53 protein-coding genes, 1 pseudogene and 1 riboswitch (1 of these 55 cut by a window edge) are annotated in these 56,416 nt (G+C 72.9%); of the genes and pseudogenes, 38 read left to right on the forward strand and 16 right to left on the reverse strand.

Features of this window, described 5'->3' with window-relative positions:
• Window positions 1-119: 119 nt before the first annotated feature.
• The 3 genes and pseudogenes from LADH09A_RS14810 to LADH09A_RS14820 form a co-directional block, all read right to left on the reverse strand.
• Entirely contained in the window at window positions 120-1,469 is a 1,350-nt protein-coding gene (locus LADH09A_RS14810; protein ID WP_238645697.1) for an FAD-dependent oxidoreductase, read from the reverse strand.
• 97 nt (window positions 1,470-1,566) lie between these two features.
• Window positions 1,567-1,908 (reverse strand): annotated as a pseudogene (locus tag LADH09A_RS14815) (TcmI family type II polyketide cyclase); the annotation flags it as partial.
• Window positions 1,909-1,998: 90 nt separating this feature from the next.
• Entirely contained in the window at window positions 1,999-2,796 is a 798-nt protein-coding gene (locus tag LADH09A_RS14820) for an AfsR/SARP family transcriptional regulator (RefSeq protein ID WP_238645699.1), read from the reverse strand.
• A 435-nt stretch (window positions 2,797-3,231) separates the two neighbouring features.
• Between LADH09A_RS14820 and LADH09A_RS14825 the strand changes: the two genes are divergently transcribed.
• The 10 genes from LADH09A_RS14825 (at window position 3,232) to LADH09A_RS14870 (ending at window position 13,487) form a co-directional block, all read left to right on the forward strand.
• Window positions 3,232-3,570, forward strand: a complete 339-nt coding sequence (locus LADH09A_RS14825; RefSeq protein WP_238645701.1) for a TcmI family type II polyketide cyclase — start codon at window positions 3,232-3,234, stop codon at window positions 3,568-3,570.
• Entirely contained in the window at window positions 3,567-5,330 is a 1,764-nt protein-coding gene (locus LADH09A_RS14830; protein ID WP_238645703.1) for an acetyl-CoA carboxylase carboxyltransferase subunit alpha, read from the forward strand. Before LADH09A_RS14825 ends, LADH09A_RS14830 begins: the two co-directional genes overlap by 4 nt.
• Window positions 5,327-5,860 (forward strand): acetyl-CoA carboxylase biotin carboxyl carrier protein, encoded by a 534-nt coding sequence (gene accB / locus LADH09A_RS14835; protein ID WP_372492272.1) that lies wholly within the window; start codon window positions 5,327-5,329, stop codon window positions 5,858-5,860. The genes LADH09A_RS14830 and accB overlap by 4 nt, the downstream gene beginning before the upstream one ends.
• 19 nt (window positions 5,861-5,879) lie before the next feature.
• The gene (locus tag LADH09A_RS14840) at window positions 5,880-7,346 is read left to right on the forward strand and encodes an acetyl-CoA carboxylase biotin carboxylase subunit (protein WP_238645705.1); all 1,467 of its coding nucleotides are present in this window, start codon (window positions 5,880-5,882) and stop codon (window positions 7,344-7,346) included.
• Window positions 7,343-8,098: an SRPBCC family protein gene (locus LADH09A_RS14845; protein ID WP_238645707.1), complete on the forward strand. Its 756-nt coding sequence runs from the start codon at window positions 7,343-7,345 to the stop codon at window positions 8,096-8,098. The genes LADH09A_RS14840 and LADH09A_RS14845 overlap by 4 nt, the downstream gene beginning before the upstream one ends.
• A complete protein-coding gene (locus LADH09A_RS14850) occupies window positions 8,091-8,495 on the forward strand; it encodes a cupin domain-containing protein (RefSeq protein ID WP_179779256.1) in 405 nt (134 codons plus the stop codon). The genes LADH09A_RS14845 and LADH09A_RS14850 overlap by 8 nt, the downstream gene beginning before the upstream one ends.
• A complete protein-coding gene (locus LADH09A_RS14855) occupies window positions 8,492-9,766 on the forward strand; it encodes a beta-ketoacyl-[acyl-carrier-protein] synthase family protein (protein ID WP_238645708.1) in 1,275 nt (424 codons plus the stop codon). Before LADH09A_RS14850 ends, LADH09A_RS14855 begins: the two co-directional genes overlap by 4 nt.
• A gap of 38 nt (window positions 9,767-9,804) precedes the next feature.
• Window positions 9,805-11,055, forward strand: coding sequence for a beta-ketoacyl synthase N-terminal-like domain-containing protein (locus LADH09A_RS14860; protein ID WP_238645809.1), 1,251 nt, complete (start codon window positions 9,805-9,807; stop codon window positions 11,053-11,055).
• A complete protein-coding gene (locus LADH09A_RS14865; RefSeq protein WP_238645709.1) occupies window positions 11,052-11,369 on the forward strand; it encodes an antibiotic biosynthesis monooxygenase family protein in 318 nt (105 codons plus the stop codon). Before LADH09A_RS14860 ends, LADH09A_RS14865 begins: the two co-directional genes overlap by 4 nt.
• A 768-nt stretch (window positions 11,370-12,137) precedes the next feature.
• Window positions 12,138-13,487, forward strand: a complete 1,350-nt coding sequence (locus LADH09A_RS14870) for a class I adenylate-forming enzyme family protein (protein WP_238645710.1) — start codon at window positions 12,138-12,140, stop codon at window positions 13,485-13,487.
• Here the strand turns inward: LADH09A_RS14870 and LADH09A_RS14875 are convergent.
• Complete coding sequence (locus LADH09A_RS14875) at window positions 13,382-14,137, reverse strand: 4'-phosphopantetheinyl transferase family protein (RefSeq protein WP_238645711.1); 756 nt, start codon at window positions 14,135-14,137, stop codon at window positions 13,382-13,384. The genes LADH09A_RS14870 and LADH09A_RS14875 overlap by 106 nt on opposite strands.
• Before the next feature lie 15 nt (window positions 14,138-14,152).
• Between LADH09A_RS14875 and LADH09A_RS14880 the strand changes: the two genes are divergently transcribed.
• From LADH09A_RS14880 to LADH09A_RS14935, 12 genes are all read left to right on the forward strand, one after another.
• Window positions 14,153-14,419, forward strand: a complete 267-nt coding sequence (locus LADH09A_RS14880) for an acyl carrier protein (RefSeq protein WP_238645712.1) — start codon at window positions 14,153-14,155, stop codon at window positions 14,417-14,419.
• Window positions 14,419-14,664, forward strand: coding sequence for an acyl carrier protein (locus LADH09A_RS14885; RefSeq protein WP_238645713.1), 246 nt, complete (start codon window positions 14,419-14,421; stop codon window positions 14,662-14,664). Before LADH09A_RS14880 ends, LADH09A_RS14885 begins: the two co-directional genes overlap by 1 nt.
• Window positions 14,657-15,763, forward strand: a complete 1,107-nt coding sequence (locus LADH09A_RS14890) for a beta-ketoacyl synthase N-terminal-like domain-containing protein (protein WP_238645715.1) — start codon at window positions 14,657-14,659, stop codon at window positions 15,761-15,763. Before LADH09A_RS14885 ends, LADH09A_RS14890 begins: the two co-directional genes overlap by 8 nt.
• A 92-nt stretch (window positions 15,764-15,855) precedes the next feature.
• Window positions 15,856-16,347: a beta-ketoacyl synthase chain length factor gene (locus LADH09A_RS14895; protein ID WP_238645811.1), complete on the forward strand. Its 492-nt coding sequence runs from the start codon at window positions 15,856-15,858 to the stop codon at window positions 16,345-16,347.
• On the forward strand, window positions 16,344-17,960 hold the full coding sequence (locus tag LADH09A_RS14900; RefSeq protein ID WP_238645716.1) for a class I adenylate-forming enzyme family protein: 1,617 nt from the start codon (window positions 16,344-16,346) through the stop codon (window positions 17,958-17,960). Before LADH09A_RS14895 ends, LADH09A_RS14900 begins: the two co-directional genes overlap by 4 nt.
• Window positions 17,957-19,195, forward strand: coding sequence for a beta-ketoacyl-[acyl-carrier-protein] synthase family protein (locus tag LADH09A_RS14905; RefSeq protein WP_238645717.1), 1,239 nt, complete (start codon window positions 17,957-17,959; stop codon window positions 19,193-19,195). The genes LADH09A_RS14900 and LADH09A_RS14905 overlap by 4 nt, the downstream gene beginning before the upstream one ends.
• A gap of 73 nt (window positions 19,196-19,268) precedes the next feature.
• Complete coding sequence (gene hppD, locus LADH09A_RS14910) at window positions 19,269-20,360, forward strand: 4-hydroxyphenylpyruvate dioxygenase (RefSeq protein WP_238645718.1); 1,092 nt, start codon at window positions 19,269-19,271, stop codon at window positions 20,358-20,360.
• Window positions 20,361-20,415: 55 nt separating this feature from the next.
• Entirely contained in the window at window positions 20,416-21,345 is a 930-nt protein-coding gene (locus tag LADH09A_RS14915) for a phytanoyl-CoA dioxygenase family protein (protein ID WP_238645719.1), read from the forward strand.
• Window position 21,346: 1 nt separating this feature from the next.
• A complete protein-coding gene (locus LADH09A_RS14920; protein ID WP_238645720.1) occupies window positions 21,347-22,138 on the forward strand; it encodes a DUF3050 domain-containing protein in 792 nt (263 codons plus the stop codon).
• A complete protein-coding gene (locus LADH09A_RS14925) occupies window positions 22,135-23,106 on the forward strand; it encodes a thiamine pyrophosphate-dependent dehydrogenase E1 component subunit alpha (protein WP_238645722.1) in 972 nt (323 codons plus the stop codon). Before LADH09A_RS14920 ends, LADH09A_RS14925 begins: the two co-directional genes overlap by 4 nt.
• 28 nt (window positions 23,107-23,134) lie before the next feature.
• Entirely contained in the window at window positions 23,135-24,103 is a 969-nt protein-coding gene (locus LADH09A_RS14930) for an alpha-ketoacid dehydrogenase subunit beta (RefSeq protein WP_238645724.1), read from the forward strand.
• Window positions 24,100-25,458, forward strand: a complete 1,359-nt coding sequence (locus LADH09A_RS14935) for an ATP-grasp domain-containing protein (RefSeq protein ID WP_238645725.1) — start codon at window positions 24,100-24,102, stop codon at window positions 25,456-25,458. Before LADH09A_RS14930 ends, LADH09A_RS14935 begins: the two co-directional genes overlap by 4 nt.
• A 344-nt stretch (window positions 25,459-25,802) precedes the next feature.
• Here LADH09A_RS14935 and LADH09A_RS14940 read toward each other — a convergent pair whose 3' ends face one another.
• On the reverse strand, window positions 25,803-26,546 hold the full coding sequence (locus tag LADH09A_RS14940) for an SGNH/GDSL hydrolase family protein (RefSeq protein ID WP_238645726.1): 744 nt from the start codon (window positions 26,544-26,546) through the stop codon (window positions 25,803-25,805).
• Window positions 26,547-26,778: 232 nt separating this feature from the next.
• Between LADH09A_RS14940 and LADH09A_RS14945 the strand changes: the two genes are divergently transcribed.
• On the forward strand, window positions 26,779-27,348 hold the full coding sequence (locus LADH09A_RS14945; protein ID WP_238645727.1) for a hypothetical protein: 570 nt from the start codon (window positions 26,779-26,781) through the stop codon (window positions 27,346-27,348).
• A 6-nt stretch (window positions 27,349-27,354) separates the two neighbouring features.
• Here the strand turns inward: LADH09A_RS14945 and LADH09A_RS14950 are convergent, their stop codons facing one another.
• The 4 genes from LADH09A_RS14950 to LADH09A_RS14965 form a co-directional block, all read right to left on the reverse strand.
• Window positions 27,355-27,759, reverse strand: coding sequence for an MmcQ/YjbR family DNA-binding protein (locus LADH09A_RS14950; protein WP_238645728.1), 405 nt, complete (start codon window positions 27,757-27,759; stop codon window positions 27,355-27,357).
• 17 nt (window positions 27,760-27,776) lie between these two features.
• Window positions 27,777-28,700 carry an aminoglycoside phosphotransferase family protein gene (locus LADH09A_RS14955; RefSeq protein ID WP_238645729.1) on the reverse strand — a complete coding sequence of 308 codons (924 nt, stop codon included), beginning with the start codon at window positions 28,698-28,700 and terminating at the stop codon, window positions 27,777-27,779.
• A 115-nt stretch (window positions 28,701-28,815) separates the two neighbouring features.
• The gene (locus tag LADH09A_RS14960) at window positions 28,816-30,039 is read right to left on the reverse strand and encodes an MFS transporter (RefSeq protein WP_238645730.1); all 1,224 of its coding nucleotides are present in this window, start codon (window positions 30,037-30,039) and stop codon (window positions 28,816-28,818) included.
• Entirely contained in the window at window positions 30,036-31,619 is a 1,584-nt protein-coding gene (locus LADH09A_RS14965; protein ID WP_238645732.1) for a class I adenylate-forming enzyme family protein, read from the reverse strand. Before LADH09A_RS14965 ends, LADH09A_RS14960 begins: the two co-directional genes overlap by 4 nt.
• A 276-nt stretch (window positions 31,620-31,895) precedes the next feature.
• Between LADH09A_RS14965 and LADH09A_RS14970 the strand changes: the two genes are divergently transcribed.
• The 6 genes from LADH09A_RS14970 to LADH09A_RS14995 all read left to right on the forward strand — a co-directional run bounded on the left by LADH09A_RS14970 (window position 31,896) and on the right by LADH09A_RS14995 (window position 38,226).
• Window positions 31,896-33,200: an SGNH/GDSL hydrolase family protein gene (locus LADH09A_RS14970; RefSeq protein WP_238645734.1), complete on the forward strand. Its 1,305-nt coding sequence runs from the start codon at window positions 31,896-31,898 to the stop codon at window positions 33,198-33,200.
• 64 nt (window positions 33,201-33,264) lie between these two features.
• On the forward strand, window positions 33,265-34,476 hold the full coding sequence (locus tag LADH09A_RS14975; protein WP_238645736.1) for a cytochrome P450: 1,212 nt from the start codon (window positions 33,265-33,267) through the stop codon (window positions 34,474-34,476).
• 7 nt (window positions 34,477-34,483) lie between these two features.
• On the forward strand, window positions 34,484-35,470 hold the full coding sequence (lipP1, locus tag LADH09A_RS14980; protein ID WP_238645737.1) for a LipP1 family hormone-sensitive lipase: 987 nt from the start codon (window positions 34,484-34,486) through the stop codon (window positions 35,468-35,470).
• The gene (locus LADH09A_RS14985; protein ID WP_238645738.1) at window positions 35,463-36,566 is read left to right on the forward strand and encodes an alpha-hydroxy acid oxidase; all 1,104 of its coding nucleotides are present in this window, start codon (window positions 35,463-35,465) and stop codon (window positions 36,564-36,566) included. Before lipP1 ends, LADH09A_RS14985 begins: the two co-directional genes overlap by 8 nt.
• 3 nt (window positions 36,567-36,569) lie before the next feature.
• The gene (locus tag LADH09A_RS14990) at window positions 36,570-37,898 is read left to right on the forward strand and encodes an aminotransferase-like domain-containing protein (protein ID WP_238645739.1); all 1,329 of its coding nucleotides are present in this window, start codon (window positions 36,570-36,572) and stop codon (window positions 37,896-37,898) included.
• A 67-nt stretch (window positions 37,899-37,965) separates the two neighbouring features.
• Window positions 37,966-38,226: a hypothetical protein gene (locus tag LADH09A_RS14995; RefSeq protein ID WP_238645814.1), complete on the forward strand. Its 261-nt coding sequence runs from the start codon at window positions 37,966-37,968 to the stop codon at window positions 38,224-38,226.
• Between the two features lie 136 nt (window positions 38,227-38,362).
• Here the strand turns inward: LADH09A_RS14995 and LADH09A_RS15000 are convergent, their stop codons facing one another.
• The gene (locus LADH09A_RS15000; RefSeq protein ID WP_238645740.1) at window positions 38,363-39,799 is read right to left on the reverse strand and encodes a glycine hydroxymethyltransferase; all 1,437 of its coding nucleotides are present in this window, start codon (window positions 39,797-39,799) and stop codon (window positions 38,363-38,365) included.
• Window positions 39,800-39,818: 19 nt separating this feature from the next.
• A riboswitch (ZMP/ZTP riboswitch) is annotated at window positions 39,819-39,908 on the reverse strand.
• 146 nt (window positions 39,909-40,054) lie between these two features.
• Here LADH09A_RS15000 and LADH09A_RS15005 point away from each other — a divergent pair.
• Window positions 40,055-40,861 carry an SDR family NAD(P)-dependent oxidoreductase gene (locus tag LADH09A_RS15005; RefSeq protein WP_238645742.1) on the forward strand — a complete coding sequence of 269 codons (807 nt, stop codon included), beginning with the start codon at window positions 40,055-40,057 and terminating at the stop codon, window positions 40,859-40,861.
• A gap of 78 nt (window positions 40,862-40,939) precedes the next feature.
• Here LADH09A_RS15005 and LADH09A_RS15010 read toward each other — a convergent pair whose 3' ends face one another.
• The 4 genes from LADH09A_RS15010 to LADH09A_RS15025 form a co-directional block, all read right to left on the reverse strand.
• Window positions 40,940-41,440 carry a hemerythrin domain-containing protein gene (locus tag LADH09A_RS15010; protein ID WP_238645744.1) on the reverse strand — a complete coding sequence of 167 codons (501 nt, stop codon included), beginning with the start codon at window positions 41,438-41,440 and terminating at the stop codon, window positions 40,940-40,942.
• Window positions 41,441-41,520: 80 nt separating this feature from the next.
• Window positions 41,521-42,390, reverse strand: a complete 870-nt coding sequence (locus tag LADH09A_RS15015) for an NAD(P)H-hydrate dehydratase (protein WP_238645746.1) — start codon at window positions 42,388-42,390, stop codon at window positions 41,521-41,523.
• Window positions 42,374-43,105 (reverse strand): histidine phosphatase family protein, encoded by a 732-nt coding sequence (locus LADH09A_RS15020; protein WP_238645748.1) that lies wholly within the window; start codon window positions 43,103-43,105, stop codon window positions 42,374-42,376. Before LADH09A_RS15020 ends, LADH09A_RS15015 begins: the two co-directional genes overlap by 17 nt.
• Before the next feature lie 43 nt (window positions 43,106-43,148).
• Window positions 43,149-44,711 (reverse strand): glycosyltransferase family 39 protein, encoded by a 1,563-nt coding sequence (locus LADH09A_RS15025; RefSeq protein WP_238645749.1) that lies wholly within the window; start codon window positions 44,709-44,711, stop codon window positions 43,149-43,151.
• A gap of 197 nt (window positions 44,712-44,908) precedes the next feature.
• Between LADH09A_RS15025 and LADH09A_RS15030 the strand changes: the two genes are divergently transcribed.
• Genes LADH09A_RS15030 through LADH09A_RS15045 form a run of 4 tightly spaced genes read left to right on the forward strand, consistent with a single transcriptional unit; the run spans window position 44,909 to window position 49,135 of the window.
• Window positions 44,909-45,799, forward strand: a complete 891-nt coding sequence (locus tag LADH09A_RS15030) for a glycosyltransferase family 2 protein (protein ID WP_238645750.1) — start codon at window positions 44,909-44,911, stop codon at window positions 45,797-45,799.
• A gap of 23 nt (window positions 45,800-45,822) precedes the next feature.
• Window positions 45,823-46,797 (forward strand): NAD-dependent epimerase/dehydratase family protein, encoded by a 975-nt coding sequence (locus tag LADH09A_RS15035; protein ID WP_238645751.1) that lies wholly within the window; start codon window positions 45,823-45,825, stop codon window positions 46,795-46,797.
• A gap of 22 nt (window positions 46,798-46,819) precedes the next feature.
• Window positions 46,820-48,127 carry an acyltransferase family protein gene (locus tag LADH09A_RS15040; RefSeq protein WP_238645752.1) on the forward strand — a complete coding sequence of 436 codons (1,308 nt, stop codon included), beginning with the start codon at window positions 46,820-46,822 and terminating at the stop codon, window positions 48,125-48,127.
• 36 nt (window positions 48,128-48,163) lie between these two features.
• Window positions 48,164-49,135 carry a DNA polymerase domain-containing protein gene (locus tag LADH09A_RS15045; protein WP_238645754.1) on the forward strand — a complete coding sequence of 324 codons (972 nt, stop codon included), beginning with the start codon at window positions 48,164-48,166 and terminating at the stop codon, window positions 49,133-49,135.
• An 11-nt stretch (window positions 49,136-49,146) separates the two neighbouring features.
• Here the strand turns inward: LADH09A_RS15045 and LADH09A_RS15050 are convergent, their stop codons facing one another.
• The gene (locus LADH09A_RS15050; protein WP_088948324.1) at window positions 49,147-49,653 is read right to left on the reverse strand and encodes an Lrp/AsnC family transcriptional regulator; all 507 of its coding nucleotides are present in this window, start codon (window positions 49,651-49,653) and stop codon (window positions 49,147-49,149) included.
• Between the two features lie 106 nt (window positions 49,654-49,759).
• Here LADH09A_RS15050 and pdhA point away from each other — a divergent pair, with 106 nt between their 5' ends.
• The 4 genes from pdhA to LADH09A_RS15070 all read left to right on the forward strand — a co-directional run bounded on the left by pdhA (window position 49,760) and on the right by LADH09A_RS15070 (window position 55,282).
• Window positions 49,760-50,926, forward strand: a complete 1,167-nt coding sequence (pdhA, locus tag LADH09A_RS15055; RefSeq protein ID WP_372492273.1) for a pyruvate dehydrogenase (acetyl-transferring) E1 component subunit alpha — start codon at window positions 49,760-49,762, stop codon at window positions 50,924-50,926.
• Entirely contained in the window at window positions 50,926-51,939 is a 1,014-nt protein-coding gene (locus tag LADH09A_RS15060) for an alpha-ketoacid dehydrogenase subunit beta (RefSeq protein ID WP_238645755.1), read from the forward strand. Before pdhA ends, LADH09A_RS15060 begins: the two co-directional genes overlap by 1 nt.
• Window positions 51,936-53,294 (forward strand): dihydrolipoamide acetyltransferase family protein, encoded by a 1,359-nt coding sequence (locus tag LADH09A_RS15065; RefSeq protein ID WP_238645757.1) that lies wholly within the window; start codon window positions 51,936-51,938, stop codon window positions 53,292-53,294. The genes LADH09A_RS15060 and LADH09A_RS15065 overlap by 4 nt, the downstream gene beginning before the upstream one ends.
• 308 nt (window positions 53,295-53,602) lie before the next feature.
• A complete protein-coding gene (locus LADH09A_RS15070) occupies window positions 53,603-55,282 on the forward strand; it encodes a right-handed parallel beta-helix repeat-containing protein (protein ID WP_238645758.1) in 1,680 nt (559 codons plus the stop codon).
• A gap of 152 nt (window positions 55,283-55,434) precedes the next feature.
• Here LADH09A_RS15070 and LADH09A_RS15075 read toward each other — a convergent pair whose 3' ends face one another.
• Window positions 55,435-56,416, reverse strand: partial view of a PQQ-dependent sugar dehydrogenase gene (locus LADH09A_RS15075; RefSeq protein WP_238645759.1) — the final stretch only. 1,106 nt of this gene lie beyond the right edge of the window; the window shows 982 of its 2,088 coding nt (coding positions 1,107-2,088); the start codon falls outside the window, past its right edge; its stop codon occupies window positions 55,435-55,437.

Genomic DNA, 56,416 nt, shown 5'->3' on the forward strand with positions numbered 1-56,416 from the left:
CAGGCGCGTCGAAGCTGGCGGCGCGTCAAAACCGGCGATGCGACCGGCGCAGCACGGAGACGACGACACCCGGACCCGGCGGGGAACGCCGAGCCCGGGTCGACGGGCTGTTGCCCGAGTCAGTCCTGATCGCCCTCGTAGGTGTGGAAATCGTCGACAAACCGGCGGCGTAGTCGCGGCACCCGGCTGGTCACTCCGAAGTAGCCGCGTGCGCCGAGCAGCGCGAGTCGGCCCACCACCGGCCGGTACATGCGGTCGTCGCCGCTGGTGCCGCTGCGGTTCAACGATTCGGCGACCCGGGCGAAGCCGTACGGCGCCATCGCGGCCTCGTAGTCCGCCACTGCCTGGAGCAGCGTCTTGTCGCCGGTGGTGGCCCGGGTGAGCTGTTCGCAGAGCAGCCGGGCGTCGCGCAGGGCGGTGTTCGCGCCGACGCCGCGCCCAGGGGTCATGGTGTGGATGGCGTCCCCGAGCATGGTGACCGTGCTGCTCTTCCAGGGAGGCACCGGCTCGGACGTCGACACGTTGATCGGGAGCACGCTGGCCGGGTCCGCGCGGGTGAGCAGCTCCCGCAGGTTCGGGTGCCAGTTGGTGGTGAGTTCCAGGGCGACCCGTACGAGGTCCTCGCCACGGCGTTCCATCACGTCGGCCGGGAACCGGCGGGCGGCACTCCAGATGATCAGGTTGATGTTGTCGGTGGTGGTGTCGTCGGACAGGCCTGGCCACTGTCGCAGCAGTGCGGCGTCCGCGTCACTGACGCCGGGCTTGATGGCCCGCTCGGCGTCCCACTTGAAGTCCATGACGTGCAGCACGCCCATGATCCCGCCGATGCCGAAGATCAGTGAGATGCCCTGGCGGACGCGCTCCGGGACGAGGCCGCGGGTGTGCGCGGTCAGCGGGATGCGGGTGGCGATGTTGATGGTGCCGGCGTCGCGGGTGACGGCGTGCGGCAGGTACTGCCGGCGTACCGCCGAGTGGGTGCCGTCCGCCCCGACCAGCAGGTCGCCGGTGGCACTGGTGCCGTCGGCGAAGTACGCGGTGACCGTGCCGTCGTCGCGCTGCTCGTACCGGGTGAAGGTCTTGTCGAAGTGGACCACGTCGTCCAGGCCGGTCAGCAGCACGTGGCGCAGCACCATCCGGGCCACCGAATGTTCGGTGCGCACCGGGTCTGCGCTGGGCCGTAGTGCGAACGACGCGGTCTGGCGCAGTCCCTGGGTGACCACGTTGAAGTAGTGCGGTGGCCGCGCGCAGGTGGCCAGGAAGGTGGCGAACAGCTCCGGCGACAGGCACTCGCGCAGCGCCCGGCTACCGGTCGGGCCGATGCCGACGCGGTAGCCGAGCAGCCCGTCGGTGCGGTCGCGGTGCCGCTCGTAGACGGCGACGGTCATCCCGGCCCGGCGTAGGCCGTGCGCCAGGCACAGCCCGCCGGTGCCGGCGCCGATGACCAGGACGTGTGGTGGGGCGGGGGACATCTCAGCCAGCCGGGTGCGCGGCGGGTGTGTCGGTGCTCGCCGGGCGGGCTGCGGGCGCGCCAGCGCTGGCCGGTCGCGCCGCGGACGCGTCGGTGCTGGCCGGTCGCGACGCGGGCACGTCGGTGGCGTCCCACCGGTAGAAGCAGCTCGCGATGGCGTCCCGGGGGGAACGCCAGGTGGGCAGGTACGGCGACGTGTGCGCGGAGAGCCGCTCGTTGACCTGCTGGAAGAGCGGGTGGTTGCGGGCCGCCGCGAGGGCGTCCGGGTCGACGTCCGAGGTCTCCAGCAGGTGTACGCACAGGTCGTGCAGGCAGTACAGGGATCGGTGCGTGACGCCGGTCAGGCCGGGCAGGTCGGTGGCGTCGGATTCGGCGAAGATCTGCGCGACCCGCCCCTCCGCTCCCGGGATGATCCGGCTGACGATCAGTAGACGACTCATGGGACCCCTTCCGCCGGTGGCCTTCCGACCCTCGGGTCGGCGCCACGTGCTCTGTGCGCCCACCGTGCCGCAGGGCCTGTCACGTCACCGTCACGTACGGCGGCCGGCCGGTGACGGGCGATCGGTGACGGCGTCCCGACTGGCCTGGCGGATCGGGGCGAGCGTGTCGTCGAGCAGGGCGCTCATCGCCGGGCTCGGCTCCAGGCGCAACTCCCTGCGCAGCAGGTCCCGGTAGACGTAGAAGGCGTGGACGGCTTCGAAGGCGTTGCCCTCGGCGAGGTGGATGCGGACGACCAGCCGGTGCGGTGTCTCCCGCAACGGTTCGGCGGCCATCGCCTCCAGCGCGGCTTCGAGGGCCTCGCCGTGCCGCCCCGCGGTCAGGTGCTGCCCGGCGACCTGTTCCAGCATGTGCAGGCGAAGTTGGCGCAGTCGCTCCCGGTCCAGCAACACCCAGTCGTCGTACCAGCCGGGAAGGAGGTCGTGCCGGCCGGCGGCGAGCGCCCCGGCCGCGGTGCGGGGATCGTCGCCGTCGCGGACCCGGGCCGCGGTGCCGACCAGGTCGTCCACGTCGAGCCGGACCGCCGCGCCGAGTCGTACGGTGTCGCTGGCCACGGTCATCGGGCAGCACGGGTCCTGGCGGAGCCTCCACAGTGCCGTACGCAGGGAGGACAGCGCGCGTTCCTCGGAGGCGTCGGGCCAGAGCAGTCCCGCGAGTTGGCTGCGGGTGGCGCCGGGGCGCAGCCCGATCAGCGCGATCACCCGTTGCAGCCCACGCGGCACCACGACCGGTACCGCGTCGCGCAGCAGGCGGAAGCCGCCGAGCAGGTGAAGTGAGACGCCCTCCTCGGGCGGCTCTCCGGCGGTCGGCACGGACGGATCAGCGGCCACGGCGGCACCCCCTGCGGGACGTTCGTCCCGACTGTCTGCTGTGTCCCGGATCGGTTGCCCGTGACGCCACTGTCGACCTCACCGCTCACGGCGGGGCCGGGCGCGGCCCCGCCCGCTGAGGCCGCCGGGCTGACCACCGTGAAGATTATCAATAGCAGTCACGGTGAGTCAACGCCGACGTGGACCTTCTATTAGTGACAGGCAATCCGAGATCGGTTCTGAACTGGGCAAACATCCGATCGATCCGTCGCCTCGGGCACATCCGGCACATAGCTGATACACAGGTTGCGTCAACGCAGCGTCACCGTCATGCGTAGCTGGTCAGCCCTTCGCGGTGACGCCGCCGTGACGAGGACTGCCGCATCGTGTGGGCAGTCGTCCAGCGCGTCCGGGGGCGACCCGTCGCCGGCCGGACGCCGTGGGGGGAGGCCCAGTATGGAGCGATCGCTGATCGTCGCGAAGGTCGATCCGACCGCCGAGGAGCGGGTCGCCGAGATCTTCGCCGAGTCGGACGCGACGGAGCTGCCGCGCCTGGTCGGGGTCCGGCACCGTTCGCTGTACCGCCTGCACGACCTCTATGTGCACCTGCTCGAGACCGAGCAGCCGGCGGAGGGCGCGGTGGAGTCGGCCCGTGGTCACCCCGAGTTCATCCGGGTCAGCGACCGCCTGCGCCCGTACGTCTCGCCGTACCTGCCGACCTGGCGTTCGCCGCGCGACGCCATGGCGCAGTGCTTCTACCGCTTCGACGCCCCGGACACCGGACGGCGGTCGTGACGGCCATCGCGCCCCGCGAGGAGCAGCTCTGGTCCCGCTGCGCCGGCTGCGCGAGCCTGCTCTACCGCAAACGGTTGCGCCGCAACCTGGACGTCTGCCCGGAGTGCGGCGAGCACGCGCGACTCGGCGCACCGGAACGGCTGCGCCAACTCGTCGACCCGGGATCGTTGCGCCCGTTGACCGACCGGCTGCCGGAGGCGGACCCGATCGACTTCGTCGACGTGCTGCCGTACCCGCACCGGCTCACCGCCGCGCGGGCCAGCACCGGCCTGGCCGAGGCGGTCGTCTGTGCCACGGCCACCATCGGCGGGCACCCGGTCGCGCTGGCGGTGATGGACTTCCGTTTCCTCGGTGGCAGCCTGGGCTGCGCGGTGGGCGAGCTGATCACCCGGACCGCCGAGCGTGCGCTGGACGACCGCACCCCGCTCGTCCTGGTCACCGCCTCCGGCGGGGCGCGGATGCAGGAGGGCGCGCTGTCGTTGATGCAGATGGCCACCGTCAGCCAGGCCATCGCCGCGCTGCGGGAGGCGGGTCTGCTCACCGTGAGCGTCCTCACCGATCCGACCTACGGCGGGGTGGCCGCGTCGTTCGCCACCAACACCGACCTGGTGCTCGCCGAGAGCGGCGCTCGGATGGGCTTCGCCGGCCCCCGGGTGATCCGTCAGGTCACCGGTCGGGCGCTGCCGGAGGGCTTCCAGACCGCCGACTTCCTGCTCCGGCACGGGCAGGTCGACATGGTGGTGCAGCGCCGGTCGTTGCGCGGGCGGCTGATGGCGCTGTTGGCCGCGGCCCGCGCCGGCCGTCCGGCCCGCGCCGGCCACCCGGTCGTACCCCGGCAGGAGCCGGCGTCGCGCCGCGAGCGCCGCACCGCCGACGACGCCGCTCTGGTGCGGCCGGCGGACCCGCCGGTGGCCGTGGCACCGGCGGACACAACCCCGGCGGTACGCGACGCGTGGGACACCGTCCGGATGGCGCGACACCCTGGTCGGCCCACCACGCTGGACTACCTCGACTCGGTCTTCGACGGGTTCGTGGAGTTGCACGGCGACCGACTCGGCGGGGACTGCCCGGCCATCGTGGGCGGTGTGGCCCGGCTGGCCGGCCGGCACGTGATGGTCATCGGCCACCAGAAGGGGCACACCACGGCCGAGCTGGTCGCCCGCAACTTCGGCATGGCCAGCCCGGCCGGGCACCGCAAGGCGTTGCGGTTGATGCGCCTGGCCGCCCGGCTCGGCCTGCCCGTGGTCACCCTCGTGGACACCCCGGGCGCCGACCCCGGGGTGAGCGCCGAGGAGCAGGGCCAGGCGGCGGCCATCGCGGAGAACATCCTGACCCTCACCGTGCTGCCCACCCCCGTGCTGGCGGTCATCACCGGAGAGGGCGGCAGTGGCGGCGCCCTGGCGTTGGCGGTCGCCGACCGGGTGCTGATGCTGGAGAACGCCGTCTACTCGGTGATCAGCCCCGAGGGCTGCGCCGCCATCCTCTGGCCGGACCGGTCCGCGGCGCCGCAGGCCGCCCGCGCGCTGCGACTCACCGCGCCCGACCTGTGCCGGCTCGGCGTCGTCGACGAGATCGTGGCGGAGCCGCCGGCCGCCGCGCACGACGACCCGGCGGAGACCGCCCAGCGGTTGCGCGCCGCCCTGCTGACCAACCTGCTGCCGCTGCTGGACGTGCCGCCCGCCATGCTGGTCCGCCTCCGTCGCCAGCGCTTCCGGCGGTTCGGGATGACCCGTGGCGTCAACCGGGCAGGTGTCCGGTGACCGCCGGCGACGGGGCGGTGTCGACCGTCGAGGCGCCGGACGACGCCGAGGTGGGCGGCGAGGAGTCCCTGGCCGGGCTGCGTCGGCAGGCACAGCACCTGATCGCCGAGCTGGCCGGCCCGGTGCGCCGGGTCCGGCTGCGCAGCGGGTCCGCGGTGCTCGAGATCGAGTGGCATCCCGAAGAGGTGACCCGACCGGACGTACCCGCTGCTCCGGCGCAGGCGGCGGCGCTGCCGGCCGCGCCACCACCCGGCCCACCGGCGGCGCTGATCCGGCCGTCGGTGCCTGGGCGCGCCGTGGTGCGGGCACCGATCGTCGGCACCTTCTACCGGGCGCCGGAGCCCGGTGCGAGGCCGTTCGTCGCGGTGGGTGACCTGGTCCGCCCGGGCCAGCCGGTCGCCATCGTCGAGGCGATGAAGCTGATGAACGAGGTGACCGCCGACCGCGCAGGCCGGGTGGTCGCGATCCTCGTCGAGGACGGCCAGCCGGTGGAGTACGACCAGCCGCTGGTCGAACTGGACCCGGCATGACGGCGCGGGGTGGTTGACCATGTTCGAGACCGTGCTGATCGCCAACCGGGGCGAGATCGCGCTGCGGGTGCTGCGCGCCTGCAAGGAGCTGGGCGTGCGGACGGCGGTGGTCTACTCCGCCGCGGACGCCGACTCGGCGGCGGTGCGTCTCGCCGACCAGGCCATCCGGATCGGGCCGGCGTCGAGCCGACGCAGCTACCTGAACGCGGCGGCGATCGTGGAGGCGGCCCGGCAGGTGGGCGCGCAGGCCGTGCACCCCGGCTACGGCTTCCTCTCGGAGGACGCCGACTTCGCCGAGATCTGCGCGGACAACGGGCTGATCTTCATCGGCCCGCCACCGGCGGTGATGGCCGCGTTGGCCGACAAGTCCTCGGCGCGGGCGCTGATGAGCCGCGCCGGCCTGCCCCTGTCGCCGGGCAGCATCGCGCCGGTGCCGACCGCCGCCGCGGCGGCCGAGGTGGCCGAGACCGTCGGCTACCCGGTGATCGTGAAGGCCGCCGCCGGGGGCGGAGGCCGGGGGATGACCGTGGTGCACACCCCGGGGGAGCTGCGCCGGGCCTACGCCCGTACCCGGGCCGCCGCCCAGTCCGCCTTCGGCGACGACCGGGTGTACGTCGAGCGCTACCTCACCGAGGCGCGGCACGTCGAGGTGCAGGTGCTCTGCGACTCCCACGGGAACGGGGTGCACCTGGGCACCCGGGACTGCTCGGTGCAGCGCCGGCACCAGAAGCTGGTGGAGGAGGCGCCCGCCCCGGCGCTGCCCGCCGCCGTTCTCGACACCATCGCCGAGACGGCGCTGCGGGGCGCGCTCGAGGTCGGCTTCGTCGGCGCCGGCACGTTGGAGTTCCTGGTCGACGCCGAGGAACGGTTCCACTTCCTGGAGATCAACTGCCGGATCCAGGTGGAGCATCCGGTCACCGAGATGGTCACCGGGATCGACCTGGTGCACGAGCAACTGCACATCGCCGCCGGCGTGCCGCTGCGCTGGCGGCAGGAGGAGATCCGCCTGCACGGAGTCGCCGTGGAGTGCCGGGTCAACACCGAGGACCCCGAGCGCGGTTTCGCTCCCACTCCCGGCCGGTTGGAGCGGTTCACCCCACCCGGCGGCCCGTTCACCCGGGTGGACACCCACGCCAGCGCCGGCTACCTGGTCGGCCCCTGGTACGACTCGCTGCTGGCGAAGGTGATCGTCTGGGCCCCCGACCGGGAACTGGCCCTCAACCGGCTGGAACGCGCCCTCGACGAGTTCGACATCGCGGGGCCGGGCGTGCACACCACCATCCCGTTCGTCCGGCGGGTGCTCGACGACGCCGCGTTCCGCAAGGGCCGCTACACCACCGGCCTGGTCGACCGTCTGCTCGGCGTGCCCGGCGCGGCGCCCGCACAACGGCCGACGGCCACCCCCGCACAACGGCCGACGGCCAGCCCCGCACCGCGTCCCTCGCCCGCCGCACAGCCCGACGTAACCCACAGGAGGACCCGATGACCGTCACCCATGGTCGCCCGATGACCACCGAGATCACCGACATCCTGGTGGCGCACTGCGGGCTGGACGCCGACGCCGCGGCCCGGGCGCCCGCCGCGTCGCTGGAGGAGCTGGGCATGGACTCCCTCGCCCTGCTGGAGCTCTCCGCGGTCGTCGCCGACCGGTGGCAGGTGACCATTCCCGAGCAGGCCGGGCAACTGAGCATCCCGGCGGTGGCCGACCTGGTCACCCGCCGCGCCGACCCGCCCGGGCACACCGAGAACAGCATTGTCCTCGACGCGCCGCTGGCGCTGGTCTGGGAGGTCACCAACGACGTGGCGAACTGGACGGAGCTGTTCACCGAGTACGCCGTGGTGGAGATCCTGCACCGCGACGGGCACACGGTGCGGTTCCGGCTCACCATGTACCCCGACGAGAACGGGGTGGCCTGGAGCTGGGTCAGTGAGCGTACCGCCGACCCGGTGAGCCGCCAGGTGCGCGCACACCGGGTGGAGACCGGGCCGTTCGAGTACATGCGCATCCACTGGCGCTACACCGAGGAGGCCGGCGGCACCCGGATGGCGTGGACGCAGGACTTCGCGATGAAGCCGACCGCACCGGTCGACAACGCCGCGATGACCGAGCGGATCAACACCAACAGCGTCATCCAACTCTCAGTGATCAAGGACCGGGTGGAGCGGATCGCCCGGCAGCGCGCCGACCAGGACCGCCCGGCGGCCACCGACGAGCCGACGGAGGCCGACGATGAGTGACCTGAGCACCCGACCGATCGCCGCCCGGGACGTACCCGCCGACCGGCGCCGCGGCGGTGAGCTGCGGGTGCTGCTCGGCCCCCGCACCGTCGGCAGCACCTCGGGCTTCCTCGGGGTGGCCGCGCTCGCGCCGGGCGAGCGGATCGCCGAGCACTACCACCCGTACAGCGAGGAGTTCCTGTACCTGGTGCGTGGCGCGATCACCGTCGACCTGGACGACCAGCCCACGCTCCTGGCCGCCGGAGAGGGATTGTTCGTCCCGGTGAACGTGCGGCACCGACTGCGCAACACCGGCGTCGAACCGGCCGAGGTGGTCTTCCACCTGGGCCCGCTCGCCCCCCGCCCCGAGTTGGGGCACGTCGACACCGAGTTGGTCGAGCAGCGGGGCGGGTCATGACCGGTCGGCGCACGGTGGTGACCGGCGTCGGGGTGGTCGCTCCGGGCGGCGCGAGCCGGGACCGCTTCTGGAAGACCATCACCGAGGGGCGGACCGCCACCCGGCGCATCAGCTTCTTCGACCCGTCGCCGTTCCGGTCCCAGATCGCGGCGGAGTGCGACTTCGACCCGGTCGCGGCGGGGCTCACCGACGCGGAGCGCAGCCGGGCCGACCGGTACGTGCAGTTCGCGCTGGCCTGCGCCGCGGAGGCCGTCGCCGACGCCCAGCTGGTGCTCACCGACGCCGAGCGCAACCGCGCCGGGGTGGTGCTGGGCACCGCCGTGGGCGGGACGATGGCGCTGGAACAGGAGTACGTCACCGTCAGCGAGCACGGCAGCCGGTGGTTGGTCGACGCGGCGCGCGGCGGCCCGTACCTCTATCAGGCGTTGGTGCCCAGCAGCCTCGCCGCCGACGTGGCCTGCCGCTACGGGCTGCACGGCCCGGCGCAGGTCGTGTCGACCGGTTGCACGTCCGGCATCGACGCGATCGGCTACGCCCATCAGATGATCGTGGACGGTGAGGCGGACGTGATGCTGGCCGGGGCGGCCGACTCGCCGATCTCGCCGGTCACCGTCGCCTCGTTCGACGCGATCAAGGCGACCAGCCCGGACAACGACGACCCGGCGCACGCCTCCCGCCCGTTCGACGCCGACCGGCACGGGTTCGTGCTGGCCGAGGGTGGGGCGGTGCTGGTGCTGGAGGAGGCCGGGCACGCGCTGCGGCGGGGGGCGCACATCTACTGCGAGGTGGCCGGCTACGCCAGCCGCAGCAACGGCTACCACATGACCGGGTTGCGGCCGGACGGGCTGGAGATGAGCCTGGCCGTGACCGACGCGCTCAAGCAGGGACGGATCCTGCCCGAGCAGGTCTCCTACATCAGCGCCCACGGGTCGGGAACCCGGCAGAACGACCGACACGAGACCGCCGCGTTCAAACGGGCGCTGGGGCAGGCCGCGTACCGGGTGCCGATCAGCTCGATCAAGTCGATGGTCGGGCACTCGCTCGGCGCGATCGGGTCGATCGAGATGGCCGCGTGCGCGATGGCCATCGAGTTCGGCGTGGTGCCCCCGACCGCGAACTGGAGCACCCGGGACCCGGAGTGCGACCTGGACTACGTACCGAACGAGGCGCGGGAGGTCCCGGTGGACGTGGCCCTCTCGGTGGGCAGCGGGTTCGGCGGCTTCCAGTCGGCGATGGTGTTCCGCCGGCTGCCCGGAACGGTGGCGGCGTGAGCACCGCGCAGCAGCACGGCGCACCACACACCGACGGCGTGAGCACCGCCCGGGCGGTGGTGACCGGCATCGGTGTGGTGGCGCCCAGCGGCATCGGCGCGGACGCGCACTGGCGTACGGTGCTGGCCGGCACCCGCCGGACCGGGCCGATCACGCTGTTCGACCCGTCCGGCTACCCGACCCGCTTCGGCGGGGAGGTGCCCGGCTTCACCGCCGACTCCTACGCGGACAGCCGACAGTTGGTGCAGACCGACCGGTGGACGCACCTCGGCTTCGCCGCCACCCGGCTGGCGTTGGCCGACGCCGGGCTGCCCGAGCGGGCCCCCGACCCGTACGGCTACGCGGTGACCCTGGCCAGCTCGTCGGGGGGCAACCTGTTCGGCCAGCGGGAGCTGCAACGGCTGTGGGGCGGGGCGTCGCGCACCGTCGGGGCGTACCAGTCGATCGCCTGGTTCTACGCGGCGAGTGTCGGGCAACTGTCCATCCACCACCAGTTCAAGGGCCCGAGCGGCGTGCTGGTCGCGGAGGCGGCCGGAGGGCTGGACAGCCTCGCGCACGCGGCCCGCGCGGTGCGCCGGGGCACCCCGGTGGTGATCGCCGGGGCCACCGAGTGCCCGCTGAGTCCGTACGCGCTGGCCTGCCAGTTGCGCTCCGGGCTGCTCAGCGACGTCGCCGACCCGGAGCGGGCGTACCGGCCGTTCGACGCCACGGCCAGCGGCTACCTGCCGGCGGAGGGGGGAGCGGTGTTCGTGGTGGAGGAGTTGGGCCATGCGCTGGCCCGGGGAGCCCGGGTCTACGGCGAGGTGAGCGGCTGGGGCGCCACCCACGACGCCGCGCACACCACGGCGGACAGCGCCGGCGATCCGGCCCAGTACGCGCGGGCGATGCGGCTGGCCCTGGACCGGGCTGGCGTCGCGGCGGCCGGGATCGACGTGGTGCTGCCCGACGCGCTCGGTGTGCCCCGCTACGACCGCAGCGAGGCCGAGGCGCTGCGCGCCGTGTTCGCCGACCGACCGCCTCCGGTGACCACCCAGAAACCGCTGACCGGGCGGGCGTACCAGGGCGGCTCGGCGTTGGACGTGGCGACCGCGCTGCTCGCCTTCGCGCACGACACCCTGCCGGCGTCGGCGGGCCCGGACGAGGTGGCCGACGGGTGCGAGCTGGACTTCCTGCGGGAACACCGCCGGCCGCGCAGCCGGCTCGCGCTGGTGTGCGCCCGAGGCTTCGACGGATTCAACAGCGCGCTGGTCCTGCGCGGGGCCGCGCCGACGAGGGGAGGGGCGTCATGAGTGAGCATCGGGCCCGGGTGGTCTTTCTGGTGCGGGTGCCGGTGCCGCGCACCGAGCAGTTCCTCGCCGCGTACGAGCAGGTGCGGCACCTGGTGGCCGGCGGGGTGCCGGGGCACCTGGTCGACCAGGTGTGCCGGTCGTCGACCGACCCGGAGCAGTGGCTGATCACCAGCGAGTGGGCGAGTCTGGCCGACTTCGAGAGCTGGGAGCGCAGCCCGGAACACCGGGACCTGGTGCGCCCGATGCGGGAGTGCTTCACCGACGCCCGCTCGCTGCGTTTCCACATCCACGCACAGACGCCGGCGCTCGCCTGACGGTCCGCAGCCGCCGATGATCGCGCTCGCCTGATTGGCCGGGCACGACACCCCTCGCGCGGTCGCCCCCGCGAGGTGGATCATGCACTCTCCGGTGCCGCTGATGGCCGACAGTGCCGGCGACGCCGGTAGCGGCGTGACGGAGATCCGGCAGGGCAGATCTTGGACAGTTTCTGTTACGACGTAACGGAAACTGTCCAAGATTGTCGGCCGTCGGGGTGAAGCGGCGGCGCGGCGCCGGCCGCCGGCAGGATGGCGGCAGGCTGGCGTCATGTCCCACCCATCCTGGGGCTCGTGGCCGGCGAACGGGTACCGACGACCCACACCACACCGCGTACGGCCCTGTGCCCTGCGGCTGCCCCTCTCTGCCGGCGCCCCGCACCTCGGCGACGCGGCCTCGGCGCCGAGATCGCCCCACAGTGGCCGTGTAGCCGCCAGCGTGGCGCGACTCGCCACCCTCGTCGGGCTCACCCGGTGGCACCATCGGCCGTCCGGATCGGGCCGCACGACGGTTGTACGACGCGTCATTCCACGGTGACACTCTGGCGAGGCGCGCGCCTGATCCTGCCCGCCGAACGGGCTGTCGGCAATCCGGCTGGCCGCTGCTTTTGATCCAGCCATTTGCATCTAGCAATGGCCTCGCAGGGCGTCGTATGGTTCCCCGCAGCACCCCGACAAGCGTACGTCCTGGGCATATTTGCCCTATTTCATGCTGGGCGGTGAACGGCAGTGACGACAGAAGATCCTACGGCGACCGACCCAGGATGGGTGGACGAAGTCCTGTTCGCTGGCCGTCCGACCGACATTTGTCTCCGTCTGCCCGAGCCGATCGACCGGGCCACCCTGCACCGGCTGGTCACCGCCGCGCAGGACCGCCTCGTGGCGGCCGGACTGCGCCCCGGTGGCGCTGCCGCGCTGCGGCTGCCGCCCTCGCTGGCGTACGTGGTGAACCTGCTGGCGACCTGGCGCGCCGGGGCGCAGGCGATCCTGCTCGACCACCGGCTGACCGACCACGAGGTGGACCGCGCACTGGCCCGGCTCACCCCGCAGGTGGTCGTCGCGCCGGTCCGCAGCGGCGGCGGCGCGCTGCGGATCTTCGTCGACGTCACCGAGGGCGTCTCCGGGTACGCCGACGGCCCGGCGGTCAGCGGGCACGCCGTCATCCAGCTCAGCTCCGGCTCCACCGGACCGTCCAAGGTGATCGGTCGCACCGCCGCCGACCTGGTCGCCGAGGTGCGCCGCTACACCCGCATCGACGGGGTGGCGCTGCCCGGCGAGCGGATCATCCTGCTGCCCTCGATGGTGCACGTGCTCGGCCTGGTCGGCGGCCTGCTCTACGGCCTGCACGCCGGTGTCGAGCTGGTGCCGCCGGAGCGGCTCAGCGGGGACGCCGTGCTGGCCGCGATCAGCGCCGGCGCGACGCCCGCCACCGTGCTGGGCGTGCCGTTCCACATCGGACTGCTGGCCTCCACCCGCCCGACCGGTCCGCTGCCGCAGTTCAGACGGATGACCACCGGTGGTGAGCTGGTGCCGGCCGCGGTCGCCCAGGCGTTCACCGACCGGTACGGCGTGCCGCTGGGCAACATGTACGGGATGACCGAGGTCGGGGTGATCGGCACCGACCTGCACGGGTCGCACCGACCGTCGATCCTCCCGGCGCCCGGCATCGAGGTCCGCGAGACCGACGGGGAGCTGTGGGTGTCCTGCCCGGCGTCGCCGTACGTGGGGCTGAGCGACCCGACCCGCTGGGCCGACGGCTGGCTGCACACCCGTGACGCCGGCACCGTCGACCCCGCCACCGGCCTGGTCACCGTGCGCGGCCGACTCGACTCGCAGGTCTCCGTGGGCGGAATGAAGGTCGACCTGACCGAGGTGGAGGCGACCGTCGCCGAGCTGCCCGGGGTGAGTGCCGCGGTGGTCGTGTGGGACGACGGCATCACCGCGTACGTCCAACCGGACGGCCCGTTGTCGGAGGAGACGCTGGACAAGCTCCTCGCCGAACGGTTGGCCGGCTACAAGCGCCCCCGCGTGCTGCACCTGCTCGACAGTCTGCCCCGCACCACCACCGGCAAGCTGGTCCGCTCCACCGACGCGCTGCGCTCGGCGGCGACACCGTGACCGGGCCGCTGCACCACCTCGGCGACGCCGTGACCGGGCCGCTGCACCACCTCGATGTCGACCTGCGTGCTGGCGTGCACCGCGACCGCCAGGACGAGACCACCGCCCAATTCCGGGTGCCCGACCCACAGGGCCTCGGCACCGGGCACCGGTCGCCACGGCAGCCCCGGCGGCGGCATCTCCCGGCGCAGCCCGCCGCCGCGCAGACCCTGCCCGAGCGCCTTGCCGACCGCCTCCTTCGCGGTCCACAGCCGCAGGAAGTCCACCGCCCGGCCAGCCTCGGGCCGATCGGCCAACCAGGTCAGCTCGGCGGGCGCGAACCAGCGGCGGGCCAGCGCCATCGCGGGCAGCGGGCGGACCCGCTCCACGTCCACACCGAGAGCGCCGGCCCGGCGGGCGGCGACCACCACCAGCCCGGCGGTGCGGCTGACGCTGACCGGCAACCCGACCGACCCGGCTGGGTCGCCGCTGGCTCGGACCACCGGCCGCCCAGCCGGGTCGTGCGTCAGCACCAGCTCGGCCCCCGGGCGGTCGAGCAGCAGACGTCCCGCCCGGCACAGCAGCTCAGCGGCCGGATCCGGCTGACCGCCGGTATCCCGACCGACCCACACGTAGGCGGTGTCCCGACCGGACGCCGTCAGCTGACCCACGCAGAGAGGGTATCCATGAGAGCCGAGGTCCGCGCCTTCGTCGTCGAGCAGCTCGCCGACATGAACTACGACGTCGAGGAGCTCGACGACGACACCACGCTCGGCCCCGCCGGCGTCGACCTGGAGTCGCTCGCCCTCGCCGACCTGTCCGTCCGGGTCGAGGACCGGTACGGCGTGACGTTCGCCGACGACGAGTCGGAGCAGTTGGCCCTGATGACGGTCGGCGAGTTCACCACCATGGTCGCCAACCGGGTCACCGAGGCGACGAGCGACAAAGCCTGATGGGCGGTCAGCCCGACCTGGGGCGAGCTGACCTGCTGACCATGCTCGCCGAACTCACCACGAAACCGGCCGCCGAGGTGCCCGACCGGATCGGCTCGATGGAGCTGGCCTGGCTGGTGCACCTCGTCGAGCAACGCTACGACCGGCAGCTCGACCTCACCGACGACGAGCTGGCCGGCATCCGTACCGTCGACGACGCCCTGGCGGTGTTCCGGGCGTCGCTGACCGCCCCCGCTGATGGCTGAGCCGCGCGTCACCCAGCTCACCGGCGTACACGCGGTCAGTGCCCTTGGTCGGGGCGCGGAGGCGCAGATCGCCGGGGTGCTGGCCGGGGTGCCGGCGTTCGGCGCGGTACGCCGCTTCGACACCGCCGCCCGCCGGGTCACCGTGGCGGCCACCCTGCCCGAGGTCGGTACGCTCGCCGACGAACTGGCCGCCGCGATCGAGGCGGCCTGCCGCGCGGCCGGTCTGGCCGGTGCGCAGCGCGACCAGTGCGGCCTGCTGCTCGCCGTGCACGGCGGGCCGGCACCGGGAGCGGGCCCCACCCCGGGTGCGCTCGCCGGTCAGCTCGCCGCGGCGTGTGGGCTCTCGGGGCACACCCGGGTCTACACCAGCGCCTGCGTGTCGGCGAGCACAGCGGTGGCCGACGCCGCGGCCCTGATCGCCCGGGGTGACGTCGACCGGGTCGTGGTCGCCGCCGGGTACCTGGTGGAGCCGGACCAGTTCGCGCTGTTCGACGCCGGTCGGGCCCTCGCGGTGGACGGGGCGGTCCGCCCGTTCAGCGCCCACCGACGCGGGCTGCTGCTCGGCGACGGCGTGGCCGCGGTGGTCCTGGAATCCGGCGACGGTCGGCGGGGCGTCGAGCCACTGGCCACAGTGGTCGGCTGGGGGCGGGCCGGGGACGCGTTCCACCCGTGCCAGCCGGACCCGACCGGCACGGGCCTGGCCCGTGCGGTCGACGCCGCGCTGCGCCGGGCCGCGCTGCCGCCGCAGGCCGTCGGTTACGTCAACGCCAACGCCACCGGCACCCCCCAGAGCGACGCCGCGGAGGCGGCGGCCCTGCGCCGGGCTCTCGGCGCGCACGCAGCGCGGGTCCCGGTCAGCTCCACCAAGTCGGTGCACGGGCACGCGCTGGAGGCGTCCGGGTTGCTCGAACTGGTGGTCACCGCGCTCGCGCTGCGGCACGGCGAGCTGCCGGTCAACGCCGGCTGGCTGGCCCCGGACGAGGCATGCCCCCTGGACGTCATCACGGACCACCCTCGCCCGGCGACCACGACGCACGCGCTGACCCTCAACTCCGCGTTCGGCGGTGCGAACACCGCTCTCCTGGTCGGCGCACCATGACCGCCTCCGGGATCGGAGGGTCGTCCACCGTCTGCCCCGACGAACCCGACACCGCACCCGTTGCCGCAGGCTCACCGGGGCAGGGCACGAGGGTGGTGGCGGAGGCGCGGTGGCCCGAGGCGGGGGACGACGGGCCCGCGCCGGGCGTCCCGGGGTTCGTGTCCTCGCAGTTCGCGCCGGTCGTGGTGGCGGCGGCGGAACGGTGTCTGGGGCGCGGGTACGGGATCGCCGGCGTGCCCGCCGGCCTTCGGACCGCGATCGTGCTGGTCAGCGCCAGCGGCGATCGCACCAGCGCGGAGCACGTACGGGCGACCGTGGAGGCCGGCGGGCGGATCGGCCCGCTGTTCTTCTTCCAGTCGGTGCCCAACAGCGTCGCCGGGCACCTCGCGGCCCGCTGGGGCCTGCGCGGCCCCGTGGTCTGCCTGAGCCCGACCGGCGACCCGTACGCCGAGGGCACCGCCGAGGCGGACCTGCTGCGGTACGACGGCGACGCCGACGAGGTGTTGCTGATCCTGATCGAACAGGCACCCGACGCGTCGACCGAGGCGGTCGCGGTGCTGCTGGGGGGAGAAGGACGACCATGAGGACACGAGGACTACGGGGCGCCCTGGCCGCCGACACCGAGGTGGGCGCGGGCAACGTCCTGGCCCGGGTGCTGGCGCACGGCGCCGACCCGGACGGCCCCGGGTTGACCTTCGACACGGCCGTCGACGGGCACCCGGCCGAGGAGGCGCTCACGCTGGGTCGGCTCGACGAGCGGGTCGCCGCCCGTGCCGCCTGGTTGCACGAGCGTGGGGTACGCCCCCGCGACCCGGTCGCCGTCTGGGCCACCGCCGCCGCCGACATGGTGCTCAGCTTCCTGGCGCTGGCCCGCCTCGGGGCGATTCCGGCGCTGATGAACGGGAAGCTCCGCCCGGAGATCGCCGCCGAGTACATCCGTCGACTCCGCGGGGTCGGTGTGCTCGCCGACGACGCGCACACCGCGCTGCTGGCCGGGCACGACCTGGGCGTACCGCTGCTCGGCACCCCCGCGCAGGCCGGCACGGGCGACCCGGCCGCCGCCCCGGCGCACTACCGCCACCACCCGGACGACCCGATCGTGATCACCCACACCTCCGGGACGACCGGGGTGCCCAAGGCGGTGCTGCACTCGCACGCCAGCCTCTTCGCCGCCACCCGGCACCTGCTCACCATGCCCCAGGCGCAGGGCACCACCCGGATCCTCAACGCGCTGCCCGCCCCGCACACCGCCACCGTGCTGATGGTCAACCAGGCGCTGGGCAACTCCGCGCAGATGCTGCTCCTGTCCGAACAGGACGGCGAGCGGGTGCTGGACGCGATCCAACGCTGGCACCCCGACGGCGTGTTCGGCTTCTCGGTCACCTGGGCCGAGCTGGCCCGCTTCGACCTGTCCGGGTACGACCTGGACTCGGTGCGGCTGTGGTTCAACACCGGAGACTGCTCACACGAGCCGCACATCCGGCGGCTGGTCGCCGTCGGCTCCCGGGACACGGTCACCCGCGACGGCGTGGTGCGGGTGCCCGGCTCCGTCTTCATCGACGGGCTGGGCTCCAGCGAGATGGGGCACTCGATGTTCCACATCACCCACCGCGCCGACACCGACCGGTACGGCCGCTGCATCGGCCGCCCGTACCAGTTCACCAGGGTCGCGGTGCTCGACGCCGACGGCGAACCGGTGCCGACCGGCGAGGTGGGTTTCCTGGGCGTCGACTCGCCGTCACTGTTCCGTGGCTACTGGAACGACTCGGTCACCACCTACCGGTTCCGCCAGCGCGGCTGGTACCTCACCGGCGACCTGGTCCGCACCGACGCCGACGGGCGCTTCTACCACCTGGACCGGGCGGTGGACTCGGTCGACGCCGGTGACGGTCGGCGTCTGTTCACCGCGTTGTCCGAGGAGCGCATCCTGGCCGCCTGTCCGGACGTCACCGACTGCACGGTGGTGATCGTCGCCGAGGCCGGCGGTGTGGTCACCGACGTGCTGCTGGAGTTGACCGCCGGCGCCGACGAGACCGAGGACCGCACCGAACGGGTTCGCGCCGCGCTCGGCGCGGACGTCGCCGCCACGCTGCGCCGGGTCGTGCCGGTGCGCTCCGCCGACATCCCGGTCACGGTGACCGGCAAGGTCCGCAAGGTGGTCCTGCGCGAGCGCTACCTCACCGAGGCAGCCTCATGACGGCTCTGATCACCGGGATGGGTCTGTTCACCCCGGTCGGGCGGGGCGTCGAGGAGACCTTCGAGGCGGTGACCACCGGCCGTTCCGGGCTGACCCGCCCACCCGACGGGCACCCGGCGCGGGAGTCGCTGGACGTCGCCGGCCTGCTGCCCGACATCGACCCGCGTACCGTCGCGTCCGGGCCGGAGACCCGGGTCCTGGACCGGATCGTGGTGCTCGCGCTCCTCGCCGCCGCCGACGCGCTCGCCGACGCCGGCATCGAGGTGGGCCGCGACGTCGACCCCGACCGGATCGGGGTGATCGTCGGCGGTGTCGGCGGGATGGCCACCCTGGAGTCGCAGGTGCTGGCCCGGGCCGCGCGGGGCCGGGCGGCCGTCAGCCCGTACCTGCTCACCGGGATCCTGCCGAACATGCCGGCGGCGCGGATCGCCATCGCGCACGGCATCCGGGGCTACAGCTCGTCGGTCGGCACCGCCTGCGCCTCCGGCGCCCAGGCGATCGCCGACGGGGTCCGGCTGATCGCCACCGGGGAGGCCGACGTGGTGCTCTGCGGGGCCAGCGAGGCACCCCTGTTCCCGACCTTCGCCGACACCTTCGGCAACGCGCGGGCCCTGGCCCGAGCCGGTGACGACCCGGGCCGGGCGAGCCGGCCGTTCGACACCTCCCGCAGCGGGTTCGTGCTGGCCGAGGGCGCCGCGCTGCTGGTGCTGGAACGCGCCGAGCACGCCGCGGCGCGCGGCGTCACCGCGTACGCCGAAGTGGCCGGACACGGCGCGACCACGGACGCGTACCACCCGACCGCACCGCGACCCGACGGTGCCGGGGCGGCCGCCTGCATCCGCCACGCGCTGCGCAGCTCCGGTGTGCCCGCGGCGGCGGTCGGCTACGTCAACGCGCACGGCACCGCGACGAAGCTCGGTGACATCGCGGAAACCACCGCGCTCGCCGACGTCTTCGGCGTCGGCGGTGTGCCGGTCAGCTCCACCAAGGCGCTCACCGGGCACCTGCTCGGCGCCTCCGGGGTCCTGGAGGCGGCGGTCACCGCGCTGGCGCTCGGTCGAGGGCTGCTGCCGCCGACGTACCACCTCGACGACCCGGACCCGGCCTGCCCGGCGGACCACATCCGTGGCACGCCCCGCAAGGCCGACCCGGCGTACGCGGTCACCAACTCGTTCGGGTTCGGCGGTCAGAACGTGAGCCTGCTGCTCGCGCGCGTCGCCGAGCCGAGGAGGTGATCGACGCGGCATCCCGGGCGGGCGCGCCCGGACGGCAACACGGGGGAAGCGTGTGGGAGGGGTTTCAGGGGACATGGACATCCGTGGTATCGACCACATCGAACTCTACGTAGGGGACGCCCGGCAGGCGGCCTTCTACTTCAGCACCGCCGTCGGCTTCGAGATCTGTGGCCAGGGTGGCCCGGAGACCGGGCTGGAAGGGCAGCGCTCGCTGCTGCTCTGCCACGGCGACATCCGACTGCTGCTCACCTCGGGGCTCAGCGCCGAGCATCCGGCGGCGAGATACGTCCAGCGCCACGGTGACGGCATCGCCGTCGTCGCGGTCGAGGTCGACGACGTCGCGTCCGCGTACGCCGAGCTGGTGGGCCGTGGCGCGACTCCGGTGACGCCACCGACCACCGTCACCGGCGCGGACGCCGAGGTGGTGACCGCCGAGGTGGACGGCTTCGCCGACGTGCGGCACCGGCTGGTGCAGCGCCGCGGCGACCGGGCCGAGTTCCTGCCCGGCGCCATCACGCCGACACCGTCGCCGGTGGAGGGCCATCCGCCGGTGCTCGCCGAGATCGACCACCTGGCGGTCTGCGTGCCACCCGGTCAACTCGACGAGACGGTCCGGCACTTCGAGACGCTGTTCGACTTCGCGGAGATCTTCGAGGAACACATCGAGGTCGACGGGCAGGGGATGAACTCCAAGGTGGTGCAGAGCCCGTCCGGGCGGGTCACCGTGGTGCTGCTGGAACCGGACCGGGCCCGTCGGCCGGGGCAGATCGACGCGTTCCTCGACCAGCACGCCGGCGGGGGAGTGCAGCACCTGGGTCTGCGCACCGACGACATCCTCGCCGCCGTGGAGGCGTTGGGCCGGCGCGGGGTGCGCTTCGCCGGCACCCCCGGCAGCTACTACGACTCGCTGGAGGCCCGGGTCGGCCGGGTGGACGCCCCGCTGCACCGGCTGCGCGAGCTGGGCGTGCTCGTCGACTCCGACCACGACGGCCAGCTGTTGCAGATCTTCGCCGAGTCGATGCACGTCCGCCGCACGCTCTTCCTGGAGCTGATCGAGCGGCGCGGCGCGCGGGGCTTCGGCAGCGGCAACATCAAGGCGCTCTACGAGGCCAAGGAACGCGAGCTGGCCGCGGTGGCGGCCACACCACAGGGGGTGGGCGCGTGAGCGCGAGGACTGAGCCGGGTTTGCGAGCCCCGCAGTCGCGAACCAGGGAGGCACAGTGACCGCTACCGGCTACGAACCGACGCTGACCGCCGAGGAGCAGGCGCTGCTGCCCTCCGACGACGACGTGCGGCACTACGCAGAGCACGGCTGGTACCTGTCGCGGAAGCTGTTCACCGACGACGAGGTGGACGCCCTCGCCGCCGCCACGCAGCGCTACTACGACGGTGAGCGGGACCGGCGGCTGCCGGTGCGCCCCCCGAAGCTGGCCTACTGGGAACCGTCCAAGGGCCCGGTGCAGCGGCACAACGACTACGTCCACCACGAGCACGACGGGCTCGGCGCGATCCTGCGCAAGCCGCTGCTCGGCGCGGTCGCGGCCCGGCTCGCCCAGGCCGACGAGATCCGGGTCTTCCAGTCCACGCTGATCCACAAGCCGCCGATCGACGGCGAGCCGAGCAACATCGTGCCCTGGCACTTCGACAAGCACTACTGGGCGTCCTCGTCGTCGGAGAAGATGCTCACCGCGTTCATCCCCTTCCACGACTGCGGGGAGGAGATGGGCACCATCACGATGGTCGACGGCTCGCACCGGTGGAGGGAGATCGGCGCCGACGACACCGTGGTGCGGCACTTCGCCGACCGGGACCGCGGCCAGCTGGAGGAGATGCTGGCCGAGAACGCCGCGTACAACGGCGCGGAGATCCGCAAGATCCCCATGGTGATCCCCAAGGGACACGTGAGCTTCCACCACTGCCGCACCTACCACGGCAGCGGCCCCAACGTCAGCGGTCGCCCCCGACAGGCGATCTCGCTGCACCTACAGGACGGCGACAACGCCTGGCGGGAGTACCCGCTCTCCGACGGCACGCTCGCCGCGTACAACCACGACGTGCTGGTCCGCCGCACCCACGAGGGACGGCCCGACTACGCGGACCCCGACTACTGCCCGGTCATCTGGCGCCACCGCGCCCAGCAGGGAGGCTGACATGTCACGCTACGACTGGGGTAAGACGCACCCGGGCATCGAACGGCTCGAACGGGCGGTGACCGACCGGCGTGACGTGGTGGTCAAGCACCCGCTCTACGCCAACCTGGACACCCACGAGGCGCTGGTCACCTTCATGCAGCACCACGTCTTCGCGGTCTGGGACTTCATGTCCCTGCTGAAGTCGTTGCAGCGGCAGCTGACCTGCGTCACCGTGCCGTGGATCCCGACCGGCCCGACCGGCAGCCGCCGCCTCATCAACGACATCGTCATGGTCGAGGAGAGCGACGAGCTGGGCGGCGGCTACATCAGCCACTTCGAGCTGTACGTGCAGGGCATGGTCGAGGCGGGCGCGGACACCACGGCCGTGAACGCCCTCGTCGACCTGCTGCGCGCCGGCCGGCCGGTGACCGACGCCCTCACCGAGGCCGGGGTGCCGGCCGCGTCGGCGAGGTTCGCCGCCACCACCTGGCGGATCATCGAGTCGACGCCGGTGCACTGCCAGGCGGCGGCCTTCGCGTTCGGTCGCGAGGACCTGATCCCGGACATGTTCACCCAGGTCGTTGCCGTCAACGAGCGCAGCAACCGGCTGCACACGTTCGTCGACTACCTGGAGCGGCACATCGAGGTCGACGGCGAACAGCACACGCCGATGGCCATGCAGATGCTCGCCGACCTGTGCGGCGACGACGACACGAAGTGGCAGGAGTGCGCCGACACGGTCAACACCGCCCTCGCCGCCCGGGCCCGACTCTGGGACGACATCCTCGCCGCCATCAAGGGCCCCGCGTGACCGACGCCGACCCGGTCCGGCTCTACCGCACGGTCCGGCTGATCCGCCGGTTCGAGGAACGGGCGGTGGAGCTGGTCCACGGCGGGCAGATCGTCGGCGGCATCCACCCCTACCTCGGTCAGGAGGGGATCGCCGCCGGCGTCTGCGCCGCCCTGGGTGCCGACGACGTGCTCGCCGGCACCCACCGCGGGCACGGGCACGTGCTGGCCCGGGGCGCGGACCCGGCCCGGATGCTCGCCGAGCTGTGCGGCCGGGTCACCGGCCTCAACGCCGGGCGGGGCGGCTCGATGCATGCCGCCGACTTCAGCCTCGGCGTGCTCGGCGCCAACGCGATCGTCGGCGCCTCCGGGGCGATCATCACGGGCGCGGTCTGGGCCCACCGCCGTCGGGGGCGCGACACCGTCGGGGTGAGCTTCTTCGGTGACGGCGCGGTCAACGAGGGGATGCTGCTGGAGGCGTTCAACCTGGCCGCGCTCTGGCGGGTGCCGGTGCTGTTCGTCTGCGAGAACAATGGCTACGCCACCACCATGCCGGTCGCCGGGGCGGTGGCCGGCAGCATCGCGGGGCGGGCCGCCGCGTTCGACATCCCGGCGGTCCAGGTCGACGGCCAGGACCCCGAGACGGTACGCGTCGCCGCGGCCGCCGCCGTCGACCGGATGCGCGCCGGCGGCGGTCCCGAACTGATCGAGGCCCGTACCTACCGCTTCGACGTCCACCACACCTTCGAACACGCGGTACGCCTCGACTACCGCCCGCCCGACGAGGTGACCCGGGGTCGGGCGCGCGACCCGGTACGCATCCAGGGTGAGCGCCTCTCCGCCGTCGACCGCGCCGCCGTGGACGCCGAGGTCGAGGCAACCCTCGACGAGGCGGTGCGTTTCGCCCTGGCCAGCCCGCAACCCGACCCGGCCGACGCGTTGGCCTACCTGTACGCCAGCGGCATGACCGCCCGCACCGGAGGTGGCTGAATGACCGCATGCACCGGAGGTGGCTGAGGTGCCCCGACTGTCGTACCGCCGGGCGCTGACCCGGGCGCTCGCCGACGAGTTGGCCCGTGACGAGGGGGTGTTCCTGCTCGGCGAGGACGTCGAGGTCGGGGCCTCGATGGTGACCACCGGCCTGGCCAAGCGCTTCGGGTCCGACCGGGTACGCGACACCCCGCTGTCCGAGCAGGCGTTCACCAGCTTCGCCACCGGCGCGGCGCTGGCCGGGCTGCGGCCGGTGATCGAGTTCCAGATCCCGTCGCTGCTGTTCCTGGTCTTCGAGCAGATCGTCAACCACGCGCACAAGTTCCCGCTGATGACCGGCGGGCAGTGTGCCGTCCCGGTCACCTACCTGGTGCCCGGCTCCGGCTCACGGACCGGCTGGGCCGGGCAGCACTCCGACCACCCGTACAGCCTCTTCGCCCACGTCGGGGTGGTCACCGTCGTGCCGGCCACCCCGGCCGACGCGTACGGGCTGCTGGTCACAGCGATCCGCCACGACGACCCGGTGGTGGTGTTCGCCCCGGCCGGGGCCATGGACCTCCGGGAGGACGTCGACGACCTGACCCCGGTGCCGTTGGGCCGGGGCCGGATCCACCGCTTCGGCGACGACGTCACGGTGGTCGCGGTCGGGCATCTGGTGCACGACGCGCTCGCGGTGGCCGAGGAGTTGGCCGGCCAGGTCTCGGTGGAGGTGTTCGACCCGCGCACCCTGTACCCGTTCGACATCGACGGCCTCACCGAGTCGGTGGCGCGCACCGGGCGGCTCGTGGTCATCGACGACGCCAACCGCGCCTGCGGCATGGCCGCCGAGATCATCGCCTCGGTGGTGGAGCGGGTCCGACTGCTCGCCCCTCCCCGCCGCGTGACCCGCCCGGACGGGGCGGTGCTGCCGTTCGCCCCGGCGCTGGACCGGGCCGTGCAACCGTCCCGGGACCAGCTCGCCACCGCCATCCACCTGACCATGAAGGACGAAACATGATCGACCCCAACTACGTGTGGCCGGCGGCCGACCGAGCCTGGACCGATCTGCCGGAGCCGGCCCGACGAGCCATGGTGACCAGTGGGGCGGCGGCCTGGGAGCAGGTCTTCCACGGTCGGGCCACCTACAACAAGCAGTGGCGGCTGGCCCGACCCCCGGTCCTGATTGCCGACGCCTGGCGGGAACTCAACGAGGTCTGCGACCGGCTCGCCCAACTGATCCTGGACGCCTGCCGTCGTCGGGCGGGCACCGCTGGCGAGCTGCGTCGGCTGCTCGACGTACCGGCGGGGGAGACCCGCCTGCTGGACGAGTCGGAGCCGCTGAACGAGGCGCTGCTGGCCGCGTACCGGCCGGACGTGATCTTCTCGGCGGGGGTGCCGAAGTTCGTCGAGTACAACATCGACAGCAGCCTCGGTGGCGGCTTCGACGCCGACACCGTCATCCAGCGCTTCGCGCGGCTCTACCAGGACCAGGGCATCCTGGACGACCTGCCGGCGCGAGCCGCACCGTCACTGCTCGACCAGCGGTTCGTGGCGATCCGCGACGAGCTGCGGTTGCCCGACGGTGCCCGGGTGGCGCTGCTGATGGACTTCGACTCCGACTACCCCGGTCTGGACGACCCGCAGACCTTCATCCGGATCCTCGACCCGCTGGCCGTACGGGCCAGGGACTTCGGCATCGACCTGGTCATCGCCCCGGTCTCCACCGCCACCCTGGACGTCGACAGTCGCCTGGTGGTCGACGGCGCTCCGGTCGACGCGCTGTTCCGGCTGTTCGTGCCCAACCGGGTCACCCCGACCGCCGGCCTGGACGCGGTGGCCGGTGCCCTCGCGGCGGGCACGCTGCCGATGTTCGTCTCGGCGGCGGCCTGGCTGCTCGGCAACAAGACCACGTTCGCCTGGCTGTGGGAGGACGTGGACGCTCTGCCCGCCGACGACCAGGCGCTGATCCGCCGGCACGTGCCGTACACGGTGCCGCTGACCGCCGCGGTGCTCGACCGGGCGATCACCGACCAGGCGAAGCTGGTGGCCAAACCGGCCGACGGCTCCGCCGGGATCGGTGTGCTGCTCGGCCCGGAGCTGAGCGCGACGGACTGGGCCGACGGCGTACGGGCCGCCGTCGACGAGGGCGGCGCGATCCTCCAGGAGTACCTGCCGACCGACCGGGTGTCGATGGACTTCGTGCAGATCGAGACGGGTGAGACGGTGACGGCGGACGTCCCGTTCTCCCTGGCCCCGTACCTGTTCGGCCGCCACGCCTCCGGAGGCCTGGCCCGGGTCGGCTACCCCGGCTGCGACGGAATCCTCAACCTGGCCCACGGCGTCCTCCTAACCGGAATCCTCCTAAAAGACTGACCCACCCCTGCCCCCACCCACCCCCCGCCTCGGTGATCAAGAGGTTTCGGTCACGACACGCCAGGTTCGGTGACGCAAACCTCTTGATCACCGGGGGTGGGTGGGCCGCGGTGCTGGCGCTCCTGGCGGACGCGCCGTTTTCGCCTGCGGGATCCGCGCCAACGTCAGGGAGTACGTGCGAGACGGCGAGGTCGGCCTCGGCTTCGAGGCTCTTTGTGAATTCCGGTACGAGGACGCCGTGCCGCTGCCGCGTGCCTACCAAGACCGACTCGAAGCGATGGACGCCGAGCTGGAAACACCCAACCCACCCCCAACCCGCCCCAGCCCTCTCGTTGATCATGAAGTTATTGTCGCGACTCGCCGTCACGAATGGCTATAACTTCATGATCAACCCCGGGGGCCGCGAGGGTGGGTCGGGGATGGTGGGCGGCCAGGGCGCGCAGGGTTTCGGCTGTTGCTATGGCGTCGCTGCGGCCGCTGCCGTGCCGGCCGTCGGTGCTGTAGAGCGTCGGGTCGGCCGTCAGCGCATGGTCGGTCAGGTGCACGTGGACGGTGCCCAGGCGCTCGGCGAGCCTCGCGGTGTGCGCGGACAGGCGGCGCATCCGCTCCCGCAGGCCGGGGCGTAGGGCCTCCGGGACCGCCGGGCTGTACGAGACGTCGAACATCCCCACGGTGATCACGTCCGCGCCGACGTCCCGCAGCGCGGTGATCATCGCGGTCAGCTCGGCGTCGACCGCGTCCGCGTCGTACGCCGGGCGGAAGGCGTCGTTGCCACCGCAGACCACCAGTGCCAGATCCGGTGCGAAGGCCAGCGCCGGCGCGAGCTGCTCGGCCCGCACCTGGTGCGCCCGGAGCCCGCTGCGGCCGAGATTGAGGTACGCCAGACCCGGGCGGGCAGCGGACAGCTCGCCGGCGATCCGGTCGGCCCACTGCACGTCCGGGTAGCCGGGCGTCGGCTCGCAGCTGCCCTCGACCACACTGTCGCCCAGTGCCACGAAACGCCGCCACGGGTGCCCGCGCAGCAGTGCCGCGCTCTCGCCCTCCCGCAGGCAGTACGGATCCGTTGATTCGGTCAACGTCGATGCCATGCGGGCACGCTAACCGACCACCACCCGCCCGGCCAGTCCCCACCCGGCGCCCGCCCTGCCGGCAGCCCAACGCCTGGCGAACACCTCGCGGGGCTGTCGGATTGGTGTCGCCCGCGTGGTGGTGTCGGCGCGTACCGGCGTGCCGTTGGCGCCGGCCGCACACCATGGACCTGGGTGCGGCCGTCGGGCGCCGACCATCCGGGGCGGTTTCGGTGGCGAGGGAGGGGGTGCCGTGGTCAGTTCCTTCCTCCAGGCCCTCGCGACCAAACTGGTCGAGGAGATCCTGAAGCGGCTGGTCGAGTGGTTGGCACCGAGGGCACTGCGGTCCGTGCCGCGCCGCGCCTCGCCGAACTGCCCCCGCTGCGGCGGGTACGGTGTCCGCCGGTGGGCCCCCGGCGGCATGTGGTTGTTCCTGCCATCCCTGCTGGCCTTCGCGTGGGGATTCGGGTTCACCCTGCTCGGCGTGCCGGTGGCCGTGCTCACGGTGGTCGCCGTGCTGGTGTCCGACGGTGTCGGCGGGGTGCTGCCCGCCCTGCTCGCCCCGCTCGGTCTGCTGGTCCCCGTCACCCTCATGATCGGCGGCGCGTTCGGCCTGGCCCGCTACCACAGCTACCCACCGAAGTGGTGTGCCCGCTGCCAGGGTCGGTGGCCACACCGCGAGCGCGAGGAATACCTGCGCACGTCGGCTCCGGTGGTGACCTGCGGGTGCGGCCAGCGCCTGCGCGTGCCCCGGACGGCCGTCGGAACGCGCCTGCGCTGCCCCCGCTGCCGCAGCGAACACGCCGCGCCGGCCGCCCGCTGACGCGGTCTAGTCGTCGGTGGGCTGCTGACCGGTGCGGTGGGCGGCGGCGAGGCGTTTCGGGGCACGGGAACACCACGCCTCGGTGACCACCTCGGTCAGCTCGGGCAGGCTGATCTGGTCCAGCCGGACCAGCACCGCCGGGTACCCGTCGAAGTGCGGGGTGGTGAGGTAGACCGACGGGTCGTCGGCGAGCAGTGCCTCCTTGACGCCGAGGTCGACCACCCGTACGCCTAGCAGCGGGCCGTCGGGGGCGGCGTCACCGAGGGCGTCGAGGTCCGCCCGGCGCAGCGGCCGTTCCCAGACGAACGGCTTGTCCCGGACCCGCCAGGCGGGCAACCCGTCGTACGACGGCCGTTCGGTGGTCTCCGGCAGCGCGAGCGCGATCCGGCGGACGTCCTCCCAGCTCGGCATGTCCACACGGTACGCGCTCAGCGGGCCGCCGCGTGCTCGGTGAGCAGCTCGCCGAGCACGTGCCGCGCACCGGCGGCCCTGGCCGGGTCCGGGTCGTCCAGGGTGATCAGCGCCTTCCACAGCGCCCATCCGCGCCCGCGGGCCCAGGTGGCAGCGTCGAGGCCGAGCGCGTCACGGAACGCGGCCCGACTGGCGCCGCAGAGCAGGGTCCAGGCGATCACGGTGTCGCAGGCGGGGTCGCCGACGCCGCAGCAGCCGAAGTCGATGAGGGCGGCCAGGCGGCCGTCGCGCACCAGCAGGTTGCCGTCCGCGACGTCGCCGTGGAACCAGACCGGTGGGCCCGCCCAGGTGGCGTCGAGGGCGCTCTGCCAGATGCCGGTGACCGTCTCGACGGGCAGCCGGTCACGGTGGGCCTCGATCGCGGCCCGGGTCTCGCCGTCGTACGTGGACAGATCGCCACCCCGCCAGGCACTGTGCGGTCCGGCGGCCGGTCCGTCGGTGGCGTCGACGCGGCGTAGGGCGCGCAGCGCGGCGGCGAGGTCGGTGGCGAACCGGGTCAGGTCGCGGATCCGCCCAGGATGGGCGGTCTGTCCGTCGATCCACCGGTACACCGACCAGGGGTACGGGTAACCCGCGCCGGGTCGGCCGTGGGCCAGCGGGGTGGGCACCTGCACCGGCAGCCGTGGCGCGAGCACCGGCAGCCAGCGCTGTTCCTTGGCGACCTGGAGGGCGTACCCCTCGCCGCTGGGCAGCCGCACGGTCATCGTGTCGCCCAGGTGGAAGGTGCGGTTGTCCCATCCACCGACCTCGACCGGGCGGATCGGCAGCTGCGCCCAGTGGGGGAACTGCTCGGCCACCAGACGCCGAACCAGTGTCACGTCGATCCGGTCGGCCACCGCCTCGTCGAGGTGCGGCACGCCCGGTGTGGGAGGTGAACTCATCGGTCCGAGCCTGCGGGTCCCGCCCATCGGTCCGCAACCCGTTTGCGCCCTGACGGGACCGGCCGTGCCCTGACGGGACCGGCCGCGCCCTGACGGGACCGGCCCGAGCGTGGTGTCAGGGCGCGACGGCGGGGGTGGGCCGCGCCGGTGTCCTCGGCTCCGACGGCCGGGTCAGCAGCGGGTACGCGCTGACCACCAGGCACGCCGCCGCCATGGTCAGCAGCGCCGGGGTGAGACCCAGCGCGTCCACCGACCAGCCGCCGAGCAGCGCGCCGACCGGCAGACCGACGAAGGCCAGCGACCCGGCGATGCCGATCACCCTGGTCTGCAATTCCGCCGGCACCCGTTCGTAGAGCGCCACCCCGAGCAGTGGGTTGACCGCCGCGATGCCGATCCCGGACAGGAAGGTCACCACGAGCACCACCGGCAGCTCGTCACTGATCGCCAGCGCGACCAGCCGGGGCGTGCCGGCGATCAGCGCCCCGACCAGGAACGTCAGCCGGCGGGGCAGCCTCGGCCCGAGCGCGGTGAAGACCACGTTGCCCAGCAGTGCGCCCGCCGAGAACGCCGCCAGCACCAGACCCAGCCCGCTGGGACCGGGCAGTTCCCGGGCGACCCAGACCGGGATGTAGACGGCCACGCTCGCGTTGGCCACCATGTTCAGCGCCGAGATGACCATCAGCATGCCGAGCAGCGGCCGGTCCCGGCGCAGGTAGGCGAACCCGCCGCGCAGCGCGCGCAGGTAGCTCTCCGGCTGGGCGGGCTTCGCCGGCGCGGCCGGCGGGCGGACCAGGACACCGATCAGCAGCGCGCAGACACCGAAGCTGGCCGCGTCGATGAGGATCGCCTCGGTCACCCCGAACGCGGCGATCAGCAGACCGCCCACGGCGGCGCCGAACAGGGTCACCACCCGGCTGAGCCCGTCGTACGCCGAGGTCAGCCGGATCAGCGGCACCCCGGCGGCCTCGGCGACCGGCCGGAACATCACGTGCTTCACCCGGTCCCCGATGCCGCGCAGCGCGCCGGCCAGCGCCACCAGCGCCACCAGCGCACCGAAACCCAACCACGGGGTCAGCGCGACGACCACCATGGCCACCGCGCTGCCGGCGTCACACAGGATGGACGTGCGGCGAAGGCCGATCCGGTCCGCCCACGGTGTGCCCAACGCGCTGGACAACAGGTACGGGAGGGTCTCGGCGAACGCGACCAGGCCCATCTTGGTCGGGCTGCCGGTGGTGACCAGCACCAGCCACGGAATGGTCACCACCGAGATGCGGGTGCCCAGGTTGGAGATCAGGTCCGCGCCGACCAGGACGACCAGTTGCCGCCGGGGGGTCACGCCCCGACCGCCGCCGCCCGACGTGCCGCGTACCGCTCGCGCAGCGCCCGTTTGTCCACCTTGACCGACCGGTTCACCGGCAACCGGTCGACGAACTCGACCCCGGCCGGCGCCCACATCTCGTTGAGTTCCACGGTCACCAGGTCGATCAGCTCCGCGCCGGTGACCGTGGCGTCCGGCGCGGCCACGACGTACGCGTATGGAACTTCTCCCACGGTGTCGTCCGGTACGCCGATCACGGCGGCGGCCCGCACCTGGGGGTGCCCGGCCAGCACGTCCTCGATCGGGCGGCAGAAGATCGCCCAGTTCCGCCGGTGCGTGACGATCATGTCGTGGGCGCGGTCGACCAGGTAGAGGTAACCGTCGTCGTCGAGGTGCCCGATGTCGCGGGTACGCACCCAACCGTCGACCAGCGTCTGCGCGGTCAGCCCGGGTTGGCCGTGGTAGCCGGCGAAGCTCAGCCGGGTCCGCACCCACACCTCACCGTCACGCCCGGGCGGCAGCACCGTGCCGTCGTCGTCGCGGATCTCGATGCGCACGTCACCGTAGGGGCGACCACAGGACCGCAGCCGCTCCGGGTGATCCGGGTCATCGGTCAACCCGGGCAGCGCGGTGATCACGACGGCTTCGCTGAGGCCGTACACGATGCGCAGCACCGGGCCGAACCGCGCGATGGCCTGGCGCAGCCGGGCGGGCGCGGCGGGCCCCGCGCCCACGTTGAACATGAACATGGCGGTGAAGTCCGCGCCGACCAGGGCCGGGTGGTCCAGCACCTCGTAGAGCATCGGCGGGGTGACGAACGTGGAGTTGATCCGCTCCCGCTGCACGGTGTCCACGAAGGCCACCGGGTCCCAGTCGTCGCGCAGGAACAGCACCCCGCCGGTGAACAGGTTGAACAGGGTGGTGATCTGCCCGCTGGCCAACCACATCGGTGAGTGCGACAGGTGCCGCAGCAGCGGGAACCCGGCGGCGCGGAAGTCGGCGGCCAGGGTGAGGATCTGCGCGTAGAAGCTCTCCCGGTGGTGCACCAGCTTGGGGCTGCCGGTGGTGCCACTGGTCTGCAGGAACGACTCAGGTGCCGGTACGGACGCCGGCAGTTGCGCCGGGTCGGCGTCAGCGGCCGGGCCGGGGGCGGCGTCGGCGGTGAGGTCGGGGCCGGCGCCCCCCGCGCCCAGACAGCAGACCGGGGTGCCGGGCAGCGCGGCGGCCAGCTCCGGGCCGAGGCTGGCCGGGTCCCGGGCGTCGTAGACCAGGGCGTCCGGGCGGGCCAGGCGGATGAACTCGTCGACCTCCCGGCGTGCGGTCACCGGGGCGACCCACATGGTCCGACAGCCGACGAGGTGCAGCGCGAGCTGGAGCAACGGGCCCTCGACCGCGTTCGCGACGGTCACCAGCACCGCCGCACCGGGGCGTACGCCGTGTCGGGTCAGCGTCGCGGCCATCGTCCGTACCAGCGCGGCAGCCTCGGCATAGGTGAGTCGGCGGCCCCCGCCGACCAGCGCCTCCCGGTCACCGAAGTCGGCGAAGAGATCCAGCACGCGGTCCACGTAGGTCGTCGTGTGCCCGGGTCCGTCAGTCATCCGACTGCCCCCATCCGAGAAAGCGGCTGTCGCCGGGCAGCGCCCGGTGACGACGCGACGGTGGCGCGCGCTCCGGTGAGCCCGCCGCCTGCGAGCCTAGGCCGATAACGGCTGGTCGGAACCGTGCCGACGGGCGATCCGACAGGCCCGGCGGACATTTGATGGCGTCGATCAGGTTGATTGACGCCCGTCAGCGGCGGCGGCTAGGTTTCTGGACCATCGTCCAGGCGGGCGCCGTCAGCGGACGGCCCTGGGCTGCCACACGATGGAGGTTCAATGTCGACCCCGAAGAGATGGCATGTCGTCGTCGCCGCTGCCGCGCTGCTGGTCACGGGCACACCCGCGGTCGTCGCCAGCGCCGGTCCGTCCGGGACCGTCGCCGGCCGACCCGACCGGTCCGAGTGGGCGGGCAGCTGGGCCACCGCGGTCACCCGGGGCAACTCGGTCGGGCTGACCAACACCGGTCTCAACAACCAGAGCGTACGGATGATCGTGCACGTCTCGGTTGGCGGCCCGGCGCTGCGGGTCCGCCTGAGCAACCTGTACGGCGAGCAGGCGGTTACGGTCGGCCGGGCCACCGTCGCCCGACCCGACACCGCCACCGCCGACGACCTCTCCGACATCGATCCGGCCTCGCTGCGCCCGCTGACCTTCACCGGCGCCGCCTCGGCGACCATGAACCGGGGCGCGGAGCTGCTCAGCGACCCGCTGACCTTCCCGGTCGCGGACGACAGCGACCTGGTGGTCACCCTGCACTTCCCGACGCCGACCGGCCCGACCACCTTCCACGGGCAGTCCCAGCAGGCCAACTTCATCGGCGCCGGCGACCTGACCGGAGCCGCCGCGGGCGCCGGGTTCACCACCCGCCCCACCTGCTGCTGGTTCTTCCTCTCCGGGATCGACGTGCAACGCAAGGCCACCCCGGGCGCGCTGGTGGTGCTCAGCGACTCCATCGGTGACGGCAACGGCAGCACGGTCAACGCCAACCGACGCTGGCCCGACCTGCTCTCCGACCGACTGCTCGCCGCCCGGACGGACGCGCGCACCCCGGGTGTGCTCAACCTCAGCCTGGCCGGCAACCGCCTCAACCACGAGGGCACCGAGCCGGGTGACGGCAACTACCCCGGCTACTACCAGCTCGGCCCGAACGCGGCGGCCCGGCTCAACGAGGATGTCTTCCCCCAGACCGGGGTGCGCACGGTCGTCACCCACCTGGGCATCAACGACATCTGGATGTCCAACGACTCACCCGAGGCGATCATCGCCACCCTGCGGCAGATCAACCAGCAGATCCAGCAGCGGGGGCTGACCAGCCTGGTGGCCACGCTGACCCCGTACGAGGGGCACGGCGCGCCCGGCGTGTGGACTCCGCAGAAGGAGGCCACCCGGCAGGCGGTGAACACGTACCTGCGGGGCAGCCGGGAATTCGACGGGCTGCTCGACTTCGACCGGGTGCTGCGCGACCCGGCGCGACCCGGTCAGCTGCTGCCCGCGTACGACTCGGGTGACCACATCCACCCGAACGACGCCGGCAACCAGGCGTTGGCCGACGCGGTGCCGCTGCGCCTGCTCGGGTTGTGACACCGGCCGGGGCGGCGGGTGATCCTCGCCGCCCCGGCACCGACCTCCTGGGGAGGAGCGCGTCGTGACGGCGCAGGAGTTGCTCACCGGCCTGTACAGCGAGCAGGGCCGACAGAACCCGTACCCGTGGTATGCCGGTCTACACCGGCTCGGGCCGGTCAGCGCGGTCCCGGCCCGAGCCGAGCACGCCACGGTGGCGGCGGTGGCGGTCGGCTACGACCTGGTCGACGGGCTGCTGCGCGATCCGGAGTGGACCAAGAAGCCGCCGCCGGGCTGGCAGGAGCAGGAGATCCTGCGCACCCTGCAGACCTCGATGATGTTCGTGAACCCGCCCGACCACACGCGGATGCGGCACGTGTTCTCCCGTACGTTCACGCCGCGCCGGTTGGGCGCGCTGGAACCGGTGGTCCTGCGGGTCGTCGACGAGTTGTTGGACCGGATGGCCGACGCCGGGAACGCCGTGGTCGACTTCGTGGCGGATTTCGCGTACCCGGTGCCGGCGCTGGTGATGGCCGAGTTCATCGGCATCCCGGCGGGGGAGCTGGCGTGGTACCGCGAGCGGGTGGAACGGATCGACGAGTTCCTGGACGTCGCCGGGAAGACCCCGCAGCGGCTGGCCGCGGCCAACACCGCGGCCCGGGAGCTGCGGGCCTTCTACCGGGAGCTGCTGGGGCACCGCCGTCGTACGCCCGGGAACGACCTGCTGAGCGGGCTGGTGGAGGCCCTCGACTCCGGCGAGGTGGAGCTGACCGAGGAGGAGCTGGTCAGCAACCTGATCGTGCTGTTCAACGCCAGCTTCGTCACCACCGCCTACATGTTCAGCAACGGGTTGCCGTTGCTGCTGGCCCACCCGGAGACGGTCGCGGCGCTGCCCACCGACGAGAAGTTGGCCCTGGGCTGCGTCGACGAGGTGTTGCGGTTGGAGACCCCGGTGCACTTCCTGGCCCGCGCCGCGCCGGCCGACACGGTGCTGGACGGTGTGCCGGTCGCCCGGGACGACAACGTGCTGATCATCATCGGGGCGGCCAACCGGGACCCGGCACGTTTCCCCGACCCGGACGCCTTCGACCCGACCCGACCCGGCCCGCCGTCGTTGGCCTTCGGGGCGGGTCTGCACTTCTGTCTCGGCGCGGCGGTGTCCCGCCTGGAGGGCCGCCTCGCGCTGCCCCGCCTGTTCGCCCGGTTCCCCGGGCTGGCGGTCACCGAGAAGCCGACGTACAGCGGCAGCCTCTTCCTGCGGGGCATCGACAAGCTGCTCGTCAGCACCGGCGGATAGGAGCGACATGGCCCCGCACCCGGAGGTGGCGGCGTATCGGGCGGCCCGCGCCGCGACCGGCACCCCACCGCTGTACACGCAGACACTGACCGAGGCCCGCGCCGCGGACCTGGCCGAGATCCGCGCCGGCACCGGCGCGGTCGAGCCGGTGGCCGAGGTACGCGAGGAGCGGATCCCCGGCCCGGCCGGCGAGCTGCCGCTGCGGGTGTACCGCCCGGCCGGGTCGGGCCCGCTGCCCACCCTGCTGTACTTCTTCGGCGGCGGGTGGACGCTCGGCAGTATCGACACCGCCGACGGCATCTGCCGGCGACTGGCCAACGCCGTGCCCTGCCAGGTGATCACCGTCGGCTACCGGCTCGCCCCGGAGCATCCCTTCCCGGCGGCGGTGCACGACTGCCACGCGGCCACCCGCTGGGTCGCCGGCCACGCCGACCAGTTGGGCGTGGACCCGGCCCGGCTGGCCGTGGGTGGGGACAGCGCAGGCGGGAACCTGGCCGCCGCGGTCACCCTGCTCAGCCGGGCGGACGGCCCCCCGCTCGCCGCGCAGCTGCTGGTCTACCCGAACACCGACCAGAGCGGCGAGCCGACCGGCCCGGCCGACGACGACCCGACGCTGTTCAACCGCCGATCGGTGGCCTGGTACCGGACGCACTACCTGGCCGACGAGGCGCACGCCCGGGACCCCCTCGCGTCGCCGCTGCTGGCCGACGACCTGGCCGGCCTGCCCCCGGCGCTGGTCGTCACCGCCGAACTGGACCCGCTGTGCGCGCAGGGGCAGCGGTACGCCGAGCGACTGGCCGCCGCCGGCGTGCCCACCCGGGCGCGGCACTACCCGGGGATGATCCACGGTTTCTTCGCCATGCCGGGCGTCTTCACCGACGGCCGGCGGGCGCAGGCGGACGCCGCGGCGTTCCTGCGGGAACGGTTCGGCCTGCCGCCCGAGCGTGCCGAGCCGGCGGACACGCCGACGGGCACGGCGGTGCGCGGTGGTTGAGCCCGTGCTGACCGACCTGCCGGCCGTGGCGCTCACCGACTACGCCGAGCGGGCCCGGACGGTACTGCCGCAGGACGTGTGGGACTACGTCGACTGCGGCAGCGCGTCCGAGGTGACGCTGTCGGCCAACCGTCGCGCGTTGGACCGGGTCGCCGTGCTGCCCCGGATGCTGCGCGGGGTGGACACCGTCGACCTCGGCGCCCGGCTGCTCGGTCGCCCGTACGCCATGCCGGTCGGGGTGGCGCCGATGGCGTACCAGCGCCTCGTGCACCCCGACGGGGAGCTGGGCCTCGCCTCGGCGGCCGGCGCGGCCGGGATCCCGTACCTGGCGAGCACGCTGGGCAGCACACCCGTCGAACAGGTCACCCGGGCCGGCGCGGACGTCTGGTTCCAGCTCTACTGGTTGCGCGACCGGGCCCTCGTCCGCGACCTGCTGGCCCGGGTCGTCGCGGCCGGTTGCCGGGCACTGGTGGTCACCGTGGACGTCCCGGTGCTCGGCCGACGTCCCCGGGACCTGCGCAACGCCTTCCGGCTGCCGGCCGACGTGGTGGCCGCGAACCTGCCCGACGGGCGCGACGCCCTGGCGCACGCCGGTGCCCCCGGGGTGTCCGCGCTCGCCGCGCACACCGCCTCCTCGTTCGCGCCGGCGCTGCGCTGGGCGGACCTGGCCTGGCTACGCGAGCAGGTCGACCTGCCGCTGGTGGTCAAGGGTGTGCTCGACCCCCGCGACGCGGTCGAGGCGGTACGGGTCGGTGCGGACGCGGTGGTCGTGTCGAACCACGGCGGCCGGCAACTCGACGGCGCGCCGGCCAGCGTCACCATGTTGCCGGAGGTCGTCGACGCGGTCGGTGACGAGTGTCAGGTGCTGCTGGACAGCGGCATCCGCAGCGGCACCGACGTGCTGCGGGCGCTCGCCCTGGGCGCCGCCGGGGTCCTGGTCGGCAGGCCGCTGCTCTGGGCGCTGGCCGTCGGTGGCGAACGTGGCGCGCGGGACGCGCTGTCGTTGCTGGCCGCCGAGCTGACCGACGCGCTCACCCTGGCCGGCTGCGCGGACCCGTCGGCGGCCGCCGAGCTGCGGACGCTTCATGCGGGCTGAGCGGTGACCGCCACCGAGCCGGTCGACCTGACCGTCGCCGACCTGCACCCCGCGCTGGGCGATCCGGCGCTGACCTCGATGAACTTCCTCAACGAGGTGTCCGAGCGCCACCCGTCGGCGGTGTCCCTCGCGGCCGGCCGACCGTACGAGGAGTTCTTCGAGCTGGCGGCGGTGCACCGGCACCTGGACACGTTCCACCGGCACCTCACCGACGACCTGGGTCACTCACCCGAGCAGGCGCGGCGGCTGCTGCTCCAGTACGGCCGGACCAAGGGCATCGTGCACCACCTGATCGCCCGCAACCTCGCGGTCGACGAGGGGATCACCGTCGACCCGGAGGCCGTCGTGGTGACCGTCGGCTGCCAGGAGGCGATGTTCCTGGTGCTGCGGGCGTTGCGGGCCGGGCCGCAGGACGTGCTGCTGGCCGTCGCCCCGACCTACGTCGGGCTGACCGGTGCCGCCCGGCTGGTCGACCTGCCGGTGTGGCCGGTGGCCGCAGGGCCGTCCGGGGTGGACGTGGCCGACCTGTCTGTCCAGGTGCGGCGGGCCCGGGCGGCGGGGCTCCGGCCGCGTGCCTGCTACGTGATGCCGGACTTCGCCAACCCGTCCGGGACCAGCATCCCGGCGGAGGACCGGCGGCGGTTGCTCACGCTGGCCGACGAGGAGGACCTGCTGTTGCTGGAGGACAACCCGTACGGGCTGTTCCACTGCGACGACGGGCCGCGCCCACCCACCCTCAAGGCGCTCGACACCGGGCGTCGGGTCGTCTACCTCGGCTCGTTCGCGAAGACCGTGCTGCCCGGGGCGCGGGTCGGTTACGTGGTCGCCGACCAGCGGGTCGCCGGGCCAGACGGCCGGGTCGGCCCGCTCGCGGACCAGCTCGCCATGATCAAGAGCATGGTCACGGTGAACACGTCGCCGATCGCGCAGGCGGTGATCGGCGGCCGGCTGCTGGAGAACGGGTGCAGCCTGGTGGCCGCGAACACCCGGGAGCGTTCCGCGTACACCCGGAATCTGCGCCACCTGGTGACCGGGCTGCGCCGGCGGTTCCCGGGCCGGGCGGACGGCCCGGCGGCGGTGCGCTGGACGGTGCCGGCCGGCGGGTTCTTCGTGGTGGTGACCGTGCCGTTTCCGGTCGACGACGCGCTGCTGGACCGCTCGGCCCGCGAGTACGGGGTGCTGTGGACGCCGATGGCGCACTTCTACGACGACACCGCGCCGGTGTGCGCGCTACGGCTGTCGGTCAGCGCGGTCACGCCCCAGCAGATCGACCTCGGGCTGGACCGCCTGACCGCCCTGATCACCGACGAGGTGACCCGCCGGGCGGGTTGACACAGCGCGTTCATCGGATGGCAATGCGCGACGACCCGGATGCCGGCGTCCTGGGTGGACGGTCATAATAAGCCGCATGGTTGCCTGGGAGTACGCCCTGCTCGTCCGCCGCTATCAGGGACAGGGCCGCAATTTCCATGTCTCGTTCGTCTGGTACGCGCCGGACGGGTCCCGCAAGGACATCACCGCCTTCGGTGACACCGCCATCGCGCACCTCAACCGCGCCGGCCGGGAGGGGTGGGAGCTGGTCTCCGCCGCCGAGGACGTGAACAACGTCCAGGGAAGCACCGAGGTCCACCGCTACCACCTCAAGCGCCCCATGCCCTGACCCCGCGCACCCCTGCCCCTCGCGTTGTCGATCATGGAGTTGTGGTGGTGGACGAACGCCGTGCGTCCGCCCCTTTCGGGCACCACAACTCCATGATCGACGCGGCCTCGGCCGTGGACGCGGCCTCGGCCTCGGGTCAGGTCAGGTCTACCGCCGGGTAGAGGGGGTGCGGGGCCAGCAGGTCGGTGGCCTGGCGGGCGATCTTGTCGGCCAGAGCGGGGTCGAGAGTGTACTTCGCCTTCGACGGGGTGCCGTCGGCGTTGGCGCCGGCGGTCGTCTGCGTCAGCACGGTGTGCATCAGCTCCGCGGTCTGGTCCATCTCGGCGGTGCCCAGCCCCCGGGTGGTCAACGCGGGCGTGCCGACCCGGATGCCGGACGTGTACCAGGCCCCGTTCGGGTCCTGCGGGACCGAGTTGCGGTTGGTGACGATGCCCGAGTCCAGGAGGGCCTGCTCGGCCTGCCGGCCGGTGAGCCCGTAGCCGGACACGTCGATCAGCACCAGGTGGTTGTCGGTGCCGCCGGTCACCAGCTTCGCGCCCCGCCGCAGCAGCCCCTCGGCGAGCGCCTGCGCGTTGTCCACGATCCGCTGGGCGTAGTCGGCGAAGTCGGGTCGGCGGGCCTCCGCGAGGGCGACCGCCTTGGCGGCCATCACGTGCGGCAGCGGACCGCCGAGCACCATCGGGCAGCCCCGGTCCACCTGGTCGGCCAGCTCCGGCTGGCAGAGCACCATGCCGCCGCGCGGGCCGCGCAGCGACTTGTGGGTGGTGGTCGTGACGATGTGGGCGTGCGGCACCGGGTCGAAGTCGCCGGTGAACACCTTGCCGGCGACCAGGCCGGCGAAGTGGGCCATGTCGACCATGAAGGTGGCGCCGACCGAGTCGGCGATCTCCCGCAGGATCCGGAAGTTCACCTTCCGCGGGTACGCCGAGTAGCCGCCGACCAGGATCAGTGGCTTGAACTCCCGCGCCGCCTCGGCGACCCGGTCGTAGTCGATCAGACCGGTCGACGGGTCGGTGCCGTAGCTGCGCTGGTCGAACATCTTGCCGGAGATGTTCGGCCGGAAGCCGTGGGTGAGGTGACCGCCCGCGTCCAGCGACATGCCGAGCATCCGCTGGTTGCCCAGCTCACGGCGCAGCGCGAACCAGTCGGCCTCGGTCAGGTCGTTGACCTGGCGCACCTGCGCCTTCTTCAGCGCGGGGGACTCCACCCGGTCGGCCAGCACGGCCCAGAACGCCACCAGGTTGGCGTCGATGCCCGAGTGCGGCTGCACGTACGCGTGCGCGGCGCCGAACAGCTCGCGGGCGTGCTCGGCGGCGAGCGCCTCGACCGTGTCGACGTTCTGGCAGCCGGCGTAGAAGCGGCGGCCGACGGTGCCCTCGGCGTACTTGTCGCTGAACCAGTTGCCCATGGCCAGCAACGTCGCCGGGGAGGCGTAGTTCTCGCTGGCGATGAGCTTGAGCGACTCCCGCTGGTCGGTCAGCTCGGCGCCGATGGCGTCGGCCACCCGCGGCTCGACAGCCCGGATCACCTCAAGGGCACTACGGAATGCGGTGGACTCGGCGTTGCGCGACATGCGACCTCCAACAGACGTGCGGGAAGGCCCAGGCGCTCGGCAAACGTCCTCATGACGGGGCCGCTCCCCGATGGTTGTCCATCCCCACGCGCCAGTAACGGCCCGGTCCGATCCTACCGGGCCGGCCGGGGCCGCCCCGGGCGACCTCCGTACGCCGCGCGTCGGAAGGGTTGGGCGGCCGACGGCGGGGCACACGGTAGGGAGCGGTTACCACTGCCGGTACGACCGCCACCCGCACGAGAGGAGTCACCCACCATGACCACACCGTCCACCGACCGGCCGCTCGCCGTGGTGACCGGGGCGTCCAGCGGCATCGGGTACGAGCTGGCCGTCCAGTTCGCCGAGCACGGTTTCGACCTCATCGTGGTCGCCGAGGACGACGGCATCTCCTCGGCGGCCGAGAAGCTGCGCCGCGACGGGGGCCCGGAGGTCCAGCCCGTCCGTGTCGACCTGGCCCGTGAGCAGGGCGTGGAGGAGCTGGCGTCCACGATCGCCGCCACCGGCCGCCCGGTGGACGCCCTGGCGCTCAACGCCGGCCGGGGCGCTGGCGGCGCCTTCGTCGGCGGCACCGACCTGCGCGACGAGTTGGAGATCGTGGACCTCAACGTCCGCTCGACGGTGCACCTGGCGAAGCGGTTGCTGCCCGGCATGGTCGAGCGGAACGCGGGCCGGGTGCTGTTCACCTCGTCGATCGCCTCGACCATGCCGGGGCCGTTCCAGGCGGTCTACAACGCGTCGAAGTCGTTCGTGCAGTCCTTCGCCGAGGCGCTGCGCAACGAGTTGAAGGACACCGGTGTCACGGTGACCTCGCTGATGCCCGGGCCAACCGACACGCAGTTCTTCGATCGGGCCGACATGGAGGACACCCGGGTCGGCTCGGGCTCCAAGGACGACCCGGCGAAGGTCGCCGAGCAGGGCTTCGAGGCGCTGATGAAGGGTGACCAGACGGTCACCGCCGGCTCGCTGATGAACAAGGTGCAGACCGCGGCCGGCAAGATCGTCCCGGACAAGCTCAAGGCCGAGCAGCACCGCCGGATGGCCGAGCCGGGCTCGGGCGACTGACCCCCGACGCACGACTGACCCCCGACGCACGACGAAGGGCCCGGCATCGTGCCGGGCCCTTCGGTGTACGCGACCGACTCAGGCGGTCACCGCGTCCATCGCCTTCTTGATCGCCTTCGGAGCGGTGGGGGTGCGCGGGGCGTCCGCCCGCAGCGCGATCATCCGCTCACCGATCTCCTGCAACTGCTTGCGACCCAGTGCCTCACGGACCTTCGGGAACCACTCCTCCTCTTCCTCCTCGACGTGGTGGGTGACGTTCTCGATCAGCACCGTCGTCTTGGCGTTGAAGCGTTCGTCGGTGGCGTCCATGCTGGCCAGCTCGGCGCAGAGCACGTCGGCGACGTGGTGTTCCTCGTACGACTCGAGGATGTCGTCCTCCAGGTCGGGCAGCAGCCGGCGGACCTCCGGGTACATCACCTCGTTCTCGAGGTAGGTGTGCACCGTCAGCGCCTCGAGGATCTGGTCCACCAGCTTCTGCCGCCGGCTGGCCGGCCCCTCCTCGGCATCCTGGAAGGCCTTGAACAGGCGGCGCATCTCCTTGTGGTCCTCTTTGAGCAGGACGATGGCATCGGTCGACACGGGTATGACCTCCCTGGATCTCGTCTGGTGTGAATCCGGTACCCAGCAGGTCAAATGGGGAAACAGCCGATATCGGCTGCTCAGACCATCGACAGCGTGCCGGGGATCTCGTCGAGCAACTCCCGGGCGAGGAAGCCGATCCGGCCGTACCGGGGGATCAGCCGCTGACCGCTCACCGCGTGCGCGAACGAGCCCCAGCAGGCGGCCTGCGCCGGGTCGGCTCCCCGGGACAGCAGCCCCGCCAGCAACCCGGCGAGTACGTCCCCGCTGCCGGAGGTGCCCAGCCCGGCGTCGCCGCTCTCCTCCCGCCAGCCCCGCCCGTCCGGGGCGGCCACGTGCCCGTACAGCGAGACGACCGCCTCGTAACGGGCGGCCAGCTCGGCCGCCTCGGCGTCCAGGTCGTCGCCCGGCTCCCGCCCGAGCAGGTGCCCGGCCTCGGTGACGTTGGGCGTGAGAACCACGGGCCGGCCCGAGCCGACCAGCAGGTCCGGTGCGTGGCTGAGGGCACCGAGGGCGTACGCGTCGAGCACCAGTGACGTCTGCGGCCGGGCCGCGTCCAGGACGAGGCTCAGCAGCCGGTTGGTCTCGTCGATCGCCTTCAGCCCGGGGCCGAGGGCCACCACGTCGGCCTGCGCGACCAGCTCGCCGAGCTGGCCGTCGCGGTCCGCGGCGACCGCGCCGTCGGGGGTCTCCGGCAAGCCGACCACCAGCGCCTCGGGCACCTCGATGCTCAGCGTGGCGGCGGTGGACTCGGCGGCGGCGAGCTGGAGCACCCCGGCCCCGGCGCGCAGCGCGGCCACCCCGGCGAGGAGCACCGCACCGGGGGTGAAACGGGAGCCGCCGACGACCAGGACAGTGCCGCGGCTCTCCTTGCCGCCGGCCGGCACCGGCAGCGGCCAGTCCCGCAGCAGCCGCGGCGTGATCACCTTCACCTCAGACCGGCTCGGCATGGATCTCGTCCTCCCTGGTCGGTTGTGCGCCCTGCCGGTGCAGGTGGCCGACCTCGTTGAATGCGCCCAGCGTCAGCCGGCCCTCGTCGTCGGCGGACCAGTCGGTGACGGAGCAGTTGGCGATGACGTGCTCACGGGTCAACGCCATCAGGTCCGCCTCGGTCAGCCCTTCCACCAGGTAGCGCAGCAGAAAGACCAGCGCGTCGTGGCCGAAGAGCAGAACCCGCTGGCCCTCGTGGTCGCGGCGCAGGTCGCCGAGGAGCGTCCGCAACCGCAACGCCACGTCGGTCCAGGACTCTCCGCCCGGCGGGCGGTAGTAGAACTTGCCGAGCCGGGCCCGCCGCTCGGCCTCGTCCGGGTACCGACGGCGTACCCCGTGCCCGGTCAGGCCGTCGAGGATGCCCAGCTCCCGGTCGCGCAGCCGCTCGTCGCGGCTCACCGGCACACCGGTGCCGTCCAGCGCCAGCTCGGCGGTGGCCACCGCCCGCAGGTACGGCGAGACCACCGCGACGTCCGGCCTGCGGTCCGGGGGCAGCCCGGTCAACCAACGGCCGGTGGCCCGGGCCTGCTCCTCACCGGTGGGGGAGAGCGGCACGTCCGCGTCGCGATGACTGAGCCCGATCAGCTCCTCGCCGGACGCCTCGGCGTGCGTCGCCGCCACGTTCGCGGTGCTCTCACCGTGTCGGATGATCCAGAGAGTCGCCAGTTCCGCCATGCCGACCCCCTACCCGGGCGTCGACGGCGGTAACCGTTGTCGCTCAGCCCCGCCGTTGCAGCAGGGCGACGGTCAGTCCGGTCACGTGGGTCACCGTCACCACCTCGTAGCGCTCGGTGAGTGCGGCGGCCTGCTTCTTCGACAGTCCGGTCAGCGGTGCGTCGGTGACCGTCGGCAGCAGCACCCAGATGCGCGGCTCGTCCCGTAGGCAGCGCGCCGGGTTGCCGCAGTCCGCGCCGAACAGCTCGTTGCGTTGAGCCGCCGACCGCTGCTGGAAGACGTTTCGCGGTGAGACGTCCGCCGGGAGGTAGTAGCGCACCCCGGGTTCGTGCATCCACCACCAGGGGCCGCCCGCGGCGAGGCCGTCGCCGGGCTGGTAACCCGCCTCGATGACCTCCGCGGCCTGGGAGTAGGAGAGGGGCTTGAACGCCCGTGCCTGCGGATAGGTGTACCAGCCGTGCGAGTACTCGCCGCGCATGGCGAGCTGCCCCGGCACGGACAGGGCGGCGACCACGACGAGCGCCGCCGCGAGCAGCGGCGGGCGGCGCAGCACGGCGAGGCCGGCACCGGCGAGCACCGCCCACGCCGGCATGAGGAACAGCAGGTACTTGGAGAAGAAGTAGTTGATGTCCCCGGTGGCGGCCACCAGGATCACCGGCACCGGCAGCGCGGCGATCAGCGCGGCGATCACCGTCCGCGTCCTCGCGTCGCCGCGCAGGTGGGTCAGCAGGCCCACCACGGCCAGGACGGTCACCGCGACGGCGATCAGCGTCGAGCCGTACACCTGCTCCCAGACTGTCCAGGGCGAGCTGTCCGGGATCCAGCTGATCTGCCGTCCCGCCTGCTTCATGCCGCGCAGGATCACCGGTGCGGCGATCGCCGCACCGCCGGCGGTGGCCAGCACGAACCAGGCCAGCGACCACCAGCGGCGCTCCCGCCAGCAGTGGATCAGAACGGCCACCCCGTGCCCGAGCAGCAGGGTCAGTGCGACGACGTTCACCAGGCCGGTGCCGGCCACCGCGAGCGCGTACGCCGCCCAGCGCAGCACCGTCGGCCGCTCCAGTGCGCGGAGGAGGAACAGGGTCGCCGCGGCCGCGCCGAGGACGACGAACGCGTACGACCGGGTCTCCTGTCCGAACCGGGTGACCGTGGGCACCAGGGCGAAAACGAACCCGGCGGCGACACCCGCGCGGTGGTCGAAGAGGCGCCGCCCGACGAGCGCCACACACGTGGTGGCCAGGACCATCGCCAGCGCCGACGGCAGGCGCACCGCGGCGGGCCCGGTGCCGAACAGCATCGTCCAGCCGTGCATGAACAGGTAGTAGGCCCCGTGCACGGCGTCGACGTTCGTCAACATGCCCAGGATCTGCCTGGTGGAGCGGGTCGCCACATCGATGGTGACCAGCTCGTCGTGCCACATCTCCGGGCTGCCGAGCTGCCAGCCCACCGCGAGCGCGGCGAACGCCGTCGGCCAGAACCAGACGCTTCGCGCCAGCCGTCGGGCGAGCGGGAGCGGCCGGGCACCCGGCTCGGTGGCGGGCGGGGGAGGGCCCCCCGCGTCGGTCTGCGCGGGCTGCGCGTCCGTGGCGACGGCGCGGTCTGACATCGGCATCCGATCGGGGGGCGGGGCGGTACGGGGCGCGACGATGATAGCGCCCGCCGACGTCGGTGTCGGACCGTCACCGGCGTGATCCGAGGTGGTCGCGCGGCCGGTTCGGCGGTAACCGAACTCGGCTGTGAGCCTGATAATGTGGCCGCGCCTGTCGAGCACTTCCACCACGCACAGTTAGGCCTGCCGACCTGATGATTGTCGACATTATGCTGCCGTACTACGGAAGCGTGCCCCTCATGCAGGCGGCGGTGCGCAGCGTGATGGCGCAGAGTGACCCTGGTTGGCGCCTCACCGTGGTCGACGACGGCACCGAGCCGGGGGTGCCCGAGTGGTTCGCCGGCATCGACGACGATCGGGTCAGTTACCAGCGCAACGAGCGCAACCTCGGGGTCACCGGCAACTACCGTAAGTGCGTCGGCCTGGCCGAGCACGAGTACCTGGTGATGATGGGCACGGACGACATCATGCACCCCAACTACGTCTCCACCGTGCGATCGGTGATCGAGCAGTACCCGGGTGTGTGCATGATCCAGCCGGGCGTCGAGGTCATCGACGCCGACGGCACGGTGGTCAACACGATGGTCGACGAGGCCAAGCGGCGGCTCTACGCCCCCCGGGTCGACTCCCGGGAGCTGATGGGGGGTGAGGACCTGGCGGCCAGCCTGCTGCGCGGCTGCTGGTTCTACTTCCCGTCGATGTGCTGGCGCACGGACGCGCTCAAGGCCGTCGACTTCCGCGACGAGTTCCAGGTCATCCAGGACCTGGCCCTGGTGATCGACCTGGTCCAGCGCGGTGAGCAGATGGCCGTCGACAACACCCTCTGCTTCCAGTACCGGCGGCACGCGGTCAGCAAGTCCGCCGCCGACGCGGTCAACGGCTCCCGGTTCACCGAGGCGCGGGCGTACTTCGTCGATGTCGCGCGGCGGATGGACGAGCAGGGCTGGCCCCGGGCGGCCCGTGCCGCCCGCCACTACCTCTCGTCGAGGCTGCACGCCATCACGCTGCTGCCGACGGCGGTCCTGTCCGGCAAGATGGCCGGCGTACGGAGCCTGTCCCGGCACGCGTTCGGGCCGGGCCGATGAACGACGACAGCCAGGAGGGTGTCATGATCATCGCACCACGACGCCCGGCGGACGACGCCCGGCAGCCGCTGCGGGTGGCGGTGCTGGGCGGGACCGGCTTCCTCGGCGGCCCGATCTGCCGTGCGCTGGCCGACCAGGGCCACGCGGTGGTCGCCGTCGCGCGCACCCCGAAGAGCATCGGCTCCGGCGTGGTGGTCCGCGCACTGGACCTGGCCGCCGCCGACGTCGACGAGATCACCGAGGTGCTGCGCGACCTCGACCCGGACGTGGTGATCAACGCGGCGGGTGGGATGTGGGGCCTCAGCGACGCGCAGATGCTCGCGGTCAACGTCACCCTGGTCGAGCGGCTGATCGAGGCCGCGGGCCGACTGCCCCGCCGGGTCCGGGTGGTCCAGTTGGGCAGCGTGCACGAGTACGGGCTGGTCCCGGTCGACACCTCGATGCCCGAGCAGCTCGCCCCGGCGCCGGTGATGCCGTACGGCGATTTCAAGCTGCGCTGCACCGTGGCGATCAGCGAGGCGCACCGGCGGGGCCTGATCGAGGGCGTCACCCTGCGGGTCGGCAACGTCATCGGCGCCGGTCAGCCCGGGCACAGCCTGCTCGGGGTGGTCGCGGGCCGTCTGCGCGACGCCCGGCGGGCCGGTGAGCGGGCCCGGTTGGAGCTGGCCCCGCTGGGCTCCCGCCGCGATTTCGTCGGTCTCAGCGACGTGGTCGCCGCCGTGCTGCTGGCCACGACGCGCTCCGACGCGGCCGGCCGCGTGATCAACATCGGGCGGGGGGAGGCGGCCAGTGCGCGTGATATGGTCCAGCTCCTCATCGACGTGAGTGAGGTGCCGACCGACCTGGTCGAGGCCGAGCGCACCGGGCCCGCCGAGACCACCTGGCAGCGGCTCGACGTCGGGCTGGCCGCCACGGTGCTCGGCTGGTCGCCGAGCGATGATCTGCACACCGAGATGAAGCAGTTGTGGGAGCACGCCGGCGCCGAGGTGCCCGCCTGATGGTCGAGAGGTTCCTGGCCGCATGACTACCCCCGCCCTCGTCCGGTCCCGTGGCACGCTGGCCGACTTGCTCTCCGGCCGCAGCAACGGCATCGGGCTGATCCGACTCTGCCTCGCCGTCGGCGTCGTGCTGTCGCACTCCAAGCCGCTCGGCTTCGGTGCCAACGACCTCGGCTACCACCTGACCGGTCGGCAGACCAACGTCGGCACGATGGCCGTCTACGGCTTCTTCGTGCTCTCCGGCCTGCTGATCACCCGCAGCGCGCGGCGTACCGGGCTGATCCGCTACTCGTGGCACCGCGCCCTGCGCATCTTCCCCGGCCTCTGGGTCTGCCTGCTGATCACGGCGCTGGTGGTCGCCCCGCTGGTCGCGATGCGCGAGCACGGCAGCACCGCCGGCTTCTTCGACAACGCCTGGGAGCCCGGCGGCCCGCTGGCCTACCTCCAGGCCAACTGGTGGACCGGCGTCCGCCAGTACGGCATCCACGACCTGCTCAGGGACACCACCCCGTGGGGTGACAAGAGCAACTCCAGCGTCTTCAACGGCGCCCTGTGGTCGCTCAAGTACGAGATGTTCTGCTACGTCGTGGTGGGCGTGCTGGCGGCGACGGGGGTGCTGCGCAACGCCCGCCGGTTCGTGCTGTTCCTGACCGTGGCGCTCTACCTGAGCATCGTCCACGACTGGGTCAGCTCCGGGCAGTTCAGCGGCCCGGCGTCGACGGCGAGCTGGTCGTTCAACTCGCCCCTGGTGGGCGGCATGAGCTTCCACTACATCGTCTACCTGGGCTTCCTCTTCGCCTTCGGCGCGACCCTCGATCTCTACCGGGAGCGGGTGCCGATCAACGACGCGCTGGGCATCGGCTCGGCGGTCGCCCTCGGGTTGTCGATGCTCTTCGGTGGCTTCTTCGTCATCGGCCTGCCGGCGTTCGCGTACCTGCTGGTCTGGCTGTCGGTGCGGATGCCGCGCCAGCTGCACTGGGTGGGTCGAAAGAACGACTACTCGTACGGCATCTACATCTACGGGTTCGTGTTCCAACAGGTGATGGCGAGTCTCGGCTGGAGCCGTTGGGGCTACGTGCCGTTCGCGGCGATGTCGGTCGCCGCCGCCTTCGTGGCCGCGTTCCTGTCCTGGAAGCTGGTCGAGCGGCCGGCGCTGCGGTTGAAGGACTGGACGCCGGGCTTCGTGGCCCGCCGCTCGCCGCCCCCGGCCGTGCCGCCCGAGCAGCAGACCGCGGTGGCCGAGGAACCGCCCGGGACGCCCCCGGTGCAGGTCGGCGGCCCGACGCAGGAACTGCCGCAGCAGCCCGCCACGCTGGTCCCCGGCCGGTAACCCGCCGGCCCGCCCCCGAGCCGTACGCTCGGGGGCGTGGCCACGGCGGCGGAGGAGATTCAGGTGGGGGAGCGGCTGGTCCGCGTCTCCAGCCCCGACAAGCCCTACTTCCCGGAGCGCGGGCTGACCAAGCTGGACGTGGTCCGCTACTTCCTGTCGGTCGGTGACGGCATCCTGCGCGCCCTGCGTGACCGGCCGACGATGCTGGAGCGCTGGCCGCGTGGCGTCTTCGAGGGCGCGACGATCGCCACCCGGCAGACCAACCGGGGCGACGCGTTCTACCAGAAACGGCTGCCGGCGGGCGCGCCCGAGTGGGTGCGCACCGCCCACATCACGTTTCCCAGTGGCCGCACCGCCGACGAGATCGCCCCGAGCGAGTTGGCCGTGGTGATCTGGGCGGCCAACCTGGGCACGTTGCGTTTCCACCCGTGGCCGGTCAGCGCCGCCGACGTGGAACGCCCCGACCAGCTGCGCATCGACCTCGACCCGATGCCCGGCGTCGGCTTCGAGCAGGTGGTGCCGGTGGCCCGTGAGGTCGACGCGTTCCTCGCCGAGCTGGGGATGACCGGCTACCCGAAGACCACCGGTGGGCGGGGCCTGCACGTCTACCTGTCCATCGAGCCGCGGTGGAGCTTCGGTGAGTGTCGCCGGGCGGTGCTCGCCCTGGGCCGGGAGATGCAACGTCGGTTGCCGGAGCTGGTCACCACCACCTGGTGGCGCGACCAACGCGACCGGCCGGTCTTCGTCGACTACAACCAGATGGCCCGCGACCACACGGTCACGTCGGCGTACTCGATCCGGCCGACCCCGCAGGCCCTGGTGTCGGCGCCGCTGGAGTGGTCGGAGCTGGACGACGCCCGACCGGAGGACTTCGACGTGCTGAGCATGCCGGCCCGCTTCGCCGAGCGCGGCGACCCGCACGCCGGCCTGGACGGCGGACGGCACTCGCTGGAGCCGCTGCTGGAGCTGGCCGACCGGGACGGGCTGGAGGCCCCACCGGAGCGCTGAGCGCTGAGCGCTCAGGCCCAGGGGCTGCCGGCCCCGTCGAACTCCTCGAACACCAACCAGGTGCGGGTGGACAACACTCCCGGGATGCTCTGCACCCGGCCCAGCACCACGTCCCGCAGCGCGGCGTTGTCCGGCGCGCGGACCAGCGCGAGCACGTCGTGGTCACCACCGAGCAGCGCGGCGTGCTCGATGTAGCGCACCCGGGCCAGCTCGGCCGACACCTCCCGCCAGGTGTTCTGCTCGATCGTCAACGCGACGTACGCCGAGGTGCCCAACCCGGCCGCCTCGGGCGCCACCTGGGCCCGGAACCCGGTGATCACCCCGTCGCGCAGCAGCCGCTCCACCCGCGCGTACGCGTTGGTGCGGGAGATGTGGATCCGCTCGGCGAGGGTGCGCACCGACGTCCGACCGTCCCGGACCAGCTCGTCGAGGATCCGCCGGTCCACCTCGTCGAGTGCTCGGGCCGATCGTCCCGAACCCGCCGCCCGGCCCGCGCCGTCTGCGGTCTCCTGGCTCACTGCCGGTCCCTCCCCATGCCAACCGTCCCGCCTTCCGCGTGGATCTTGAGTCAATCATCCATCAGGCGGAAGCATAGGCTCACCACACGTCCCAGGAGGTTCCGCCGTGACGACCACTCCCCAGGCGGTCCGCAGGGCATCCCCGCGCACCCGTCGGGCGGCCACCCCGCCCGACCCGGCGCGCCCGCTGCTGCCGAACACCGAACCCGTCCGCCTGCTCGACCCGACCGGCACGCCGCTGCCCGCCCGCACCGACTATCCGGAGCCGCCCGTCGAGGTGCTGCGCGAGCTGTACCGCCGGATGGTGCTCGGCCGCCGCTTCGACACCCAGGCGACCGCCCTGACCAAGCAGGGCCGGCTGGCCGTCTACCCGTCCTCGCGGGGCCAGGAGGCGTGCCAGGTCGGCGCGGTTCTCGCGGTCCGCGACACCGACTGGGTCTTCCCCACCTACCGCGAGTCGATGGCGCTGGTTGCCCGGGGCATCGACCCGGTCGAGGTGCTCACCCTGCTGCGCGGCGACTGGCACTGCGGCTACGACCCGACCGAGGTGCACACCGCGCCACAGTGCACCCCGCTCGCCACCCAGTGCGTGCACGCCGCCGGGCTCGCCCACGGCGAGGCGTACCAGGGTCGCGACACGGTGGCGCTGGCCTTCATCGGCGACGGCGCGACCAGCGAGGGTGACTTCCACGAGGGGGTCAACTTCGCCGCCGTCTTCAAGGCGCCGGTGGTCTTCTTCGTGCAGAACAACCGCTACGCCATCAGCGTCCCGCTGTCCCGGCAGACCGCCGCGCCGTCGCTGGCCTACAAGGGCGTCGGCTACGGCGTACCCAGCGAGCAGGTCGACGGCAACGACCCGGTCGCCGTGCTCGCCGTGCTCACCCGCGCTGTCGCGCACGCCCGCGCCGGCAACGGGCCGTTCCTGGTCGAGGCGCACACCTACCGGATGGAGCCGCACACCAACGCCGACGACGCCACCCGCTACCGCGACGGCGCCGAGGTCGACGCCTGGCGGGACCGGGACCCGGTCGCCCGCCTGGAGACCTACCTGCGTGCCCGTGGTGTGCTCGACGACGCCGCGGTCGCCGAGGTCGCCGAGCAGGCCGAGGCGTACGCGGCGGACCTGCGGACCCGGATGAACGAACAGCCGACAGTGGACCCGATGAGCCTCTTCGACCACGTCTACGCCGAACCCACCCCGCAGCTCATCGAGCAGCGCGAGCAGGTTCGTGCCGAGCTGGCCGCCGCTCGCGACGAGGAGGGTGACGCCTGATGGCCTCCACCATGGCGAAGGCGCTCAACACCGCGCTCGCCGACGCGCTCGCCGCCGACGACCGGGTCGTCGTCTTCGGTGAGGACGTCGGCGCGCTCGGCGGCGTCTTCCGGATCACCGACGGCCTCCAGGCCCGTTTCGGCGACACCCGCTGCTTCGACACCCCGCTCGCCGAGGCCGGCATCGTCGGCTTCGCCGTCGGCCTGGCCATGTCCGGGCTGCGGCCGGTCGTCGAGATGCAGTTCGACGCATTCGCGTACCCGGCGTTCGAGCAGATCGCCTCGCACGTGGCGAAGCTGCGCAACCGCACCCGGGGCAAGCTCAGCGTGCCCATCGTCATCCGGGTGCCGTACGCCGGTGGCATCGGCGGGGTCGAGCACCACTGCGACTCGTCCGAGGCGTACTACGCGCACACCCCCGGGCTGAAGGTGGTCACCCCGGCCACCGTCGAGGACGCGTACTCGCTGCTGCGCGAGGCGATCGACGACCCCGACCCGGTGGTCTTCATGGAGCCCAAGAAGCTCTACTTCGGCAGCGCCGAGGCCGCCCTGCCGACGCGGACCGAGCCGTTCGGGCGGGCCGTCGTGCGCCGGCCGGGACGCGACGCCACCCTGGTGGCGTACGGGCCGGCGGTGCCGGTCGCGCTGGAGGCCGCCGAGGCCGCCCGCGAGGAGGGCTGGGACCTGGAGGTCGTCGACGTCCGCACCATCGTGCCGTTCGACGACGAGACCATCGCCGCCTCGGTCCGGCGGACCGGCCGGTGCGTGGTGATCCAGGAGGCGCAGGGCTTCGCGGGTGTCGGCGCGGAGATCGCCGCCCGGGTGCAGGAGCGGTGCTTCCACGCGCTGCACGCCCCGGTGCTGCGGGTCGCCGGGCTGGACATCCCGTACCCGGCGCCGATGCTGGAGCACACCCACCTACCCGGCGTGGACCGGGTGCTCGACGCGGTGGCCCGGTTGCAGTGGGACGACCAGCCGGACCCGCGCTGGGCGGCGCAGGGCAGCGCGGCATGACCACCGTCGAGCGGACGCAGGTCTTCCTCCTGCCCGACCTGGGCGAGGGGCTGAGCGAGGCCGAGATCGTCGAGTGGCGGGTCGCGGTGGGCGACATCGTCACTGTCGACCAGAGCGTGGTCGAGGTGGAGACCGCCAAGGCCGTCGTGGACGTGCCCTGCCCGTACGCCGGCCGGGTGGTGACCCTGCACGGCGCGGCCGGTGAGGTACGCCCCGTCGGCCAGCCGTTGATCACCATCGCGCCCCTGGACGGCGGCGACGAGCCGGCCGGGCACGCCACCTACCGCGAGGAGGAGCGGGCCGGCTCCGGCAACGTGCTGATCGGCTACGGCACCGGGCACGGCGGTGCCACCCGGCGTCGGCGTCGACCCCGCCTGTCGCTGGCTCCCGAACCGGCCGCCGCCAGTCCCGCTCGCGTGGCCGACGTGGCGGGCGACACCGGGCCGACCGCGGGCGCGGCAAACCCCGGGCCGACCGTTCTGGTCATCTCGCCGATCGTGCGGCGGCTGGCCCGCGATCAGGGCCTCGACCTGGGTACGGTGCGGGGCACCGGGCCGGGCGGAGTGATCCGCCGCGCCGACGTGGAGGCGGCGCTGGCCGTGCCCGAAGCCCGGCTCGCCGCCGTGCCGGACCCGCACGTCGCACTGGCCCCGGCCGGGGACGGCGACGTCATCGTCCCGCTCACCGGCGTCCGTAAGGTCATCGCCGACAAGCTCTCGCGCAGCCGGCGGGAGATCCCCGAGGTGACCATCTGGGTCGACGTGGACGCCACCGGGCTGCTGGAGACCCGCGCGGCGATCAACGCGGCCACCCCCGACGCGCCGGTGAGCATCCTGGCCCTGCTGGCCCGGATCTGCCTCAGCGGGCTACGCCGGTTCCCGCAGCTCAACGCCCGGGTCGACACCGAGGCGCAGCGGATCGTCCAGTCCGCCGGGGTGCATCTCGGCATCGCCGCGCAGACCGACCGGGGTCTGCTGGTGCCGGTGCTGCGCGACGCCCAGCGGCTCACCACCGCCGAGCTGGCCGCCGAACTGGCGGCGACCACCGCCGCCGCGCGGGCCGGCAGCCTGCCGCCGACCCGGCTGACCGGCGGCACGTTCACGCTGAACAACTACGGGGTGTTCGGCGTGGACGGCTCCACGCCGATCATCAACCACCCCGAGGCGGCCCTGCTCGGCGTCGGGCGGATCGTGGACAAGCCGTGGGTGGTCGACGGGCAACTCGCCGTGCGCAAGGTGACCCAGCTCAGCCTCACCTTCGACCACCGCGTCTGCGACGGCGGGGTGGCCGGCGGCTTCCTGCGCCACGTCGCCGACTGCGTGGAGCGCCCGGCGTTGCTGATCGCCGCCGTCTGACGGCGTGCACCTCCGGCCCCGGCGCCGCCCGTGTGGCGCCGGGGCCGACCCACGTCCGGGTCACCCGGCGTGCGTCCTCGGGCCGGGGTTTCCCGGCGTGCGTCCTCCGCCCCGGGGTTTCCCGGCGTGCGTCCTCCGGCCCGGGGTTTCCCGGCGTGCGTCCTCCGGCCCGGGGTTTCCCGGCGTGCGTCCTCCGGCCCGGGGTTTCCCGGCGTGCGTCCTCCGGCCCGGGGTTTCCCGGCGGCGTGATCGGGAAGTCGGCCCCGCCGGAGCGCACCGCACGCGTCGAAGGGAGCCAGCCTGTGGCCGTGGCGAACGAGCTGCTACTGAACTCGGTCCGGGTACGACGACCCGCCTCGGCGGGCGCGCCGCTCTACTGCGACGCGCTGGAGTACGGGCTGACCGGTGACGGCGCGACCAACGACCAACCGGCGCTGGCCGCCCTCGTGGACCGTCTCGGTGCCGGCTACGCCTCGGACGGGCGGGCCCGGGTGATCTACTGCCCACCGGGCATCTACTCGATCCGGGACGCGGGCACGGTGTGGCGCAGCGGCGTGTCGCTGATCGGGGCCGGCCCTGCGGCGACCCGGTTCATGCTCAGCAACGAGGGCAACCGGGCCGACCCGACGCCGCTGGCCTTCTGGACCACCGTGCAGCACGGCGCGGACCGGGACCGGCACATCGCCGACTGCACCTTCTCCGACTTCCAGATCGACGGCTCCGGCGTCGCTATGGCCGAGTACAGCTACCTGGCCAAGGGGCTCGGCCTCCAGTACGTGGTGCGGGGCGTCTTCCGCAACCTTTACATCCACCACACCGCCGCGACCGGGTTGGGCTGCGACTTCCTCCAGGACTCGCTGATCGACGGCGTGGTGGTGGTCGGCTGTGGTCGCCTCGACAACGGCGAGCAGATCGGCGGCGCCGGCATCGGGGTCGGTATCGGCGGGTGGGGCCCGATGGAGCGGCTGACCATCGCCAACTGCACCACCCTGGCCAACGGCACCAACGGCATCTTCCTGGAGCTGCAGAAGGACTACTGGGAACCGCCGCGCGGCTACCGCATCATCGGCTGCCACAGTCAGGGCAACCGGTTCGGCATCTCCGACTGGGGTGCGGACGGACTGATCGTCTCGGCCTGCACGATGACCGGCAACCTGGAGACCGGCTTCGACGTGTCGTCGCAGGGCACCTCGTCGGTGGCCGGCCGGGGTGGGCTGCTCACCGACTGCGTCATCGACGGCAACCTGCGCGACGGGGTCAGCATCGGCAACAGCCCCGGCCCGTACACCGTGCGGGGCAACCGGATCAGCGGCAACGGCCAGCACGGCTATCACACGCAGGACCTCGGGCGCGGCTACCGGGGCGCGATCCGCGACGTGGTGATCGAGAGCAACGAGATCTGGGGCAACGGGTTGGACGCGGTCCGCGTCGACCACCAGATGACCGACGCGGTGGTGCTCAACAACCGGATCCGCAACAACGGGCGACAGTACGCCGAAGGCACCGGCGGGACGGGCGATGCCGTGCGCTACGACGAGCGCTCCCTGGTGGACCGTTCGGCCACCTGGCCGCACGACGGGCACCGGGGCAAGGTGCTGCGGGTCGGGCGGGCCGTTGCCATGGTCGCCTCCAACACCGGCGACGAACTCACCCTCGCCCCGGTCCGGCCGGACGCGTTCAGCGCGTGGAGCGGGGACATCCCGCCACCGGGATGTGGGTACGAACTCGCTGCCGCACCGGAGCTGCGGGCCGGCATCACCATCGACGCGCCGTTCGACTCGGCCACCATCCGCGGCAACCGGATCTGGGACAACCACGACCACCAGACCCAGACGCACGGGCTGTGGATCACCGACCGGGGTAGTTGCGTGGACTGCCGGGTCGAGGACAACGACCTCGCCGGCAACGCCGACGAGGGGATGCGGCTGGACACCCCGCCGGTGGGCGGACGCTGGCGCGACAACCACGTCGACAGCGACTGGACCTGAGCGACCGCGCGGCGGCGTTCACCCGGCTGCGTTCACCCGGCGGCGGCGTTCACCCCGCCCTCGGCCCTCGGCCGGTGGCGGCGGTCGGTGGTGAGACGAGGAGCGGCGGCGACCGGAGTGATCCGGTCGCCGCCGCTGTCATCGTGAGCTGGTCAGCCGGCCAGGCCGGCCACCGGGGTCGGGTCCAGCACGACCGTGGCCGAGCCCGACTGCGCGGGTGAGCCCGCGTCGGTGTACTCGGCGACGAACACCGCGGTCAGGTTGTCCGCGCCGCTGTGCCCACCGTCCAGGAAGGTGGGAATGGTCCCGGAGCAACCCGTCGAGGTGGAGAGCGGGTGCCCGTGCTCGTCGTGCCCGAGCACGTAGGTGACCTTCACCCGGGAGCAGTCCACCGGCAGGTCGTCGGTGACCTTCACCTCGTACGCGACCGTCTGCCCGAACTGGAACGGCTGCCCCTCCTCCGGGGTGACGAACTCGACCACCGGAGCGGTCGGCCCGACCACCAGCGGCAGGGTCGCCGAGGCGGAGCGTCCGGTGCGGTCGGTGACCTTCAGCGTCGGCGTGTACGAGCCGTTCTCCGGGAACGTCCAGCTCGCGTTCGGAGCGGTGCTGTCCACCGAACCGTCCGCGTTGAAGTCCCACGCGTAGCTGAGCTTGTCACCGTCCGGGTCGGTGGTGCCGGCGCTGGAGAACGCGACGGTCAGCGGGGCCTGCCCAACGGTCGGCGTGCCGCTGATCTTCGGGATCGGCGTCCGGTTGCCCCGGACGAAGTCGATCCGGGACAGCTGGGCGTCCGGGTTCTCGGCGAAGTAGCCGTCACCGTACTCCAGCACGTAGAGCGCGCCGTCCGGGCCGAACTCCATGTCCATCGGGTTGTCCACCACCAGCGACGGCGCCACCGGAAGGATGTCCTTCACGTCGCCGTCCTCGTCGAGGCGGAACTCCTTGATGTAGTCGCGGGACCACTCGTAGAACAGCGGCACCCCGTCGTAGTAGGCCGGCCAGCGGGTACGCGACGTGCTGGTCCCGTCGTAGTCGTACGCCGGGCCGCCCATCGGGGAGATGCCACCGGTGCCCAGCTGCGGGAACTCGGCCGAGGCGGCAGCCGCATACCAGACCTGCGGCTGCTCGACC

This window comes from Micromonospora cabrerizensis (assembly GCF_022230955.1).
GTDB lineage: Bacteria > Actinomycetota > Actinomycetes > Mycobacteriales > Micromonosporaceae > Micromonospora > Micromonospora cabrerizensis.

What these genes read in the sequence shown, in the direction of transcription:
- LADH09A_RS14825 (WP_238645701.1), top strand. Translation starts at nt 3,232, where the DNA reads ATGGAGCGATCGCTGATCGTCGCGAAGGTCGATCCGACCGCCGAGGAG.
- LADH09A_RS14885 (WP_238645713.1), top strand. Translation starts at nt 14,419, where the DNA reads ATGGGCGGTCAGCCCGACCTGGGGCGAGCTGACCTGCTGACCATGCTC.
- LADH09A_RS15040 (WP_238645752.1), top strand. Translation starts at nt 46,820, where the DNA reads ATGACTACCCCCGCCCTCGTCCGGTCCCGTGGCACGCTGGCCGACTTG.
- LADH09A_RS14965 (WP_238645732.1), bottom strand. Translation starts at nt 31,619, where the DNA reads ATGACTGACGGACCCGGGCACACGACGACCTACGTGGACCGCGTGCTG.
- LADH09A_RS14840 (WP_238645705.1), top strand. Translation starts at nt 5,880, where the DNA reads ATGTTCGAGACCGTGCTGATCGCCAACCGGGGCGAGATCGCGCTGCGG.
- LADH09A_RS14955 (WP_238645729.1), bottom strand. Translation starts at nt 28,700, where the DNA reads ATGAGTTCACCTCCCACACCGGGCGTGCCGCACCTCGACGAGGCGGTG.
- LADH09A_RS14845 (WP_238645707.1), top strand. Translation starts at nt 7,343, where the DNA reads ATGACCGTCACCCATGGTCGCCCGATGACCACCGAGATCACCGACATC.
- LADH09A_RS14905 (WP_238645717.1), top strand. Translation starts at nt 17,957, where the DNA reads ATGACGGCTCTGATCACCGGGATGGGTCTGTTCACCCCGGTCGGGCGG.
- LADH09A_RS14935 (WP_238645725.1), top strand. Translation starts at nt 24,100, where the DNA reads ATGATCGACCCCAACTACGTGTGGCCGGCGGCCGACCGAGCCTGGACC.
- LADH09A_RS15035 (WP_238645751.1), top strand. Translation starts at nt 45,823, where the DNA reads ATGATCATCGCACCACGACGCCCGGCGGACGACGCCCGGCAGCCGCTG.
- LADH09A_RS15005 (WP_238645742.1), top strand. Translation starts at nt 40,055, where the DNA reads ATGACCACACCGTCCACCGACCGGCCGCTCGCCGTGGTGACCGGGGCG.
- LADH09A_RS15020 (WP_238645748.1), bottom strand. Translation starts at nt 43,105, where the DNA reads ATGGCGGAACTGGCGACTCTCTGGATCATCCGACACGGTGAGAGCACC.
- LADH09A_RS14865 (WP_238645709.1), top strand. Translation starts at nt 11,052, where the DNA reads ATGAGTGAGCATCGGGCCCGGGTGGTCTTTCTGGTGCGGGTGCCGGTG.
- hppD (WP_238645718.1), top strand. Translation starts at nt 19,269, where the DNA reads ATGGACATCCGTGGTATCGACCACATCGAACTCTACGTAGGGGACGCC.
- LADH09A_RS15015 (WP_238645746.1), bottom strand. Translation starts at nt 42,390, where the DNA reads ATGCCGAGCCGGTCTGAGGTGAAGGTGATCACGCCGCGGCTGCTGCGG.
- LADH09A_RS14900 (WP_238645716.1), top strand. Translation starts at nt 16,344, where the DNA reads ATGAGGACACGAGGACTACGGGGCGCCCTGGCCGCCGACACCGAGGTG.
- LADH09A_RS14890 (WP_238645715.1), top strand. Translation starts at nt 14,657, where the DNA reads ATGGCTGAGCCGCGCGTCACCCAGCTCACCGGCGTACACGCGGTCAGT.
- LADH09A_RS15065 (WP_238645757.1), top strand. Translation starts at nt 51,936, where the DNA reads ATGACCACCGTCGAGCGGACGCAGGTCTTCCTCCTGCCCGACCTGGGC.
- LADH09A_RS14920 (WP_238645720.1), top strand. Translation starts at nt 21,347, where the DNA reads ATGTCACGCTACGACTGGGGTAAGACGCACCCGGGCATCGAACGGCTC.
- LADH09A_RS15060 (WP_238645755.1), top strand. Translation starts at nt 50,926, where the DNA reads ATGGCCTCCACCATGGCGAAGGCGCTCAACACCGCGCTCGCCGACGCG.
- LADH09A_RS14970 (WP_238645734.1), top strand. Translation starts at nt 31,896, where the DNA reads ATGTCGACCCCGAAGAGATGGCATGTCGTCGTCGCCGCTGCCGCGCTG.
- lipP1 (WP_238645737.1), top strand. Translation starts at nt 34,484, where the DNA reads ATGGCCCCGCACCCGGAGGTGGCGGCGTATCGGGCGGCCCGCGCCGCG.
- LADH09A_RS14810 (WP_238645697.1), bottom strand. Translation starts at nt 1,469, where the DNA reads ATGTCCCCCGCCCCACCACACGTCCTGGTCATCGGCGCCGGCACCGGC.
- LADH09A_RS14850 (WP_179779256.1), top strand. Translation starts at nt 8,091, where the DNA reads ATGAGTGACCTGAGCACCCGACCGATCGCCGCCCGGGACGTACCCGCC.
- LADH09A_RS14855 (WP_238645708.1), top strand. Translation starts at nt 8,492, where the DNA reads ATGACCGGTCGGCGCACGGTGGTGACCGGCGTCGGGGTGGTCGCTCCG.
- LADH09A_RS14950 (WP_238645728.1), bottom strand. Translation starts at nt 27,759, where the DNA reads ATGCCGAGCTGGGAGGACGTCCGCCGGATCGCGCTCGCGCTGCCGGAG.
- LADH09A_RS14880 (WP_238645712.1), top strand. Translation starts at nt 14,153, where the DNA reads ATGAGAGCCGAGGTCCGCGCCTTCGTCGTCGAGCAGCTCGCCGACATG.
- LADH09A_RS15030 (WP_238645750.1), top strand. Translation starts at nt 44,909, where the DNA reads ATGATTGTCGACATTATGCTGCCGTACTACGGAAGCGTGCCCCTCATG.
- LADH09A_RS14940 (WP_238645726.1), bottom strand. Translation starts at nt 26,546, where the DNA reads ATGGCATCGACGTTGACCGAATCAACGGATCCGTACTGCCTGCGGGAG.
- LADH09A_RS15000 (WP_238645740.1), bottom strand. Translation starts at nt 39,799, where the DNA reads ATGTCGCGCAACGCCGAGTCCACCGCATTCCGTAGTGCCCTTGAGGTG.
- LADH09A_RS15025 (WP_238645749.1), bottom strand. Translation starts at nt 44,711, where the DNA reads ATGTCAGACCGCGCCGTCGCCACGGACGCGCAGCCCGCGCAGACCGAC.